Origin of the sequence: Parvibaculum sp. (assembly GCF_039680535.1) — a bacterium.
Taxonomy (GTDB): Bacteria; Pseudomonadota; Alphaproteobacteria; order Parvibaculales; family Parvibaculaceae; genus Parvibaculum.
Genome location: NZ_JBDKSS010000018.1, coordinates 1 through 55176 on the forward strand (window position 1 = coordinate 1; position 55176 = coordinate 55176).

The window sequence follows — 55176 nt, forward strand, 5'->3', positions numbered from 1 at the left end:
GCGGCCGTGTTATTGACGGCCAGCGCCATCGTCAGCACCGAGCCGACCGAAAGAGTGATGCCCCAGGCGAAGGCCTCGCCCGGAGTGACCCGGCCGGCCGGAATGGGCCTGCCGGCGGTACGCGCCAACTTCGCGTCGATATCGGCGTCGTACCACATGTTGAGCGCGCCCGACGCGCCCGCGCCGATCGCGATGCAGAGCAGCGCGGTGAAGGCGATAACCGGATTGATGTGTCCAGGCGCGACCACGAGCCCGACGAGCCCCGTGAACACCACGAGCGACATCACGCGTGGCTTCAGGAGCTCGAAGTAGTCCCGGGGGGAGGCCATGCCGTTTTGCGGCAGGGCCTCGCTCCCGAGGCGATCGCTTGTGATCGAACTGTCCGACATCTTTCGGGACCGGTCCTTGCTTACTTAATACGCGGCAGTTCGTTGAACTGATGGAACGGCGGCGGTGAGGACAGGGTCCATTCGAGCGTCGTCGCACCCTCGCCCCACGGATTGTCGGCAGCCTTCTGCTTCTTCACGAAGGCGTGGATCACGCCGATGAGGAAGATGGCAACGCCGACGACCGAGAGATAGGAACCGATCGAGGAGATGTAGTTCCAGAAGGCGAACGCATCCGGGTAGTCCGCATAGCGGCGCGGCATGCCCGAGAGGCCGAGGAAATGCTGCGGGAAGAACACCATGTTCACGCCCACGAACATCGTCCAGAAGTGCAGCTTCGCAATGAACTCGCTGTACATGTAGCCGCTGATCTTCGGGAACCAGTAGTACCAGCCCGCGAAGATCGCGAAGACGGCGCCGAGCGACAGCACGTAGTGGAAGTGCGCGACGACGTAGTAGGTGTCCTGCAGCACGCGATCGACGCCGGCATTGGCGAGCACGACGCCCGTCACGCCGCCGATGGTGAAGAGGAAGATGAAGCCGATCGCCCAGACCATCGGAGCGCGGAACTCGATCGAGCCGCCCCACATCGTGGCGATCCACGAGAAGATCTTGATGCCCGTGGGAACGGCGATGACCATCGTCGCGGCGACGAAATAGGCCTGCGTGTTGACCGAGAGGCCGACCGTATACATGTGGTGCGCCCACACGACGAAGCCGACGACACCGATCGCGACCATGGCATAGGCCATGCCGAGATAGCCGAACACGGGCTTGCGCGAGAAGGTCGAGATGATCTGGCTGATCATGCCGAAGCCTGGCAGGATGAGGATGTACACTTCGGGATGGCCGAAGAACCAGAAGAGATGCTGGAAGAGCACCGGATCGCCGCCGCCTTCAGCCTTGAAGAAGGTCGTGCCGAAGTTGCGGTCGGTGAGGAGCATCGTGATCGCGCCGGCGAGAACCGGGAGCGAGAGCAGAAGCAGGAACACCGTCACCAGAACCGACCAGACGAAGAGCGGCATCTTGTGCAGCGTCATGCCCGGCGCGCGCATGTTGAAGATCGTGGTGATGAAGTTGATCGAACCGAGAATCGACGAGGCGCCCGCGATGTGGAGGCTGAGGATCGCGAAGTCCATCGCCGGTCCGGGGGTGCCGGAGGTCGAGAGCGGCGGATAGATCGTCCAGCCGCCGGCGACGCCGAGGCCGCCCGGCTGACCGGGAACGAACATCGAGATGACGAGCAGCGCCAACGCAGGCGGCAGCAGCCAGAACGAAATGTTGTTCATGCGCGGGAAGGCCATGTCCGGCGCGCCGATCATGAGCGGCACGAACCAGTTGCCAAAACCGCCGATCATGGCAGGCATGACCATGAAGAAGATCATGATCAGGCCGTGGCCGGTCACCAGCACGTTATAGAGATTGTGGTCGAGGTGAAGGATGCCGCCGCCCGGATACATCAGGTTCATGCGGATCATCACGGACATCGTACCGCCGACCAGACCCGCGATGATCGCGAAGATCAGGTACATCGTGCCGATGTCTTTGTGGTTGGTCGAATAGACGTAGCGCCTCCAGCCCGTGGGGTGGTCGGCGTGAGCGGCGTGCGCGGCCTCAGCTTGCCCTGCCATCTGTCTTATCCTTCGCTCTTATAACTGTTCTGTTGTCTGTCTAAGCCGAAGCCGGGTTCAGTGGGCGATTTCGGCCTGCGCCGTCTTCACCAGCGCGGAAGAGGAGCCAGCGTCGGCCGACTTCTTCTGCTCCGCGAGCCAGCTTGCGAATTCTTCCTTCGTCACGACCTTGATGCTGATCGGCATGAAGGCGTGCGACTGGCCGCAAAGTTCGGAGCACTGGCCGTAGAACATGCCGGTCCTGGTCGCCTTGAACCATGTTTCGTTCAGACGGCCCGGGATGGCGTCGATCTTCACGCCGAACGAGGGGACCGCGAAGGAGTGGATCACGTCGGCGCCGGTGACGATCACGCGGACCGTGGTGTCGACGGGAACGACCATCGAGTTATCTGCGGCGAGAAGGCGCGGCTGGCCCGGCTTCAGGTCCTTGTCCTCGATGATGTTCGAGTCGAAGGCGATGCCGCCCTCGTCCGGATACTCATAGCCCCAGTACCACTGGTAGCCGGTCGCCTTGACGGTCAGCTCCGCCTGCGGAATCACGACTTCCTTGTAAAGGAGACGGAAGGAGGGGATCGCGATGACGACGAGGATCATCACCGGGAGAACAGTCCACACCACTTCGATGAGCGTGTTGTGCGTCGTCTTCGACGGCGTCGGATTCGACTTACGATTGAAGCGCACCATCACGATGATGAGCAGCAACGTGACGAAGAGCACGATGGCGGTGACGATGTAGAGGAGTAGGTTGTGGAAGGCGATCAGGTCTTCCATGACCGGCGTCGCCGCCGCCTGCATGCCCATCTCCTTGGGTGCCGGCATGCCGTCCGCAAGCGCCGAGGCGATGAAACCGCCATCCAGATGACCGATCGCGAGCGCGATCGCGAAGAGGCCCATACCAATCAGAAACCGCATGCTTGTTCCCAGCTCCCAGTGTCTTCCCGCTTTAGGTGAGCCTCTTCCTGCCGAAGAGCGCCGCCTTTCGAAGAAGTTTCGACCTGCCAACACAAATTCCGATCCTGCAACAATTGCAGGCCTGTCCCTTTTTTGAGGAGTGCCGCCGTCCGCCCCGGGCCTGACGCCGCCTTCCCCCTCCATCCCTCCCCGCGTGTCGCAGACCGCCTTCAAGTGGTCGCGCCGTCGCAGGACGAAAAGCCGCATGTAGAATTCTGGGCGTCAGAAAACATAAACCGATGCCCGCCGCAAGCATCTCGACGCGTGAAAATCCCCCCATCCCCTTCGATGAGCGAACTGGAGCTGCAATCGCTCTTGAATTTCGTTCTCGTCGAGTCGTCTCGCGAGTATAGACACGCAGCGGCGATCAGCCACATCCCTTGGCTGCCTTTTGCGACGTTTTGCCACAATTGAAGCAGCTCGGCTGGACGCGCACCGCCCCTCGCACAGCATTACGGGAAAGGGATCGACGCAGCGTCGCAAAGGAGTAAAGTGATAGTCACTCTCAGGAGGCAGATGTAGATGCGTGACGAGGCCCTGATCCATTTTCACTACGGCCGGCAGATTTCGGCTGGTCTCGTCCTTGCCGCCAATGGCGCAGCGGCACCCGATCTCATCAGCGAGGCGGCGCCCTATCTCGACCCTCGCAGCCCGGGCCGCTCGGTGGTTGGATTTTGTGCCTGCCATCCCGATATGGTGGAAGACGTGATCGCGCCCCCGCCCCCGGGCTGGGAAGAGTGGCGCTTCACCGAATGGGACAATTGGTTCGGCCGCATCAATGGCGTTTTCCTGGTCGATCTGAAGCAGCTTCGCGTGGTGCAATATCCGCTCTATAGCTGCGGTTCGAACGTCGTGCGCTGCGACCTCTCGGGCCTGCCCCGGCGGCTGGTTCCGGTCGAGGAATGGCTCGCGCGCAAATAACGGCCGTCCCGGACACCCCGCGCGACGGCAAGATCGGGAATTGAGATGAGCAACTCCGCTGACGACCTTTTCTTCTCGCAAGCCGGGCTCGACCGTTCACGGGTCGAGAAACTCGTGGGCCAAGCGCTCGACGGCGCGGAGGATGGCGAGCTTTTCCTCGAATACCGCCAGTCGGAAGCCCTCGCCTTCGACGACGGGCGTCTCAAGACCGCGAATTTCGACACGTCGCAGGGATTCGGCCTGCGCTGCGTGGTCGGCGAATCGACGGGCTTTGCCCATGCCTCGGACCTTTCCGAGAGCGCGATCAAACGCGCGGGCGAGGCGGTGCAGGCGGTGAAGCAGGGCCGCAGCTTCACGCTGGCTGAAGGCCCGAAGCGAACCAACATTCATCTCTATTCCGATGAGAACCCGCTCGGCGCGCAGAGCTTCGAGCAAAAAGTGAAACTGCTTTCAGATATTGACGCCTATGCCCGCGCCAAGGATTCCCGCGTCCGGCAGGTTTCGGCATCGCTGGTCGGCGAGTGGCAGGCGGTCGAGATCATCCGGCCGGATGGCACCTTCGTGCGCGATATCCGCCCCCTCGTCCGGCTCAATGTCTCCGTCATCGCCGGTCAGGGCGACCGGCAGGAAACCGGCAGCTATGGCGTGGGCGGCCGTACCGGCTACGACATCTATATAGACCCGCTGCAATGGCAGGCGCAGGTGGACGAAGCCCTGCGTCAGGCTTTAGTGAATCTGGATTCAGTTCCGGCGCCGGCCGGCGAGATGGATGTGGTGCTCGGGCCGGGATGGCCGGGAATCCTGCTTCACGAAGCGATCGGCCATGGGCTTGAAGGCGACTTCAACCGCAAGAAGACCTCCGCCTTCTCCGGCCTGCTCGGCAGCCGCGTCGCGGCCCCCGGCGTCACAGTCGTCGATGACGGCACGCTGGCGAACCGCCGCGGCTCGCTCTCGGTCGACGATGAAGGCACGCCGACCTCGCGCACCGTGCTGATCGAGGACGGCATCCTCAAGGGCTACATGCAGGACCGGATGAATGCCCGCCTCATGGGCATGGCGCCCACCGGCAACGGGCGGCGCGAATCCTACGCGCATCAGCCCATGCCGCGCATGACCAACACCTACATGCTCTCCGGCAATCACGAGCCCGACGAAATCCTGCGCTCGGTGAAGAAGGGCCTTTATGCCGTCTCCTTCGGAGGCGGTCAGGTGGACATCACCAGCGGCAAGTTCGTCTTCACCTGCACCGAGGCCTATCTCATCGAGAACGGCAAGATCGGCGCACCGGTGAAGGGCGCAACCATCATCGGCAACGGCCCGGATGTGCTCACCCGCGTCGCCATGATCGGAAACGACATGAAGCTCGATCCGGGCATTGGCACCTGCGGCAAGGCCGGCCAGGGCGTCCCCGTCGGCGTCGGTCAGGCAACGCTGCGGATCAACGGGCTGACGGTCGGCGGAACGGCGAAGGCGGCGTAAGCTTGAGTCAGACTCGGCAGAATACTGCGGACCGCAAAGGCGCATTCGAAGCGACGCTTTCTCGGATAGCCGTTCTGCATTCGCCGTGGCGCGAACTCGCCATCGCTACGCTTGGCGTTGTGGCCTCTGCCATGGCGCTCATGTCATTTCTTGCCAGTATGGCTTTCTTCCTTCCGATTTGGCTCGTCCTGATCTTCAAGTCGCCATTCCTGCTCGCGCTGCTCTTCGTGCTTGGCCCTGCCTGCCTGACGGCGCTCACCTATTCTTACGTACGGTTCCGCCTGTGGCAGAAAAATGAGACGCGGCCATGGAGCCACAGATTGCTCCTTCGACTCATCATCAGGACATGGCTAGTGCTCGCCTTCAATTTTCATACCTTTGGAGTATTCCTGCTCGTCATGAGCGCATGGTGGGGCACAAGCTTTCTCGAAATGTTTCCTCTTATGGGGCGCAAGCGCGAGGGGAGCGTCCTGCTTGAAGATGCGCTCTTTGAGCACCACCCTGAAACAAGCGACTAGACACTATCCAGAAATGCAGCGATCTCGGTGTCGCTGCACAATCGCACCAGCGCCGCATGCACGCCATGCTTTGCGATGGCATCCTCAATCTTCGCGTCGTGTTTTTCCTTGAACGTCCAGACATAGCGGAAGAACTCGGGGTCGATGCGCTCAGGACAGCCCGGCGCCACATCCTCGCGCGCACGTCCGAACTGCGTCACCGCACGCCATAGCGCGCGGCGGAAACAGACACCGCGCGGCTGGTCGACCCAGATGATCGTGTCAGCGCACGGCATGCGACGATCGAAGGTCTTGGTGTAATTCCCGTCAATAATCCAGCGCTCACCCGCAAGCGCTTCATCGAGCTTCGGAAGGAACTGCTCGTCTCCGAGCTCGACCCAGCCGGGCGTCCACCATATCTGGTCGAGATGTATCACCGGCAGATCAAGCTGCGCACCCAGCGCCCGCGCAAGCGTCGACTTGCCGCCACCGGAGCAGCCGATGACGAGAATGCGCTTCATCTGCCTCACCCGTTCTTGCTGTGGCAGACCGCCTGAATCTTGTTGCCCTCGGGATCGCGCACATAAGCGCCGTAGTAATTCGGATGGTAATGCGGGCGGAGGCCCGGCGCGCCTTCGCTGGTGCCGCCGTGAGCAAGGGCTGCGGCATGGAAGGCATCGACCGCCGCGCGGTTCGGCGCAAGGAAGGCGACATGGCCGCCATTGCCCGGCACATGCGGTTTGCCATCGAAGGGCTTCAGCACGAAGACCTTCGGTCCTGCCGCCGTGCCGTAGCTCAGTGTGCCGTCAATCTTGAAGAAGGATTGGATGCCGAGCGTCGCCAGCACCGCGTCGTAAAAGGCTTCAAGCTTCTGCGGATTATTCGATCCGATGGTCACGTGACTGAACATGGCGTCCTCCCGTTTTCCCCCGCATCGTCATGGCCCGACTTGTTCGGGCCATCCATGACTTTAATCACCGCTATCAAGAAAGACGTGGATGCCCGGGTCAAGCCCGGGCATGACGCAAAAGGAGAGCGCGTCAAAGACTAGAACGCATACTCCTTGAACACCGGATCGACGCTGCCGTTCCAGCGCCCGTGGAAGGCTTCGAGCATTTCCTCGGCGGGCGATTTGCCCTTGCCGACTATGTCCTCAACGGTGGAAAGGAACACGGTTTCGTTCTCCGAGCCCGCGCCATCGTCCTTGGCACGCGCCTTCAGGCCCGCGCGCGAAATCTCGACCGCGCGGCGCGCGATGTCGAGAAGCGTGCCATTGCGGAAAGGCGTCTTGAAGCCTAGGCGGGGCACATCATCGCGAAGCTGCTGGCGTTCTTCCGCCGTCCAGTCCTTGACGAGATCCCAGGCCGCATCGAGCGAGGACTGGTCATAGGTGAGGCCGACCCAGAAAGCAGGCAGCGCGCAGATCCGCGCCCAGGGCCCGCCATCGGCGCCGCGCATCTCGATGTAATTCTTGAGCCGCGCTTCCGGGAAAATGGTCGTCAGGTGGTTGATCCAGTCGCCCCGCGTCGGCGTCTCGCCCTCGGCGCCCTTGAGCTTGCCTTCCATGAAGGTACGGAAGGACTGGCCCGTCACGTCGATATAGCCCTTCTCGCGATGCACGAAATACATCGGCACGTCGAGCGCGTAGTCGACATATTGCTCGAAACCGAAGCCCTCATCGAAGATGAAGGGGATCATGCCTGTCCGCGCGCGGTCCGTATCGGTCCAGACATGCGAGCGGTAGGAGAGATAGCCGTTCGGCTTTCCTTCCGTAAACGGAGAATTGGCGAAAATCGCCGTGGCGATGGGCTGGAGCGCGACGGCGACGCGCAGCTTCTTCACCATGTCCGCTTCGGAAGCGAAATCGAGATTCACCTGAACGGTGCAGGAGCGGTACATCATGTCGAGACCCATGGTCCCGACCTTCTTCATGTACTCGGTCATGATCTTGTAGCGGCCCTTGGGCATGACCGGGATCTGGTCGCGCCGCCAATTGGGCGTGAAACCGAGACCGAGGAAACCGAGGCCGAGTTCGCCGCCGACTTCGCGCACCTGCGCGAGATGGTCGTGCAGTTCCGCGCAGGTCTGGTGCAGCGTTTCGAGCGGTGCGCCCGAAAGCTCGAATTGTCCGCCGGGCTCAAGTGAAATATTGCCGCCACCCTTCGGGCTTTCGAGGCCGATCAGCGTCTCGCCCTCGCGCACGGGAAGCCAGCCGAAACGTTGCAGGCCTTCCAGCATGGCGCGGATGCCGTTTGCCCCTTCATAGGGGACGGGCGAATGGTCGGCGAGGTGGAAGGGAAACTTCTCATGCTCCGTGCCGATGCGCCATTCGGCCTTCGGCTTGGAGCCGCGTTCGAGCGCGGCGACGAGATCGTCCCGGCTCGTGATGGGCTCGGGCCCTGCGACGAGTACGCTCATGAAGAGCCCCCTGGGTTGGACAGGCCGTGTCGTTGATCGCGAGGCCGCATCGCCCCTGCCCGGTCCCCGGCCCTTTTTCTGACGTCGCCAACATGTAGGAGCGCCGCCGCGACCTGACAAGCGCTAAAGAATTGCCTCCGTGAACTTGCGAACGCTACGCAAAAAGCGTCCGCCTGCTACCAGTCGCCCAAAATCATCTGGACGGCAGCAAGCGCCGCGATGGCGGCCGTATCGGCCCGCAGGATGCGGGGCCCGAGCGAGATCGCCACCGTGTCCTTGCGGGTATGAAGCCGGGCGCGTTCTTCCGCGTCGAAGCCGCCTTCGGGGCCGATGAGCAAAGCATAAGGTTGCCCCCTGCCGCCTTCCGCCGCGAGGCGCTCCAACGCCACTTTCGAGCCGCCGGGCTCGGCGGCCTCATCGCAGAAGAGAATGCGCCTTGGCCCTTCGCGTTCGCTCCAGCGGTCGAGCAGCGTGTCGAGCTTCTCCGCCTCGCGCACCTCGGGCAGCGCCACTAGCCCGCATTGCTCGGCCGCCTCGACGACATTGGCCTGCAGGCGCTGATCCTTGACGCGCGAAACGATGGTGCGCCGCGTGATGACCGGCTGGATCATTGCGGCGCCCATTTCGGTCGCCTTCTGGGCGATGAAGTCGAGCCGCGCGCGCTTCACCGGCGCGAAGAGAAGCCATATGTCGGGCAGCGGCTGATGCGCCCGCGTCCGCTCGATCACGCGCAGGATCGCCGCCTTCTTCGAGGCTTCTTCAATCTCGGCGGCCCATTCGCCGTCATGCCCGTTGAAGATGAGAACACGCTCGCCCTGCCCCATGCGCAGCACATTGATGAGGTAATGTGACTGGTCCTTGTCGAGCTGGACGTCGCCGCCCGCCGCCATCGGCGCATCGACATAAAGCCGCGTCTTGCCGGTGCCGCAATGCGCGGGGCTGTCGTCGTCTTCGTCGTCGCGCATCGCGCTGTCACCCTCTCCGTCATGGCCCGGCTTGACCGGGGCATGACGATTAGAACTATGGTAATCACAAGACAATCGGAAACGAAAACCGTCGGCCCCATGCAAACTCGCCCAACCGTTCGCATTCTCTTCCTCGACGCCGGGGGCCGATTGCTGCTCATGCGCGCGCACGACCCGGATGTCGGGGACCACGAGGGCCGCGTCTCGGACACATCCTACTGGTTCACCATCGGCGGCGGCATCGAGCCCGGCGAAGACCCGGCCACGGCGGCTCTGCGCGAAATCGGCGAGGAGACCGGGCACACAAAGGTCCGCCTCGGACCGCCGGTCTGGTATCGCGAATGCGTCCTCACCGTCAAAGGCGAGAAGCGGCTATTCGAGGAAACCTATTTCCTCGCCTGGACCGAAGAAGTTGACGCCGCTCTTTGCGCTACCGCGCCGAGGTGATCAGGGAGCATTGACATAATGTCAGTAAACGGAGTTTTAAAAGATAATCAAAGGTCTTTTCTATATAAATCTGATTGTATAAGGAATATCTTTACATAGTTTTTGACGTGGAGTTCGTTGAGGCTTTGCACCTTGGCGGTGCATTTGCCGAATCCGGCACAATATCGCATTTTTTGCACATTCGGATTCCGATTGTGCCCAACTTACTTCCGAAGGATTCTCGAAACCAGAGGGGGGCTTTGTGGCGTCTGAGAATACGGTGGTCGTCCGAAAGAGAATCTGGATCGCCGCGGGCTTGGTCACGGCATCACTATTCACGCTTTTTATAGGCCATCTCTGGTTGAAAGAAACGGACACCATGTGGAGCATGGTGGATGGCAAGTCCGCGCCTGGAATGCTGAAAATCGAGCTGATCAAAACGCTCAGGTTTGGACAATATACGACCGCTGTCGCCTGGAGTTCAGATGGCCGCTATCTCGCAACCTCAGACTATTACGACAAAGTCGTCAGAATCTGGGATGTAAAATCCTGGCGCCAGCTTCATGTCATCACCAAGAAGACAATGGGCGCCGGTCGAATGCTGTTTATGCCGGACAGCAAGACTCTCATCGTCTCTTCCACGCAACTTGGCGACGACCGCTCCGCGGTGACGCTCGTCGATGTGCCAAGTGGCGAAATCATTCGACAGGTTGACGGGCCAAACGAGATTTCGGGCCCAGACGGTTGGGCGATGGCAAATCAGCCTCGCAATTTCGATCTAAGTCATGACGGAAAATATTTGTTTGTGAACCATCGGGCAAAACAAGCCCGAAAGGCGGGTGTCTATGTCTACGACGCCAAGAAGTGGAACATAGTTTCCTTTATACGACCCAAATGGGGGGTGATGGCTTTGGCGGCGGGTCCGCTGGATGATCAGCTTGTGACATCCGATGTCTACGGTGGACTGCAGATCTGGAGCGTTTCTCAAGCGCAGATGGTCGAGGAGTTTCCTATCACGAGCTCGTGGATCAAATCGATCGCGGTTGAAGAAGGTGGGAATCGAGTAATCGCAGGCCAGGCCGGGGTGGGAAGGCGGCGAGACCAGGTGTCAGGCAAAATTGTGCCCTATGGAGACATGGATACTCTTCGGCTCTGGAATCTGAAGACCAAGGAAAAAATAGCCTCGGCGACTCTATCGCCTCAAATCGGGACCGTTCGCCTTTGGCGGGAGGGTGGCATCGTTGTGGCCTCCGGCGGTGACAGACGGCTGGTTGTCTATAGCCTGTCGGATTTGCGAGAAATTGCGGTGCTGCGCAAATTCTCTCAAGAATGCGCGGATATCGCCTTTTTGCACGACGGCGGCCTGCTTGCTGTAGCGGGAGATGACGAAGTCTTGATCTATTCAATCAAGTTTGGAGGAAATCCGAATGGCGACTGAGCTTGAGGTATGGACGTTCGCCAATTTGGCATCGGTCGGAAGCGAAAATTTTCCGACCATGCTTATACCCTTGACGCGAGCGGGCTCCCTACTCCCACGGGATGGACTTATCTGGCTGATTAGTCGGCAACCGAAACAAAGCGCCTTGAGCAGCGAGAACTGGACCGAGCTCGAACGCGCCGTGATAAAAGACATGAAATGGTGGGATATGGATGAGTTGATGGCGAGCGACGATATTTTCTATCCGCTCTGCCTCAAGGAATATCTGCCGCCCCTTCTCAATGGCGAGTATCCTGCCGGCACCATCACCATCGGGCTTTGAGTTCATGTCCACTTCCGCCAGCGAAACCCGCGTCGCCGACGCACCGGCTGAAAACTGGGTCGACCGCTGGGCGCCAGCGCCGCTCCGCCCCTATGCGCGCCTCGCGCGGCTCGACAGGCCCATCGGCACCTGGCTCTTGCTGCTTCCCTGCTGGTGGTCGATTGCGCTTGCCGCCGGTGGCTTGCCCGATTTCCGCCTGCTCGTTCTTTTCGCCGCCGGCGCCATCGTCATGCGCGGCGCGGGCTGCACCTTCAACGACATTGTGGACCGCGATTTCGATGGTCGCGTCGAGCGCACACGCTCGCGCCCGATCCCCAGCGGCGCGGTGAGCGTGAAACAGGCCTGGGCGTTCCTCGTCCTTCAATGCCTGATCGGCCTCGCCGTGCTGCTGGCGCTTTCGCCGCTCGCGATCCTGCTCGGCATTTCATCGCTGGCCATCGTCGCCGCCTATCCTTTCATGAAGCGCATCACCTATTGGCCGCAATTCGTGCTCGGCCTCGCCTTCAACTGGGGCGCGCTGATGGGCTATGCGGCGGCGACAGATCACCTCGCGCTTGCGCCGGTGCTGCTCTATCTTGGCTCCATCGCCTGGACCATCGGCTATGACACGATTTATGCGCATCAGGACAAGGATGACGACGCGCTGATCGGCGTCAAATCGACGGCGCTGCGCTTCGGCGCGGCGACACATCGCTGGATGTGGATGTTCTATGGCGCGATGTCGATCACGCTTGTCGCGGTCGGCATTTCGGGCGCGCTTGGGCCGATCTACTTCGCGGGCATTGCGCTCGCCGTCGCGCATCTCGTCTGGCAGATCCGTTCGCTCGACATCGACGACTCGGGCCGCTGCCTGAAGCTCTTCCGTTCCAACCGCGATTTCGGATTGATCGTCTTCGCAGCCATTGCGGTCGACCGCATTTTCATCTAGCCCGGCTTCACATCCGTCAGCCTGTCGATCCTGCGCAAGGCCGGGAAGAGCCACATCCAGAGCGCGACGACGCCGATCGTGCCGATCCCGCCGACCACGACTGCGGGCACGGCGCCGATCCAGCCCGCGACCATGCCGCTTTCGAACTCTCCGAATTCGTTCGACGCGCTGATGAAGATGAGATCGACGGCGCTGACGCGGCCGAGCTTCTCGGGCGGCGTCGCAAGCGGGATAAGCGTCGAGCGCACGAAAACGCTCACCATGTCCGCGCCGCCCATGACGAAAAGCGCCGCAAGGGACAATGCAAAGCTCTCGGAAAGACCGAAGACGATGGTCGCCACACCGAACAGCGCGACACAGGCAAACATCGCAAGGCCCGTATGCCGGTGGAGCGGCCGCCAGATGAGCAGGAAATTGACGATGACCGCGCCGATGGCCGGCGCCGAGCGCATGAGGCCGAGGCCCTCCGGCCCCACATGCAGAATATCCTTCGCGTAGATCGGGAGCAGCGCCGTCGCGCCGCCGAGCAGCACCGCGAAGAGATCGAGCGAGATCGCGCCGAGCACGATGGGCTGCGTCCTGATATAGGCGACGCCCGCCATGGCGCGGGCGAAGGCCCCCATGGTCGGATCGACGGGCTGCTGCTGATGCTGCGTCCGCAGCGCGACGAAGGCGACTGCCACAGCGGCGAAGAAGAGAAGGCAGGCCGCATAGGCCGCCGTCGGTCCCCAGATGTAAATGATGCCGCCCAGCGCAGGGCCACCGATCACCGCGACCTGAAAGGACGACGAACTGAGCGCGATGGCGCGCGGCATCTGCTCCTTGGACACGAGCAGCGGCACGAAGGAGCGCAGCGCCGGCCCGGCAAAGGCGCGTGAAATGCCGGTTAGGACCAGCACCAGATAGAAGGGCCAGACATTCGCCGTTTCCATATGGGTGAGCGCGATGAGGAGCGCGATGGCGAGCGCCTGCAGACTGTAGCTCACCGCCACGATCAGCCGGCGGTCGATCCGGTCGGCAACGTCGCCGGCCGGCAGGATCAGCAGCACCATGGGCAGGAACTGCGCGAGCCCGACAAAGCCCAGCGCCGTCGCGCTATGGGTCAGATCATAGATCTGCCAGCCAACCGCGACCGACTGGATCTGCGCGCCCAGCGTTCCAAGAAACCGCCCCGTCAGGAAGAAACGGAAATCCCGCACCCCGAGGAGGCTTTTGAGGGAGACGTGAGGCGTGGAGGACGTGTCCATGGATATCGCTCGAAGCTGGAATCCCGCAGCCATCACGCCGCCTGGCGGGTCCCCTCGACCCCGCGCTGCGCTTTATGGCTCAGGATTCGCGCCCTGTCGCGCTCCATCGCTTGGCGGAAACGCAAACCCATTGGCGCAGGATAATGAATTTGGTTTCACTTTTTCAGCTATCGAAGCCGGCAGCTCTCACCGGCCATCAGGCGCGCCGCTTATAAGAGTGAATTATATTTCACAACATAAAACCCAAATGACAGCCGGCGGCAGGTGCCCGCTCCCCGAAGCTCCATCACGAACGTCTTGACGACAAATCTGAATCATAGTTCATTTCCTTTATTCGAATGGAGGTTCATGCTTTGGCCTATAGACGCACCGATTCCGTATCCGCACGACTTGCCGACACTCGGCGGCATATCCTGAATGCGGCTCGCGAGCTTGTCGCTGAAGGCGGATTCGCCGCCGCGCAGATGACGGAAGTCGCGCGCAAGGCCGGCGTCGCCACCGGAACGCTCTATCGCTATTTCCCCTCCAAGGAGGAGCTTTGCCGGCAGGTCTTCCGCGAGGTTTCGGCCCGCGAGATGAACGTGCTCGCCGGTATCGCCCAGGGTCCCGGCACGGCAGCCAAGAGACTTGAATCGGTGTTACGCACCTTTGCCACCCGCGCCGTGCGCGGCCGCAGGCTTGCCTATGCGCTGCTGGCCGAACCCGTCGATGTCGGCCTTGCCGAGGAGCGCGCCCGCTTCCGCCGCACCCATGGCGAGATCTTCGCTGGCATTCTCGAAGAAGGTATCGCGGCTGGCGAATTCGCGCCGCGCGACGTGAAGGTCACCGCCGCCTGCATCGCGGGCGCGATCCCCACGGCGCTGATCGGCCCGCTCGCGCCCGAGTCACACGAACTTGAGGAGAAAGGCGATAAGGTCGTCGACGAGATCATGGCCTTCTGCCTCGCAGGCGTCGGCCTGCTCCAGCCGCGTATCAAAGTGAAGACGCCAGAACCCAGGATTGCCGAACCGAGGATCAGAGCATGATAAGTGCCAGCGAACTCCTGACCCCTGCCCAGCTTTCCATCGTCCGCGCCCGCTCCGACTGGCGCGGCCTGTGGTGTGTCGTTCATGCGTGGGCCGTCATCTTCGGCTCCATGGCGCTTTTCGTCTGGCTCCCCAATCCGGTGACCTTCCTCGTCGCGGTGGCATTGATTGGCGCCCGCCAGCTCGGCCTCGCGATCCTGATGCATGACGGGGCGCATGGCGTCCTCTGCCACAATCCGAAGCTCAATAATTTCCTCAGCCAGTGGCTCTGCGCCTATCCGATGATGGCGGAGACGGGCGCCTATCGCCGCTATCACCTGAAGCACCACGCCCATACGCAGCAGGCCGAGGACCCGGACCTCATCCTCTCCGCGCCCTTTCCGATCACGAAGTCGAGCTTTCGCCGCAAGATGATTCGCGACCTCACCGGCCAGACGGGCTACCAGCAGCGCAAGGCGCAGATCCTGAATGCGCTTGGCCGCCCCGACTGGCCGCTCGAACGCCGCCTGCAGAATTACTGGACGAAGCTCGGCCGCGCCACGATCTGCCAGTTCGTCATCTTCGCGATCCTCGCCATCAGCGGGCATTGGTATCTCTACTTCGCGCTCTGGCTCCTGCCCTTCCTCACCTGGCAGCAGGCGATCACGCGCATCCGCAACATCGCGGAACACGCGATGGTGCCGGACAGCAATGACGACTTCCGCAACGCCCGCACCACCAAGGCGAACATCTTCGAGCGCGCCCTCGTCGCGCCCTACTGGGTGAACTACCACGTCGAGCACCATCTCATGATGTGGGTGCCCTGCTACAACCTGCCCAAGACCCGCGCCTTCCTGATCGCCAACGGCTTCGGCCCGCGGATCGAGACGAAGTCGAGCTATGCCGAGGTGCTGCGCATGGCGACCTCGCGGCCCGAGAACGAAGACAAGCCCGGCGATCTCGCGCACAACGCCCGCCGCCAGCGCGTCGAAGGCACGATGGGCGAAGGTTTCAAGCCTTCCGACGAAACAGCCTGAGGCCCATTCCGTCGCGTCACCCCGGCCCTGCCCGGGGCGACGCTTCCCCGACATTGTTTTTCCTCGCCCCGTGCTGCTAAATCTCTCCCAACAAGAAATTCCAGGGGAGAGACGGCCATGGCCGACACAGCGCAGCAGAACGCGGAAGGCGAGATCGGCGACGTGCGCGAAGCGCATCGCTTCGACGTGAAGCGGCTCGAAGCCTATTGCCGCGAAGCGGTGGACGGCTTCACCGGCGCGCTCGACGTGCGCCAGTTCTCCGGCGGCCAATCGAACCCAACATTCCTGCTGACCGAAGAGGGCCCAAAGGGCACGAAGCGCTATGTCATGCGCAAGAAGCCGCCGGGCGTGCTCCTCGCAAGCGCCCATCAGATCGACCGCGAATACCGCGTCATGAAGGCGCTCGCCGACACGGATGTGCCGGTCCCGCGCATGTATGCGCTCTGCGAGGACGACAGCATCATCGGCACGTCCTTCTACGTGATGGAATATCTCGAAGGCCGCGTCTTCCGCGAGTCGACCATGCCCGGATCGAGCGAGGCCGAGCGCAAGGCGATCTATTCGAACCTCGCCGAAAATCTCGCGCGTCTCCACAAGGTCGATTACGAGAAGGTCGGCCTCGGCGATTTCGGCAAGCCCGGCAATTACTTCGAGCGCCAGATCGGCCGCTGGATCAAGCAGTATCGCGGCGCGCAGACGACCGATATTCCGTCGATGGAAGAGCTGATCAAGTATCTGCCCGAACACATTCCCGACGAGCAATCGGTGACGATCGCCCATGGCGACTACCGCCTCGGCAACACCATGTTCCACCCCACCGAGCCGCGCATGATCGCCGTGCTCGACTGGGAGCTCTGCACCATCGGTCACCCGCTGGCGGATGTCGCCTATAACTGCATGTACGACCTGCTCGGCGTCGCCGGCGGCGTCGGCCCGATCGACAGGAAGAAGACGCCGGGCATCCCGACGGACACGGAATATGCCGCCGAATATTGCCGCCATGCTGGCCGCGACGGGATCGAGAACTGGAACTTCTACCTCGCCTTCTCGATGTTCCGTCTCGCCTCCATCAGCCAGGGCGTCTACAAGCGCGGGCTCGACGGCAATGCGAGTTCGGAGCGCGCGATGACGCTCGGCGACGCGTGCCGCAATCTCGCGGACAATGCTTGGGAGATTCTTCAGCGCAAGGACTAGCGGCCGGGACGCGCATGGTTAGCGAAGCGTAAACGCCCGCGCTTCAACAAATGTTAAAGCTCTAACTTTAATCTTCTCCCGTCCGGCGTGGCACACAGGAAGTGGCGCCGCCGTCCGGATGGCCTGTCAGGCCGGATTCGGGGTGGAAGATGGCTCGTCGCAAGAATGTGCAGCCGGAAAAACAATCGTCGTCCGCATCGCGCGACGGCGCCCCGCCGCATTGCGCGAGCGAAAACTTCTTCCGCGCTCTCATCGAAAATGCAGGCGATATTCTGACGCTGCTCGATGCGGAAGGCAGCGTCCGCTATCACAGCCCCGCTGTCCGCGAGGTTCTAGGCTTCGATCCGATGCCCATGATCGGCATGAGTGTCGTCGAGGCCGTTCATCCGGATGACCGCGAGCGTGTCCGCGAGCGTCTCGACGCCTGCACACGCTCCCCCGACTGGGTGTCGATGGAAACATTCCGTCTGCCCCATATCGACGGAAGCTGGCGCTGGGTGGAAGCGCGGGCGAAGAACCTGCTTGGCGATCCGAATGTCGGCGCGATCCTCTGCGTCTCGCGAGATGTGACGGAGGCGCGCCGCCTCGCGCAGCAACTCCACGAAGCGGAACGCCTTGCCCGCTTCGGTCATTGGCGGTGGACGAAGGGCGCCATGGCGCCCACATGGTCGGAAGGCGTCGCGAAAATCCTCGACCGACCGCTCGATGACCTTCCCACTGGGGGCGACTGGCATCTCGATCTCGTCCATGTCGACGACCGCGACAAGCTCCTGTCGAAATTTCTCGATGCGTTCGAGACCAGGGAACCGGTCATTTCCGTGACGCGCTTCCTCGCCGGCGATGGCAGCTATCGGCACATCAAGACACAGGCCTATGGCGAACTCGACGCGCATGGAGAAGTGGGCGCGCTGGTGGGCCTCGTGGAAGATGTGACCGAGGAGATCAGGGCTGAAGAAGCGCTGCGCCAGAGCGAGGCCAAATACCGCCTGCTCGCGGAACGCGCCTCGGACATCATTCATCACATCACGCCGGACGGAAAGCTCGTCTTCATTTCACCCTCGGTCGAAGGCATTCTCGGCTACACGCCCGAAGAGATGGCGCAGATCGCGGAGGTCACCCCATATATCCATCCCGACGATCGGCACCGCGTGGCTGCTTACTACGGTCAGCTTCTCGAAGATGACGGGACGGCGCGCCTCGAATATCGCTTCCGCCACAAATTTGGCCACCATGTCTGGGTGGAAACGACGATGCGTCCGGTGCGCGACCCGGTCACGCTCGCCATCACCGAGCTGATCGGCACGACACGCGACATGAGCGAGCGCAAGTTGCAGGAGTTCGAGCTGCTGGAGGCGCGGGAACGCGCGGAGGCCGCGAGCCGCACCAAGTCGCGCTTTCTCGCCAATATGAGTCACGAGCTTCGCACACCGCTCAACGCCATCATCGGCTTCTCGGAAATGCTGAAGCTGGAGATGTTCGGCAAGCTCGGCCATCCGCGCTATGTGGAATACGCGCATCTCATAAACGAGAGCGGCGGCCTTCTCCTCGACCTCATCAGCGACATTCTCGACATGTCGAAGATCGAGGCGGGGAAATACGATCTCCATTACGAGCGCACCGACATTGCGACCGTTGTGAGTTCCACTGTCAGCCTCGTCCGTCCCCGCGCCGATGAGGGCGGTCTTGCGCTTGAGGCCTGCATACCGGCCAATATTTCAGCCATCCCGCTTGTCGCCGACACGCGCGCGCTGAAGCAGATTCTTCTTAATCTTCTCTCGAACGCGATCAAGTTCACGCCGAGGGGCGGTCACATTCAGGCCGGCGTGAGCGCGATCGAGGGCGGTGTGCGCTTCAATGTGACCGACACAGGTCTTGGCATCGCGAAGGAAGATCTGCCGCGTCTCGCGCGACCCTTCGAACAGGCCTCGCTGGACGCCGATCTCTCGAAACAGGGGACAGGCCTCGGCCTCGCGCTGGTCCGCTCACTGGCGGAACTGCACGGCGGCACGTTCAGCATCGAAAGCGAATTGGGCCGCGGCACGAGCGTCAATGTCGATCTGCCGCTCATGCCGGCAATGGTGGCCGCTCAATAGAAGCGTTCAGCGCCCCATGGCCTTGCGAAGCGCCACGTCCAGCTCCGTCAGAACGCGGGCGACATGGGGATCTTTCTTTAGTCCCTCGTAGTAGCTCCGCAGCGTCGGCGCAATCGCGAACACATCGGCAATGCCGAACATCGGCCCGACCTCGACATAGAGGAAGAGCATCGGCGCCAGAGTGCAATCCGCGAGCGAGAGCTTGCCGCCGACCGCGTAGGGCGCGCCGTCGAGATAGAAGGAAAGCCAGCCGATGCCCTTGCGGAGTTCCGTCAGCATGCGGTCGACCAGGGCCTGATCGCGGCCCTTGGGATTGATCTGCCCGAAAAGATTGTTCATCGGCTCCATGACATAGAGGTCGCCGATGCGTGACAGGAGCCTCACCCGGGCGGCTTCCAGCGGGTCTGTGGGCCGGAGCGAAGGCCCGCGCCCCAGATCTTCGAGAAATTCGCAGATCACTTCCGATTCAGGCAGCGCCTCGCCGTCGAACACCAGCGTCGGCACCTTGTGCATCGGATTGAGCCGCTCGACCTCGGCCTCGAGTTCCGGCGTACTGAACCCGTCGACGATCTCGACATCGAGGCCCTTCGCATAGATCGCGAGGCGAACACGCGCCGAGAACGGCGACAGCTGGGCGTTGTAGAGTTTCATGCTCATGGAAACTTCCCTCGGCACCAAAACGGCCGATCCCTTGTCTGGACCGGCCGTTCAGTTTCTTCATGCCTGCCTTACTCGGCAGCGGCGCGTACCTTGTTCGAGTATTTCTTGAACTCGAGCTTGGCGATGGTGCGGGCGTGGACTTCGTCCGGACCGTCGGCCAGACGCAGCGTGCGCATGCCCGAATACATCCTGGCGAGGCCGAAATCGGTGGTCACACCGCCGCCGCCATGCGCCTGGATCGCATCATCGATGATCTGGAGCGCGACATTCGGCGCCGCAACCTTGATCATCGCGATCTCGGCGCGGGCAACCTTGTTGCCCACCGTGTCCATCATGTAGGCGGCCTTCAGCGTGAGCAGACGCGCCATCTCGATGTCGATACGGGCGCGGGCCACACGCTCTTCCCACACGGAATGCTCGGCAATCTTCTTGCCGAAGGCTTCGCGCGTGAGCAGACGCTTCACCATGAGTTCAAGCGCGCGCTCGGCGACGCCGATGGTGCGCATGCAGTGATGGATGCGGCCAGGTCCAAGGCGGCCCTGGCTGATCTCGAAACCGCGGCCTTCGCCGAGAAGCAGGTTCTCGGCCGGAACGCGGACATTTTCGAGAATGACTTCGGCGTGACCATGCGGCGCATCGTCATAGCCGAACACCGGCAGCATACGGACGACCTTCACGCCCGGCGCGTCGAGCGGCACGAGGATCTGCGACTGCTGGCGATAGGTGTCGGCCTTCGGATCGGTCTTGCCCATGACGACCGAAATCTTGCAGCGCGGATCGCCGACGCCCGACGACCACCACTTGCGGCCGTTGATGACGTATTCGTTGCCGTCACGCTCGATGCGCGTCGAGACATTGGTGGCGTCCGACGAAGCGACATCCGGCTCGGTCATGAGATAGGCCGAGCGCATTTCGCCGTTGAGCAGCGGCACAAGATATTCCTTCTTGTGACGCTCGGAACCGTAACGCTCCAGCACTTCCATGTTGCCGGTGTCGGGCGCGGAGCAGTTGAACACTTCCGAGGCCCAGCCGACGCGGCCCATGATCTCGCAGAGCGGCGCATATTCCATGTTGGTCAGGCCGCCGCCGAGTTCGGACTCGGGCAGGAAGAGGTTCCACAGGCCTTCCTTCTTGGCGAGCGGCTTCAGATCCTCAAGGATCTGCGGCACCTGCCAGGGATTGCCTTGGGCGCGGAACGCGGCCATCTGCGCGTCATAGGTCTTTTCGTTCGGATAGATATGCTCGTCCATGAAGCGGTTCAGGCGAGCCATCAGCTCCTTCGTCTTGTCGGAATATTCGAAGTCCATATCGTCTCCCTCGAAGTTTGGTTTGAGCGAGGCGGCCTCGCGGCCTCCCCGCTCCAATAGCGAGTGGCAGGGACTGTAGCGGGTTGATCTCCGCAAATCACGAGTCAAATCGCGCCGCGGCGGAAAGAGGCAACCGGAAATGAGTCCGGCTCTTCAGTTTCGCCGCAGTGCAAAAAAATCGCGAAGCATGTCTGCGGCGCGGCGTTCGCCGATACCCCCGTAGACGTCGGGACGATGATGGCAGGTCGATTGCGCGAAAATGCGCGGACCATGCTCGACGCCGCCGCCCTTTTCGTCCGGGGCGGCAAAATACACGCGCCTCAACCGCGCAAACGAGATCGCCGTCGCACACATGGGGCAGGGTTCGAGGGTCACATAGATATCGCAACCCGTCAGACGTTCTGACCCAAATCGGGCGCAGGCCTCGCGTATCGCCAGAAGCTCGGCGTGAGCGGTCGGGTCCCTGAGTTCGAGCGTGCGGTTCCCCGCCGCTGCGATGAGCGTGCCAGCCCCATCGACGATCACAGCGCCGATGGGCACTTCGCCCCGCAACCCGGCGGCCTCCGCCTCCGCAAAGGCAAGGTCCATGAAGGTCGGGGCGGGTTTCGGCGCTTCGGTCATGGGCGGGACCGTGCCCGCGGGGCCGAACCTCGTCAAGACGCGGCTTCCGGCCCGCGCGTGCGCCTGATAAAGAAGGGCCATGAACGCCCCCAGAACCGCCAGACCGGGCCAGCCCCGGCCCGATCAGAGCAAACACAAGCCCGCCCCCTCCACCGCCGAGGCGCGGCAGGGCGAGCGCATCGCCAAGGTCATCGCCCGCGCAGGCATCTGCTCGCGCCGCGACGCAGAGCGCCTGATCGAGGAGGGCAAGGTCTCGGTCAACGGCAAGGTGCTGTCGTCGCCCGCCTTCAATGTCACGCCGCGCGACCGGGTGACGGTCGATGGCCAGGTTCTGCCCCAGTTCGAACCGACCAGGCTCTGGCGCTATCACAAGCCCGCCGGCCTCGTGACCACCGCGAAGGACCCGGAAGGCCGCCCGACCGTCTTCGAGCACCTGCCGCCCGACATGCCGCGCGTCGTCTCGGTCGGCCGCCTCGACATCAATACGGAAGGCCTCCTCCTTCTCACCAATGACGGCGAGCTTGCCCGCCTGCTCGAACTGCCCGCCACCGGCTGGACGCGGCGCTACCGCGTGCGCGCCTGGGGCGACATTACGCAGGAAGCGCTCGACAAGCTGAAGGACGGCATCGAGGTCGAGGGCGTGCGCTACGGCCCCGTCGAAGCCTCGCTCGACAAGGTGCAGGGCTCGAATGTCTGGCTCACCGTCGGCCTCAAGGAAGGCAAGAATCGTGAAGTGAAGCGCGTGCTCGGCGCGCTCGGCCTCACCGTCAACCGGCTGATCCGTCTTTCCTTCGGTCCCTTCCAGATCGGCGACCTTCTGGAAGGCGAGGTCAAGCAGGTGCCGAACCGTGTACTGATGGATCAGCTCGGCGCGCATGGCGAAGCCTTCAAGGCGAAGATCGACCTCGCCGAAGATGTGACGTTCAGCCCCACCAGAAAGCCTGCCGGCAAGGCGCCCGCGAAAAAGCCCGGCGCCCCGGCAGGTGCCAAACCCGGCGCCAAGCCCGGCAAGTCGCCGGTCGCGCGCGACAAAAAGCAGGACCGGACCTTCGGCAGCAAGCCGGACCGCGCAGGCGGCAGAAGGCAGGAGCGCGAGCGCGGCCCCAGCACAGACAGTTTCTACACACCCAGGAAAGCGGAGGGCGGAAAGCCCGGCGGCCCGAAGCAGAAGACGCGGGCCGATCTGCGCAAGGCTGGGGGCAAGCCCGCCACAGGCAAGACTTTCGCCGCAAAGCCTGCGGGCGGTAAAGCCTTCGCGGGCAAGCCCGGGGCAGGAAAACCGGCGGGCGGCGGCAGGCCCTCTCGCGGCAAACCCAATGGCAAGAGATGAGAATAGTCGGCGGAACCCATAAGGGCCGCGCCATCATGGCGCCGCCCGGCCACAATGTGCGCCCCACCAGCGACCGCATCCGCGAGGCGCTGTTCAACATCCTGGCCCATGCTGATTTCGAGGGCTTCGACCTCGAAGGCGCGCGCGTGCTCGACCTTTTCGCCGGAACCGGCGCGCTCGGCCTCGAGGCGATTTCGCGCGGCGCCGTCTTCTCGCTCTTTGTGGAAGAAGACGCCGATGCGCGGGGCGCGATCCGCGAGAACATGGAAGCGCTCGGCCTCACCGGCCATGCGAAGATCTACAAGCGCGACGCGACCACGCTCGGCCCCAGGCCCGGCAGCGTCGGCCCCGCCTTCTCGCTGCTCTTCGCCGATCCTCCCTATGGCAAGGGCCTCGCCGAACTGGCGCTCATCTCCGCGAAGAATGGCGGCTGGCTCGAACCCACCGCGCTTTGCGTCGTCGAGGAAGCCGCAAGCTCGCGCTTCGCCGCGCCCGAAGGCTTCGAGGAAATCGACCGCCGCCAATATGGCATCACCGAAATCGTGTTTCTGAAACAGGCGTGAGACGAGCGTGACAACCGGCAGATCCGTACCCCTCATTCCCGGTTTCTCCGCCATCGCCGATCGCTACGACGCGCTGCTCTGCGACGTCTGGGGCGTGCTGCATAATGGCCGCGAGGCCTATCCCGGCGTCGCCGAGGCGCTCTTGAAGTTTCGCGCCAAGGGCGGCCATGTGCTGCTCCTGTCGAACGCGCCGCGCCCTTCGACGGAGCTTCCTGCGATGCTTCAACGTCTGGGCATTCCGTCGGACGCCTATGACGGCATCCTCACTTCGGGCGATGCAACGCGCGAGGCGCTTGCGAACCACACCTATGGCCGCGCCTGCTATCACATCGGCCCGGAGCGCGACCTGCCGCTTTTCGACGGCACGAATGTCTCGCTCGTCGATGAAGAACATGCGGACTTCATCCTCGTCACCGGACCCTTCAACGACGAGGTCGAGGGGCCGGAGGACTATCGCGAGCAATTCACCCGCCTCGTCGCGCGCGGCCTTCCGCTCATCTGCGCCAATCCCGACATCGTGGTGGAGCGCGGCCCCCGCCACATCTATTGCGCGGGCGCGCTGGCGCGGCTCTATGAGGAAATGGGCGGCTCGGCCACCTATTTCGGCAAGCCCCACGGTCCGGTCTATGGCATCGCGCGGCACAGGCTGATGGAGATTTCGGGCCGCCCCATCCCCGACGCCCATATTCTCGCCGTCGGCGACGGCCTGCCCACCGACATGAAGGGCGCCAGGGGCCAGGGCATCGACGCCTTGTTCATTACCGGCGGCATCGCCGCAGCGGCCTGCGGCCCCGACCCCGAGCATCCGCAGGCGGAACTGGTGGCAAAGGTCTGCGCCGGAGCTGGCGTGCAGCCCGTGGCCGCCATGCCCCGCCTGATCTGGTAGGACATTTGCGCGCCCAAATCACCGCAGATAGCCCCTTGAATTAACGTTCATCCCTTGTGATTTCGCACCTGCACGCGATAGAGTGCGCGCCGCAACCCCTGACCCCAAGCGAGTCCGCGATGACCGTCACCGTCGGCTGCAGCATTGAAGTTCTGAACAGGCGCATGGAGAACCCTCTCCCCGCGCTGCGGAGCGTTGCGGCCTGATGCACATCATCCGCCAATATGCCGACGTGCCGGCAGCGCTTCAGGGCGGCGTTTTCGCGCTCGGCAATTTCGACGGCGTGCATCTCGGCCACCAGCGCGTCATCGGCGAGGCGGCCCGCGTTGCCCATGATCTTGGCGTTCCCCTCGGCGTGCTGGTCTTCGAGCCTCATCCGAAGCAGTTCTTCTTTCCCGACGAGCCCTTCTTTCGCCTGACGCCCTTCCGCGCCAAGGCGCGGCTGCTTGAAGCGCTCGGCGTCGACATTCTCGCCGCACTCCCCTTCGACGCCGAAATGTCGAAAAAACTCGCGCCGGAATTCGTCATGGACGTTCTGGTGAACGGGCTCCGCGCCGTGCATGTCGTCGCCGGTTACGATTTCCGTTTCGGCAAGGCCCGCGCGGGCGACGCCAGCGTGCTCTCCTATATGGGCGAGATGGAAGGCTTCGGCGTTTCCATCGTCCCGGAAGCAACGATGGACGGACATACGATTTCCTCGACGCGCATTCGCGACCTTCTCGGCAAGGGCGATCCGAAGGGCGCGGCGCGTCTGCTCGGTCACTGGTGGACGGTCGAAACCCATGTGCGCAGCGGCGACCAGCGCGGACGCACCATCGGCTTCCCGACCGCCAATCTCGCGCTCGAAGATCACGTGCAGCCCGCTTTCGGCGTCTATGCCGTCCGCATCGAGTTCGAGGACGGCCCGCACAAGGGCGTCCATGACGGCGTCGCCAATCTCGGCAGGCGCCCGACCTTCGACAAGGAGGACGTGCTCCTTGAGGTCCATATCTTCGATTTCGCAGGCGATGTTTACGGCCATCACGCCGCCGTCTCCTTCATCGACTTCCTGCGCCCCGAGCAGAAATTCTCAGGCCTCGACGCGCTGAAGGCGCAGATCGCGAAGGACAGCGACAAGGCGCGCGAAATTCTCGCGGCGACGCCCGCCCGCTTCGCATGACCTCTCAAGATCCCGCCGCCTTCATCCGCGCCAACACCGCGCTGCATGAGCCGCCACTGGTGCCGGAGGTGAAGCTTCACCTTGCCAGCGAGATCGTGCCCATCTGGCAGATGACGGAAGAGGAACTCGAAAAATCGGGCCTGCCCCCGCCCTTCTGGGCCTTTGCCTGGGCAGGCGGTCAGGCGCTGTCGCGCTACATCCTCGACCATCCGGAAGTCGTGCGCGGCAAGCGCGTGCTGGATTTCGGCTCGGGCTCGGGAATGATCGGCATTGCCGCCATGAAGGCGAATGCAGCTTCAGTTCTTGCCGCCGATATCGACATCTTCGCCGCCGCCTCCATCCGCCTCAACGCGGAAGTGAACGGCGTTTCACTCAATGTCACCACCGACGATATTGTCGGCTCGCCCAATCTGGGGTGGGACGTCATCCTGATCGGCGACATGTGCTACGAGCGCCCGCTGGCCGAACGCATTGAAAAGTGGGTTCATTCCTTGGTCGATGGCGGGGCGACGGCCCTGATCGGCGATCCGGGCCGCACCTATCTGCCGAAATCCGGTCTGGAGAAACTGATCTCCTATGCGGTGAAGACCACCCGGGAGCTTGAGGACACGGACGTCAGAAACACGAGTGTCTGGCGCGTCATATAAAAAGTGAACCAATGTTCACTCTTTCCCGCTGACCAGATCCTCGAACACCTTGGCCACCCGGCCGAGAAAGAAGAGCGTGCTGCCCGCGACGATGAGGTCGATCCCGAGCAGGATGCCCAGCGCGTAAAGCGAGGCCGTTGGCAGGAACCAGAGCAGCGCCCCTGCCAGGGCAAGACTTGAAACACCATTCATGATTACCCATCCCTGCCCCGGCACACCGGCCATCTGCGTCGCCGAGAGGATGCGGATGACGCCGTCGGCGGCGAGGAAGCCGCCAAGAAACAGCGTCAGGCTGAAAACGCCCGACATGGGATCGTTCAGGATGAGCGTGCCGACGCCGAGGCTGAGAAGTCCGGCCAGCATATTGAGCACGATGGCAGGTGCGCCCCGCACGCTCAGCGCGTGAAGAATCTCGACGGCGCCCGACAGGATGAGAACCCAGCCCACGAAAATGGTGGTCGCCAGCGTTCCGAAATAGGGAAAGAGAATGGCGAGGAGGCCGCCCGCGATCAGAATGCTGCCGGCAACCATGTAACCCGTCCGAAAACGGTGGATGAGATTGGCTGCCCCCTGGTCGCCCGCGCGATCGGTCATGTCGTCCTCCTGATTTGCTCTGCCGAAACTATACACCGTGCGGCGAAGATTGATGGAAGGTCTCTTGATCCCCGGCCGCCCGCACCCGACATGACCCTGCACTGCCACAAATAGAACAAGACAGAGGAAACACCATGACGCTCAACATGCATCAGGCATCGATCCCGCTCATGCTCCAGATGTTCGGAAGCATCTCCGCCGTGCTCGACAAGGCGGCGGCTTATTGCGAGGAGCGCAAGATCGATCCCGCCGTGCTCCTCGGCTATCGCCTGGCGCCGGACATGATCCCGCTCTCGGGCCAGATCCAGATCATGACGGACCAGGCCAAAGGCTGCGCCGCACGCCTCGCCGGCATCGACATCCCCTCCTATGCCGACACGGAAAAGACCTTCGACGAGCTGAAGGCCCGCATCGCAAAAACCGTCGCCTTCGTGAAAAGCGTGACGCCGGAACAGATCAACGGTGCGGAGGATCGCGAAGTCGTACTGAAGATCGGCGGCAACGAGCTGAAGCTCAAGGGCAGCCAGTATTTCTTCCACTTCTTCCTGCCGAACTTCTATTTCCACGCCACCACCGCCTACGACATCCTGCGCCATGCAGGTGTGCAGATCGGCAAGCGCGATTTCATCGGGCAGATCTGACCGCTCAATAAGCCAGCGGCCGCGTGCCCGTCGAAAGGCGCTGCTGGAAGAGCCGGGGGCGGCCCGTGGCGCCGAAGGTCATGGGACGCCTCGCCGAGAGCGGATTGGCGCCCGCATGCGGCTGAGGTGCATTGATGCGCAGGGGGCCGAGGCGCCGTTCGGCCTCCTGCAACTCCCCGCCGCGATCTTCGAGCAGAAGCGGCAGGCGCAGCACCCGTGCCCAGCTCCGCCATCGCGCGGCGGAATCCGACCCATCGAAAGATGCATTGAGAACGACCGAATGCTTTTCGTTCGTTCCATGCACCATTTCGACAAGGATGACAGGCATGGTGCCTGAGGCCCTGCGATGCGCGACGCGAAGCGCCACGCCACGATAGGCCGAAAGCGGCTCCGTCCAGACGAACGGACCGAGAATCGGCGATGAATCGGTCGCCTTCACCACATCGTTCCGGATGTCGGCATAGCGGATGAAGCCGAAAAGACGCGGCAGCGGATCGGGCGCGGGAATGGTCACGCGCTGCGGCAGCGCGAAGGGGTCGGCGTCGATCTCGCCACCGGCCCAGCGTTTGCGTATTTGGGGAGCGGTCGTTGCCCGGCCCATGGATTGGCTCCAATTTGTGTTGAATTGAAGCTAGGCCCCCAAGGTTGGCATTCCCTTAACGGGACGCCCATCCGCGCCGATTTGGCTTGAACCCCGCTTTCCGGCATTCTCCCCGCCAGCAGCAGCGCCTATTCCGGAATTCACATGTCCTATTCCTCCCTCCGCGACTTTCTCGACCGGCTCGACCAGACAGGCGACCTCGCCCGTGTGAAGGCGCCCGTCTCGACCGTGCTCGAAATGACGGAGATTCAGACGCGGCTTCTCGCGGAAAGAGGACCGGCTGTCCTCTTCGAAAACGCGATAAAGGCGGATGGCAGCCCCTCGCCCATGCCCGTGCTCATCAACCTTTTCGGCACGGTGGAGCGCGTGGCGCTCGCCGTGACAATGGACGGCGTCGAGCGACGCAGCGCCAAGGATTTGCGCGAAGTGGGCGAACTCCTTGCCTTCCTCCGCCAGCCGGAGCCGCCGGGCGGCTTCCGCGAAGCCTTCTCCATGCTGCCGCTTCTGAAGACCGTCATGGCGATGAAGCCGAAGACGGTCTCCTCCGCGCCCTGCCAGGAAGTGGTGTTGAAGGGCGACGACATCGACCTCAACGCGCTCCCCATCCAGACCTGCTGGCCGGGCGAGCCCGCGCCGCTCATCACCTGGCCGCTCGTCGTGACCAAGGGCCCCGGCACCAGGCGCGAGGACGACTACAATCTCGGCATCTATCGCATGCAGGTGCTGGACAAGAACAAGACCATCATGCGCTGGCTCGCACATCGCGGCGGCGCGCAGCATCATCGCCGCTGGAAGGACGAGAAGTCGGAGCCTCTGCCTGTCGCCGTCGTCATCGGCGCCGATCCGGGCACGATCCTCGCCGCCGTCACGCCCGTCCCCGACACGCTGTCCGAATATCAGTTCGCAGGGCTTCTCCGTGGACAGAAGGTCGAACTCGTCGACTGCAAGACTGTGCCGCTGAAGGTGCCGGCCGAAGCCGAGATCGTCATCGAGGGCCATGTCTCGCTCGACGAATATGCCGACGAAGGCCCCTATGGCGACCACACGGGCTATTACAACTCGGTCGAGAAATTCCCGGTCTTCACCGTCTCCGCGATCACCATGCGGCAGAAGCCCATCTATCTCTCGACCTTCACCGGAAGGCCGCCGGATGAGCCCTCGGTGCTCGGCGAGGCGCTCAACGAAGTCTTCATTCCGCTTCTCCAGCAGCAATTCCCGGAGATCGTCGATTTCTGGCTACCGCCGGAAGGCTGCTCCTATCGCATCGCCGTCATCTCGATGAAGAAGGCTTATCCGGGCCACGCCAAGCGCGTGATGATGGGCGCCTGGTCCTATCTGCGCCAGTTCATGTACACGAAATGGCTCATCGTCGTGGACGACGACATCGACGCGCGCGACTGGAAGGACGTGATGTGGGCGATCTCGACGCGCATGGATCCCGTGCGCGACGTGACGCTGATCGAAGGCACGCCCATCGACTATCTCGACTTCGCCTCGCCGGAGTCGGGCCTCGGCGGCAAGATCGGCCTCGACGCCACCAACAAATGGCCGCCCGAAACGAAGCGCGAATGGGGCACGCAGATCCGCATGGATCAGAACGTCGTCGACGAAGTGACGCGCAAATGGAGCTCGCTCGGACTTCCGGGCACCGGCAAGCCGATCTGGAAATAATTTCCGCGAAGGCCTTCGCAATACGGCCCGCCGGCCCGGAAGCGCCGGTGGGGCTCGTCGTGTTTTATTCTGTGTAGGGAATATTCGTTTTTCATCTTACTCACACAAAATCCGTTCCATCGCGGGACTGCGACAAAATTTCCATGTGAATTTTGCAAGATTCGTATGGTGAATTGGCCGCTCGCTAATCTCCTCCATTATTTATCGCGTAAGAAGGCGCGGCAAATTTTGAAGCGCGATATCCGGAGTGATTGATGAGTGGCGTTTGGTGGAAACGCATCGTGAGCGGGCTGTTCCTCGCTTCGATGCTGACGGGTTGCAGTGGCGTAAACGGCGAGGCTCATCAGGATTCCGGACGCGGTGTGATGCTCTCCTCCTACATGCCCGCGGGACAGCAGGTGGTGCCGCCTTTCGGCTTCATCGACTTCTGCCTGCGCAGCGAGAAGGATTGCGAAGTCGGCACGAACGAGCCCGCCACGCCTTCGCTCACGCCCAGGCGCTGGTCGGAACTCGACGCGGTGAACGATTATGTCAACCGTCTGCCTCAGATCGCCGATGAAGACAATTATCAGCGCAGCGAATACTGGACCTATCCGAACGAGCGCGGCGGCGACTGCGAAGACCTCGCGCTGCTGAAGCGCAAGATGCTGATCGAACGCGGCTGGCCCGCCAGCGCCGTTCTCATCGCGACGGTCGAACAGTGGAATGGGGCCTACCATTCGGTCCTGATCGTCGAGACGGATCGCGGCGAATTCGTACTCGACAATCTGAAGCGGGAAATCGTCGGGTGGCAGGACGCGCCCTATGTCTGGAAGAAGCGGCAGTCGCGCGAGCGCGCCCATATCTGGGTCGATCTTGATCGCAGCACGTTCAGGTCCGCCGCGAGCGACGCCCTGCCGCCCCTTGGCGCGACGCCGCCCTTCATTATCGCCGCCCGCAAGATCGCGCAGCCGGTAGCAGGCACAGGCACGGGCGCTGTCTACACGCGCTGAAGCCTGTTTCAGGCCGCGGTCGCCCTCGTCTTCACGAGAGAAACCAGAACGCCGGCCGCAAGCAATCCGAAGGTGACGCCAAGCGAAATCACGGCGGGCACCTTCTCGACGAACTCGGCATAGAAGATCTTTCCGCCGATGAAGACCAGCACCGCCGCCAGCGCATATTTGAGATAGGCGAAGCGGTGGATGACGGCGGCGAGCGCGAAGTAAAGCGCGCGCAGGCCGAGGATCGCGAAGATATTGCTCGTATAGACGATGAAGGGATCCTGCGTGATCGCGAAGACGGCGGGCACGCTATCCACGGCAAAGACGAGATCCGTGAACTCGATCAGGACCAGCGCAAGCAGAAGCGGCGTGCCGTAGCGCACCACGCGGCCGCTCTTGTCATGGTTCGCCCAGACCCAGAAATCATGCCCGTGGAGTTTGTCCGTGATGCGGATATGGCGGCGGAGGAACTTGACCAGCGGCTGCTGATCGATCGGCCGTTCATGCTCTTCGGCAAAGGCCATGCGGATGCCGGTGACGACCAGGAAACCGCCGAAGACATAAAGTATCCAGTGGAACTCGGCGATCAGCGCCGCGCCAAGGCCGATCATCGCGCCGCGCAGCACGATCACACCCAGAATGCCCCAGAAGAGCACGCGATGCTGATAGAGGCGCGGAATGGCGAAGGCGCTGAAGATCAGGGAAATGACGAAGACATTGTCGAGAGAAAGAGATTTCTCGACAAAGAAGCCCGTGAAGAAATCGAGCCCATGCTCCGCGCCCAGGATCTGCCAGACGCCCGTGCCGAACAGGCAGGCGATGGCGATATAGCCCGCCGACAGCCAGAGGCTCTCGCGGACGCCGATTTCCCTGTCTTCCTTGTGAAGAACGCCAAGATCGAAGGCGAGAAGTCCGGCGACGATTGCTGCAAAGGCGCCCCAGGCCCAGATGGGGGTGCCGAAGAGTTCCATGAAGACCTCAGATCTAACGCGCCGCGGCAGCGCAGAGATGCACAGGTCCGACATCGCGATGGACGCCTCCATCGCCAGAGGGGCCCGGACCACCTCATTGGAATAGAAATAAGGCGCGAATTCTGAAAATCAAGCAACCACCTGCCGCCTCTTTATGCGCGGAGGAAGAAACCCGTCTCGATCATTTATGCACTTTTTTCTACCCTACCATCATCCGCAACGCCTCATGCTCCGGCACCGCGGTACCGTTGAAACAGCCAGGACGTGGTTTCATGTCTGCTCGCGCCTATCTTCTTCCAGATTTTCCCGCCGATCCCGCGCATAGCGCGTTGCGCAAGGCGGAAAAACCAAAAACCGGATTCACCACCATCGATGTGATCGAACTCCCCAACGGCCTGTGGGAAGTCCGCGGCGATCGCGGCCTCTTCGGCGGACGTTTTCGCTCAAATGAGCATGCTCTTCGCTTTGCCATCGAGGAAGGCCGAACCTATCGCGGCTTTGTGCTCCAGATGAAATCCCGCCTGGAAGAGGACGAATGACCTACAGCCGCTCCACTTTCCCGGGGCGGTAATGAAGGGACGCGCGCCTGCTCTCCGGCCGCGTCCCTTCTTCTATTTCATGATAGAGAAAATTACTGCAGGCGATAGACGAGTCCGGGCTCGAGCAGAAATTCGCCGTCCCGCAATTTTCCAAGATCGTAGCGGCCATCGTTGCGACGAGGCGCGAGCCCGGTAAAGACATAGCGCCGCTCATAAGCGTCGATCACCACATCCGCGACTGGCTTTCCCGAATAATGCCCGACTGTCGGGCCGTCCGGCCTTACGCCATGTAGCAGATAATATTCGAGAGGATAGGTGATGAAACGCATGATGACGACCGAATGACAGCACGTCGCGGCAAGTGCCGCTCCGCGCGGGACACTAGGTCGTCCGCGGATAAAAATTCCATCGTTATTTCCGCGAAGACTCATAAGCGGAAGAACCGCTCTGCCTCACGACGCCTTCCTGATGAACTCCGCCTGGATCGAAACATGAACGTCGTTTCCGACCGCCGGCCACCAGGCGTTGAGCCCCCAATCCGCGCGGTTGAAACTGCCGGTGGCGGAAAAGCCCAGCGTATCGTCGCCGGTCAGCGGATCGGGCGCAGCGCCGTTGAAGGTAACCGCCAGCGTGACCGGCCTCGTCTTGCCGTGCATCGTCAGACTGCCGGTCATCTCGCCGGTCTTCCTGCCCGTGCGCTTCAGCGCCGTCGTCTCGAAGGTAATGTCGGGATAGCGCCCGGCATCGAGGAGATCCTTGCCCGCGATCATCCTGTCCAGCTCCGCCACATTCGTATCGACGCTTGCTGCCTTGACGGTCACGCGGAGCTTGCTCGTCTCGGGCGTCGCCGGCGCGGCGTCGAGAACCGCCTCGACCTTGTCGAAACGCGCGACGAAGCGCGAATAGGAAAAATGATCGACATCGAAAATGAGACTCGAATGGCGAGGATCGAGGCGATAGGTGCCGGGCTTTGCCGCCACCGGGTCGTCCTTCACCTCATGCGTGGCAACGCGCAGCGCTACGCAGGCGCCGAGCAGGAGAGCGCCCGCAACGACGAGCGCGATATGAACGAATTGGCGCTTCACTTCTTCCTCGTCGCCGTGAGATCGATCTTCACCTTGACATCGGGCCCGGCGACATCGGCCGAGGAGAGCTGATCGCCCGCGCCGACGCCGAAGGCGAGCCTTTGCAGCGTCGTCTCACCCACGGCATGCGCCGTATCGCCCCTGATATCGAGCGTGAAGGGCAATTCCACCTTCTTCGTCACGCCCTTGAGCGTCAATGTTCCGTCGGCGATGTATTTGTCGCCGCCTTGGTGCAGGAAGCTCGTCGCTTCGAAAATCGCCTTGGGAAAGTCCGCAACACCGAACCAGCCTTCCTGCGGCAGGTAGCTATCCTTCTGCTGGTCGCCGGTGATGCAAGCCCCCATGTCGATGGTGACTTTCACCGAGGAATGCACGAGGTCCGACGGGTCGAAAACAATCGCGGCATCGAATGTGCGGCAATGTCCGGTGAAGACATTGCCGCCCTGCAGCCCTTCCCAGGAAATCGCCGCCGGATTTTTCGCCGCTTCCCAGCGCGTCGCAGCCCCAGCAGGAACGGCCGCGACATTTATCAACGCAGTCGCAAGCGCGAGCGGTCTGAGGAAATGGGTCATCGTCCTGGCTCCTTGCCGCGCGCGAAAAGCGCTTTCGTGGGAAGCATACGCTTCATCACATCGTCGCCGAGCCAGAAATGATGGCGGAGCGCGGCGCCCGCATGGAGGACGACCAGCGCGACGCCGCTCCAGGCGAGCAGCGCATGAACCAGTTCCGCCCGATGCTCGATGACGGCCTTGTCGGCCCGCGCTGCGATGAAGCCGATATGAGGGAGCTTCACGATCCCGTAGAGGATCGTCGGAATGCCGAGCGGTGAGGCCGACACGATGACCCAACCCGTCAATGGCATAGCGATGAGGATCGCATAGAGCCCCCAATGGGCGAGCAGCGCGGCCAGGCGTTCGAACGCCGTCAACGTCGCCGGCAGAGGCGGCACCACGCCGCTCAGGCGCCAGAAGAGCCGCAGCACCATCAGCGCGAAGATCGTGACGCCGATCGACTTGTGGATCTGATACAGCGGAAACTTGAGCGGATCTGTCAGCGCCAGCGCCGTCATGGTGAGACCGAGCGCGATCATCGCGAGAAAGAGCAGCGCAATCAGCCAATGCAGGGAGATGGCGACAAGGCCAAAGCGGGTCGCGCTGTTCCGAAGCTGCATGGCACTCCTCGGCCCCCCAAGGACCAGACAAGGTAGCATGCGCCCGGAGGGCGGAACGCCGCAATGTGCATCCGGGTCACAAATGCGTGAAACGCGCGCTCTGCGGCCTCACGCCTCCAGCGCGGCCCTGAGCGGACCCGCCGCCGCTCCATCGAAGGCGACCAGCACGACACGGCGAGGCCATTCATGCGTCGCCAGATGCGCCCTGATCGCGCCCACCGCCGCGGCAGCCGCCTCTGCTGGCGGATAGCCGTAAATGCCGGTCGAGATCGCCGGAAAGGCAACACTCTCGAACTTCCGTTCAGCCGCGATTGCCAGCGCCTGCGTGTAGCAGGAGGCGAGGAGCCTTGCCTCCCCGCGCCCGCCGCCATGCCAGACCGGCCCGACGCAGTGCAATATCCATCGGGCAGGGAGCCCATGGCCGGAGGTGAGCCTGCAATCGCCCGTCATGCAGCCGCGCAGGGCGCGGCACTCCTCCGCAAGCCCCGGCCCCGCTGCCCGGAAGATCGCACCGCAAGCGCCGCCGCCCGGTGCCAGCGCCTCATTTGCTGCATTTGCGATGGCCGTTACCGGCAACCGCGTAATGTCGCCAACATGGATTTCGATTCTTGCCTCTGCGGATGTCATGCGGACCTCGGCATGCTAGCGTCCCTGCGGCTTAAACGAATCACGCCAATGCAGCGTTGCGGCGGAGCGTGATCCCCCATCGGAGGGCCTCATGTTGAATTACTCGCTGGAGATCGTGGGCGTCTATGTCGGCCTCAATCTCCTCATCAACCTGTTTCTCGCCTATCGCGTTTCTGCGAACCGCGTCCGCTCAAACGTGATGACCGGCACGGGTGAGGACGAGAAGCTCTACAATGCGAACCGGGCCCATGTGGTCAATGTGGAGTATACGCCGATCGCGCTTGTCGGCCTCGTCACTCTGCATCTTCTTTCTGCCTCGATCTATGTCCTCCATATCGCCGGCCTTTTCCTGACGGTCGGCCGCCTGCTGCACGCCATTGGCCTCACCAATGCCGCCCGCGCCTCGACGCCGCCGCGCCTCGTCGGCACGGTGCTCACCTGGGCCGGCCAGCTCATTTCAGCCGCGGCCTGCATCTATTACGCCCTGATGTAGGCGCGGAAGGCGGCGCGTCCCCGCGTCGCTTCGTCCATCATTGCGCCCCCCACCATTGCGCCCCTTGTCTTTTCGCTGAGGGCCTCGATCTGTATAAGGGTCGAGGCCCTTTTTTCGGGCCGATCCCTCAACAGGAATTCTGTTTATGGCCGAGACAAAGCCCGCCACCTCGCCGTCCGCCGGTATGAGCGTCCTCGACGCGGCCGCCATGCTCGTCGAGCGCGCCCTGAAGGCGGGTGCGGAAGCGGCTGAAGCCATCGTCTTCGAAGGTCAGTCGCTCGGCGTCTCCTGGCGTCTCGGCAAGCTCGAAGACGTGGAACGCTCCGAAGGCCGCGATGTGGGCTTGCGCGTTTTCATGGGCAACCGGCAGGCCGTCGTCTCGACCACCGACCTTTCCGAGCGTTCGCTCGCGCCGCTGGTCGAGCGCGTCGTCGCCATGGCCAAGGTGGCCCCCGAAGATCCCTATGCCGGGCTTGCAGACCGCGAATTGCTCGCCCGCGACTTTCCCGATCTCGACATAGACGACCCCGTAACGCCGCCCAGCGCCGAAGCGCTCGGCGACGCCGCCGCGGAAGCCGAGGAAGCCGCGCTCGCCGTGAAAGGCGTCACCAACTCGGGAGGCGCGGGCGCACAATGGGGCCGCTCCGGCATGGCGCTCGTCACCAGCGAAGGTTTCGCGGGCTCCTATGCGGGCACGTCCTTCTCCGTCTCCTGCTCGGTGCTCGCGGGCGAAGGCACGGGCATGGAGCGCGACTATGACTATTCCTCGGCGCGCCATCTCGCCGATCTCGAAGCGCCCGCCGTCATAGGCCGCTCGGCAGGCGAACGCGCCGTGCGCCGCCTCGGCCCGCGCAAGGTCAAATCGCAATCCGTGCCGATCGTCTACGATCCGCGGGTGTCGTCGGGCCTTGTCGGCCATTTCGTCAGTGCGATCTCTGGCGCCGCGATCGCGCGGAAATCGAGCTTTCTGCAGGACGCCCTCGGCAAAGCGGTCTTCGCGCCCGGTATCGAGATCGTCGACGATCCGCACCGGCGGCGTGGCCTGCGCTCAAAACCCTTCGACGGCGAAGGCGTTGCCAACCGCCTGATGAAGCTGATCGATGACGGCGTGCTGACGACCTGGCTTCTGGACACGTCGTCCGCCCGCCAGCTCAGCCTGAAGAGCACCGGCCATGCCGCGCGCGGCACGGGCAGCCCGCCCTCGCCCTCCGTTACGAATGTCCATCTTGCGGCGGGCACGCTCTCGCCGGAAGAACTCATGACGGACATCAAGGAAGGTCTCTACATCACCGAGATGATCGGCATGGGCGTCAACGGCGTCACCGGCGATTACAGCCGCGGCGCATCGGGCTTCTGGATCGAGAACGGCAAGCTCGCCTTCCCCGTGAGCGAAATCACCGTCGCCGGCAATCTGAAGGACATGTTCCTCCACATCGTGCCGGCAAACAATCTCGTCTTCCGCTATGCCACCAACGCGCCCACCATTCGCGTCGAGGGAATGACAGTTGCAGGCACCTGATACGCTTCCCACCCGCGCCGAAGATCGCGATCTGATGGTCAACGCCGTGCGCGAGGCGGGCGCGCTGGCGCTCACCTTCTATCAGACCGAACTCAAGAAATGGATGAAGCTCGGCGACAGCATCGTCACCGAAGCGGACATCGCCGTGAACGATCTCCTCGAAAAGCGCCTCGCCGCGACGCGGCCCGATTATGGCTGGCTGTCGGAAGAAACCGAGGATGACCCCGCGCGCCTCAAGCGCTCGCGCGTCTGGGTCGTCGATCCCATCGACGGCACGCGCGCCTTCGCCAAGGGCAAGCCGCATTTCGTCCTCTCGGTCGCGCTGGTCGAGGATGGCGAGCCGGTGATGGGCGTCCTCTTCAATCCGGCAACCGACGAATTTTTCGAAGCCGGGGTCGGGAGAGGCGCGACGCTGAACGGTGTCGCCATTTCAGTCAGCGACCACGCGGAAATCGAAGGCTGCCGCATGGCGGCGCATGGCGCCATGTTCCGGCATCCCGCCTGGCCCGAGCCATGGCCCGAAATGGACATCATCGAGCGCAATTCGGTGGCCTACCGCATCGCGCTCGTCGCCTGCGGCGCGGCCGACGCGGCGCTGGCGCTCTCTGCCAAGAACGACTGGGATCTCGCCGCCGCCGACCTCATACTGCGCGAGGCGGGCGGACGCTTCACCACCCATGACGGCAAACCCTTCGTCTATAACCGCGAACTGCCCCGCCACCGCAGTCTCATCGCGGCCGGCCCACGACTCTACGAAGCGCTCTACCGCCGCGTCGCTCAACTGACCCTACCATCCTGATCGCCTCGTGCTAAACTGCGCGGCCTTAGCAACGACCCAAGGTAGTGCGCGTGCCCCATCAACTTCTTCATCTCGTATTCGGCGGCGAACTCGAGAACCTCGAGAAGGCGGATTTTCGCGATACGTCTCGCCTCGATATCGTCGGTATTTTTCCCGATTATGCCAGCGCCTACCGGGCCTGGAAGTCCGCCTCGCAACGGACCGTGGACAACGCACATATGCGCTATTTCATCGTTCACCTGCACCGCCTGCTCGATCCAACCCACGGCCCTGCGGAGCATGACGAATGACGGGCGAACCGGCGTCGCCGGGCCGGCGCATGCACTCAGAACCTTCCGCGCAGACCCCCGGCACCATCCAGTCGATCATCCTTCTTTTCGGGTTTCTCGCCTTCGTCTTCACCTTTGCGGGCCTTGGCGGCTACGTCACCACGGCTAATATCGAGAGCTGGTACGCGACGCTCCAGAAGCCGTCCCTCACGCCGGAAAACTGGGTTTTTCCGGTCGTCTGGAACTTCCTCTATTTCCTGATGGGGCTTTCCGGCTGGCTCGTCTGGCGCACGGCGGGCGGCTTTGCGGCGGGCGGCGCCCCGCTTGCCATCTACGGCGCCCAGGTCATGCTCAACTTCAGCTGGAGCGTGGTCTTTTTTGGCCTGCACAGCCCCGGCGGCGCGCTGATCGAGATTTTCGTGCTGCTCGCAGCCATAGCGGCCAACATCATGGCCTTCTGGCGGGTCAACAGGCTGGCCGCGCTTCTGCTGCTGCCCTACCTTGCGTGGAGCCTCTTCGCCACCTATCTGACTGCCATGGTCTGGCTCCTGAACAAGTGAGCCGGCAAAGGTGCCTCAGGCCAGAAAACCTAGCCTGCACCTATGTTTACCTTATATAAGGCCGGTCTGCGGCGGTGGCGGCGCTGCCCCCGCCATGTTATGGTCCGGGCCTTGACGCTGGCGAAACTCCGTCACTTTGCCATTCTCCCATGCCCGCCAGCCACCATGTGACGAGGCCGTATTTGAGCGACACGACCGCACCGGAGACAAAGGCCGCCGCGCAGCAGGCATTGCCGCGCCCGACCGTCGCCGACAAGGGGCATGAGGATCTGAAGACGCTCGCAGTCCTGAAGCGGACCGCGACGGAATATCTCTTGCCCAACTGGCGCCTCGTGGCGGCCTCTCTGCTCGGCAGCGTCATCGTCGCCGGCACGACGGGCATTCTTCCCTGGCTCATCCAGCAGGTCTTCGACGAAGTGCTGGACCACAAGGACGTGACCAAACTCGTCCTCATCGCAGTTGGCACGATCGCCGTCTCGTCGTTCAAGGGCTTCGCCGCCTATACGACGAACATCACCAAGAACGCGATCGGCCAGAAGATCATCTCGGCGATCCAGACCCGCATGTTCTCGCGCATCATGCGGGCCGATCTCGCCTGGATTGCGAAGACGCATTCCGGCCGCTTCATCTCGAGCTTCATGACGGATGCAGGCCGTGTGCGCGACACGGTCACCATGTCGATCATCGACTTCACGCAGAATTCGCTGACCGTCATAGCCCTCATGGGCAGCATGTTCTTCATGAACTGGAAGCTCGCCCTGATGGGCTGCTCGGTCATCCCCTTCGGCATGATCTACATGCGCAAGCTCGGCAAGAAGACGCGCAAGGCCTCGCGCAAGGGCCTCGAAGGCACGGGCGATCTTTCCGCCCTCATTTCCGAAGCATTGGGCGGCATTCGCGTGGTCAAGGCCTATGGGCAGGAGCAGCACGAGATCACGCGCGTCTCCGACACGGTGCAGACCGTGCTCGGCCATGCCATGCGCGGCTTCCGCGCCAAGGCGAAGGCGAGCCCTCTGACCGAAGGTCTCTCCGGCGTCGGCATTGCAGGCGTCATCTATTTCGGCGGCATGGCCGTCATCGACGCGCACCTGACCAAGGGCGAGCTGATGGCCTTCATCTCCGCCATGATGCTCGCCTACCAGCCACTGAAATCGGTCGCCAATACGCAGACCATCATGCAAGAAGGCGTGGCCGCGGCCGCCCGCGTATTCCCCATCCTCGACATCGAACCGTCGATCGTGAGCCGCCCGGACGCGAAGCCGCTTCAGTTGACGGACGGCGCGATCCGCTTCGAGAATGTGAACTTCGCCTATTCCGACGGAACCCATGCGCTCAAGGGCGTCAGCATAGATGTGCCGAGGGGCCACACTGTCGCCCTGGTTGGCCCTTCGGGCGGCGGCAAGAGCACGACGCTCAACATGGTGCCGCGCTTCTACGATCCTCTCTCCGGCCGCGTTCTGATCGACGGTCAGGATATCCGCGACGTGACGCTCGACTCCCTGCGGGCCGCGATCTCGCTGGTGACGCAGGAGCCTTTCCTTTTCGACGATACGGTCCGCGCGAACATCGCTTACGGGCGGCCCGGCGCGAGCGAGGCCGAAATCGAGACCGCCGCGCGCAATGCAGCGGCCCATGACTTCATCATGGCGCTGCCCAAGGGTTACGACACCCGCGTCGGCGAAGCGGGCATGAAACTTTCCGGCGGCCAGCGCCAGCGCATCGCCATCGCGCGGGCCATGCTGAAAAATGCGCCGATCCTCCTTCTCGACGAGGCGACCTCGGCACTCGACACGGCGTCGGAGCTGCAGGTGCAGAACGCTCTGGCCGCGCTGATGCAGGGCCGCACGACGCTCGTCATCGCGCACCGGCTTTCGACCATCAAGCACTCGAACAACATCTATGTGATCGATGACGGCCGCGTTCTCGAATCAGGCGACCACGCCTCGCTCGTCGCGCAGGGCGGCCTTTACGCCGAACTTTCGCGCTCGCAATTCGAACATGACATCCCCGACGATGAAGTAACTGTATCCTCCGGCGGCGCCGTCAAAGCCGTCGCGGGCGTGTGAGGCGCGAAGGAATGTCATTCGGCAGGGATATCGCAAAGAACGAATGGGTGCAGACGGCATTGGCGTTTCTCGCCGCCATGCTGATAAGGCTCGTGCGGCGCACCAGCCGCTTCGAGGTGCGGCGCGGCGACATCGCGGCCCGCTTCTGGAGCGGCGACGAGCCGTTCATCGGCGCGACATGGCACGGGCAGAACCTCATTCTGCCGACCTTCTGGCACAACTGGCGTGAAATGCGCATCCTCGTCTCTCGTCATGGCGATGGCGAGATCGTTTCCCAGATCATGCATTTCCTCGGCGTCGGCACGATCCGCGGCTCGGGTGTGCCGAAGGGTGAGGAGCGGCGCGAGAAGCACAAGGGCAAGGGCGGCGCCGGCGCATTGCGCGCCATGGTGCGCGCGCTTGGCGAGAATGTTTCAGTCGGCATGACCGCCGACCTACCCCCCGGCCCCGCGCGCAAGGCGGGCGACGGCATCGTCATGCTGGCGCGGCTTTCGGGCTGCCCCATCGTGCCCGTCGCCGCGACGACGCGCGCGCGCATTCAACTGAACAACTGGGACAAGTTCACGATCAACCTGCCCTTTTCGAAGGGCGCGCTCGTCTGGGGCGAACCGATCTACGTGCCCCGCGATGCCGATCCCGAGACGCTTGAGGAAGTCCGCCGCCGCGTCGAGGAAGAGCTCAACGCGGTCAGCGAAGAAGCCGAAATCATCGTTGGCCGCAAGCCGAAGCCGCAAGGCGCCAGCGCGGCTGCATTTTGAACAAGATGGCGACCGGCAGTTCTCATCGCATGGAGAGCGCCGGGCTCGGCTATGCCGCCTATCGCCTCGCGACCCGCGCCATCGGCCCCGCACTCCCCCTGCTTCTTGCGTTACGCATGCGGCGCGGCAAGGAAGATGCGAAGCGTCTGAGCGAACGCTGCGGTATCCCCTCTCTCGACCGCCCGGTCGGCAAGCTCGTCTGGATCCATGCGGCAAGCGTCGGCGAGTCGCTCTCCGTGCTGCCGCTCGTCGACCGGCTGATTGCGGAGGGACTGCACGTCCTCGTCACCACCGGCACCGTCACCTCGGCACATCTCATGGAAGAGCGCCTGCCCGATGGCGCAATTCACCAGTTCGCAGCACTCGACCATCCGGCATATACCGCTCGCTTCCTGGACTACTGGAAGCCCGACCTCGCGGTCTGGGTCGAATCCGAGTTCTGGCCCAACCTCATCATCGCAGCGCATGAGCGCGGCATTCCGCTCGCGCTCATCAATGCGCGCATCACGCAGCGTTCCTTCGAAGGATGGCAGCGCTTTCCCCGCTTCATCGGCAATCTGCTCGGACGGTTCTCGGTGCTCCTCGCGCAGGACGAGGCGAGCGCGCGGCGCCTCGAAGGGCTTGGCGCCCATGCCGTGGGGACACCCGGCAATCTGAAGCACGACGCCGCGCCCCTCACGGCCGACGAGGCGAAGCTTGCCGCGCTTCGCGACGCCATCGGCGCGCGGCCCGTCTGGATCGCAACCAATACACATGAAGGCGAAGAGCAGGTTGCGGCTGACGCCCACCTTGCGCTTGCTCCCGCACATCCCGGCCTTCTCACGCTGATCGTCCCTCGTCACCCGGCGCGGGGAACGGCGATCGCGGCTGAACTGAAGAAACGCGGCCTCATCGTCACGCAGCGTTCTCTGAACGAGACGATCACGCCGTCGACCGACATCTATCTCGCCGACACGCTCGGCGAACTTGGCCTTTTCTATCGTCTGGCGGACATCGCCTTCATCGGCGGTACACTGACCAATACCGGCGGCCACAATCCCTTCGAGCCGGCACGGCTTCATTCCGCACTGATCGCAGGCCCGAGCGACTTCAATTTCGCCGAAGCCTATGCGAGCTTCGAAAAGGCCGACGCGATGATCCGCATCGGCGATGCATCCTCTCTGGCAAATGCGGTCGGACGGTTGCTCGATAACACTGAGGAGCGCAAGCGCCGTTGCGATGCGGCGGAAGCGATCGCCGGCACGTCGAGCGGCGCTACGGATCGAACGGCTGCCGCGCTTCTTTCACTTCTGGTGACGCGAGGGACCGCCAATGCGTGAGCCGCGCTTCTGGCAGGCGCCGCGCGGCGGCGAAGTGAGCCTCATGCCGCGTCTTCTCGCGCCGGCCGCGCTTCTCTATGGCATCGCGGGCCGCATGCGCAAACGCTTCGCAAGGTCCGAGCGCGCGGCCGTGCCCATCATCTGCATCGGCAACATCACTGTGGGCGGTACGGGCAAGACGCCGCTTGCCTTGACGCTCGCCTCCCGCCTCGTCGCACAGGGCGAAAAGCTGCATTTCCTTTCGCGCGGCTATGGCGGTCGCGAAAAAGGACCGCTCCGCGTCGACCTTGAAAAGCATGGCGCGGCGGAGGTGGGCGACGAGCCGCTGCTTCTCGCCGCGGTCGCTCCCACATGGATTTCCGCCGACCGCGCGGAGGGTGCCGCCGCCGCCGTGCGTGAGGGCGCGTCGCTCATCATGATGGATGACGGGCTCCAGAACCCGACGCTCGAAAAGGATTTCTCGATCCTCGTTGTCGATGCAGCGACGGGACTCGGCAATGGACGGCTTCTGCCGGCCGGACCGTTGCGCGAGCGCATGGACGACGCGCTTTCGCGCGTCGGCGCGGTGGTCATCATCGGGCGCGGCCATGCGGCGGACAGGCTTGCGGCCCGCGCCCGCGCCCGCGGCATACCGGCCTTCCGCGCGATCCTTCGCGCCGCTCCCGCGCCGGAACTCGACGGCCTCCCCGTGCTCGCCTTTGCCGGCATTGGACGGCCTGAAAAATTCTATGCGACGCTGCGCGAACTCCATGCCGACATCGTGGCGACCGAAGACTTCCCCGATCACCACGCCTTCACCGAGCGCGAGGCGCTGAACCTTCTCGTCCGGGCCAGAGACCTCAACGCGACGCCCGTCACCACCGAGAAGGATCTCGCCCGGCTCCGCGACGCCCCGGCGGGCAGCGCCCGCGCACAACTGCGCGACGCCGCGAAAACCATTTCGGTTCGCGCCTTGATCGACGATTTCGCGAGCTTCGAGCGGCTGCTTCATGACCAGATCAGGCTCGCGCGCCAGCGCGCTGCCAAGCGCGCCGCACAGCCGGTCTGAGGAATGAGGCGGGCTGAGGCATCAGGCTCGCCAGAGGCGCCGCCCGGCTGATATAAGCGGCGGCGAAAGAGCAAGGCACCCGAACCAGATGTTTGCGAAGAAAATCCAGTACCTCGCGGAGATAGCGCTACTGAAGGCGATGCTTGCCTTCTGCCGCATGCTGGGTCTCGACCGTTCGTCCGCGCTGGGAGGCTGGCTCGGCCGCAATCTGGGCCCGAAGCTCGGTATCACGCGGCGCGCGCGGGGCAACATAAAACGCGCCATGCCCGAACTCTCGACCGAAGAGGTCGAGCGCATCGTTATCGGCATGTGGGACAATCTCGGCCGCACCGCCTTCGAATATGCCCATCTCGACAAGTTCAGCCGGCCGGAGGAGCGCAACCGCATCGAAGTCATCGGCGTTGAGGCCCTGCTCGCCTATGCCGCAACCGGCAAGGGGGGCATTCTGATTTCGGGGCATTTCGCCAATTGGGAACTCATGCCGCTTGCCATGCGGCTCGAAGGGCTCGACGGCGGTGGCGTCTATCGCGCGGCGAACAATCCTTATGTGAACGACTGGATGGTGACGATGCGGCGCGAGCTGATCGTCCCCGAGCAGATCGCGAAGGGCCCCAAGGGCGCCCGCCTGCTGATCCAGGCCATACGCGACAAGCGGTTCGTCGCCATGCTGATCGACCAACGGCTGACCGAAGGCATCGAAGCGAAGCTTTTCGGCCTACCCGCCATGACGACGCCGACTCCCGCGGTGTTGGCGCTGCGTTACAAGGCCGCGCTGGTTCCGGCATCCATCGTTCGCACCAGGGGCGCACATTTCCGCGTCACGGTCCATGAGCCCGTCGCCATCGACAATGATGCGGAACCGACAGGCGAAATTCTTCGTGTGACGCAATTGCTGAACGACTTTCTCGAAGCGCGCATCCGCGAACATCCCGAAGGATGGTTCTGGCTGCACAATCGCTGGAAAGACTGAGCGACGATCAGTCGCCGCCGACAGCCGCACCCGATACGGCGCCCGCAGCCGAAACACCCGGCACCAGCAGCGAGGGGTCGATATGCGCCTCGCGCCAGACCATGGCCCAGTGCAGATGCGGACCGGTCGCGCGACCCGTCTGGCCGACGGCACCGATGGGATGGCCCTGAGCTACGCGCTGCCCCGCTTTCACATCGATGCGCGACATATGCATCATGATGCTGATGACGCCCTGCCCGTGGTCGATGAAGACGAGCCCGCCTTCGAAATACATGTCGGGCTCTGCCAGCCGCACGATGCCGGCGGCAGGCGCGACGATAGCGGCGCCGACAGGCGCGGCGACATCGACGCCGTAATGCGGATTTTTCGGCTCGCCATTGTAGAAGCGCTGGCTCCCGAAGACGCCTGAAATAACACCCTTCGCGGGCCAGATGAAACGCCCGGCGAACCACTCCTGCGGCGTATCGTTCGGGCGGGCCGCGGCCTTCATCGCGACCTCGCGCCTGATCCGCGCCAGCGCCTCGGGCGGCGGATTGACGAGCGCGGGCGCGATCTTCTCGATGCGCTGGATGTGCCAGGCGCGCGGCGCGACGGCGAGGGTCTTCGTCTCGACCCTTCCATCAGGCAGCGTCACGACGAGCTTCGATGTCGGCCCATGATCGCGGTCGAAACCGATGGCGAAAACCCCGTCCGACGACGCAGGCAGGTTTTCTCCATCGAGCGCGACCTTCGCGCCAGGCTCCGTCCGCACGACGACAAGCGACCCCTGCTCCACCGCGCCCGCAAGCGCGGTTTCGGCACGTGCCGGAAGGCCGGCAAACACCACCGCGCCCAAAAGAAAAAGCGCAGCGAAGCGGCTCATTTTCGTGGAAAAAGCGAGGGATATTTCTGCTGATGACGTTCCAGCGAGGCTTCGGGACTTTCGTATGCTTCCTGGAGGTCAACACTCCAGTAGCGCAGATCGTCGAGAAGAATGCGGTGGCCCGTGACCGCGCAGGTCACATAGGCGCCGGGACGCACGACATGAAACTCGCCATCGCCATAGACGATTTCGGCCTCTCCGCCATTGCCCGTATTATCGATCCTGTTCATGGCCGCATTCTAACCGGCTGCAGCCAGAAGTTCAAAGGCGCTAGAGAAGGCTTCCCTGTGAGCCGCCGCCTTCTTTTTTACGCGCCGCCGGCTTCGGCGCCTCCACGCCGCCGACCACGACGCCGATGCGGTCCTCATGCGCGAATTCGATGGCAAGGCCCATGCCGGGCTTGAGCCCCGCCGATGCGCGGACAGGTTTGCCGTCCGCCCCTCGCACGACCGCAAAGCCGCGCTCCAGAACCCCTTGGTAGGAGTAGGACTGGAGCAGCTTGCCCGCGCCGTCGAGGCGGCGCGCGAGATCGGCGAGATGCCGCCGTTCCGCCGCGACTGCCCGCTTGTCATATTGATCGAGACGCTTCTTGCCATCCGCGATCTTGAAGCGAATGAACTGAGTCGAAAGCTTGCCTTCGATGCGGCTGAGCCGCGCACGCTTGGTCTCGGCGGCGCGCCTCAACGCAAGGCCGAGCCGCTCGCCGATATGGTCGAAACGCTGGCGCGGCAGCGCAATCAGATCCTGCAGTCGCGGCAGACCGCGCGCGAGGCCTTTCAACTGCGCCCGTGAATTTTCGACGAGCCGCGTTTCCGCGCGAAGCAGCCGCCGTTCGAGATCGAGCACATTGGCAAGGCAATCGGCGCGCACGGGCACGGCCATTTCGGCGGCCGCCGTCGGCGTCGGCGCGCGCTTGTCTGCGGCGTAGTCGATCAGCGTCACATCGGTTTCGTGGCCGACCGCCGCGATGAGCGGAATGTCGCTTGCGGCAGCGGCGCGCACGACGACTTCCTCGTTGAAGCCCCAGAGGTCTTCAATGGAGCCCCCGCCACGCGCGACGATGAGCAGATCGGGCCTTGGAATTTTCCCGCCAGGTTTGAGCCTGTTGAAACCCTCAATAGCCGCTGCCACTTCCGCCGCCGCCGTTTCGCCCTGCACGCGCACGGGCCAGACGATGACATGGCGCGGGAAGCGATCGGCCAGCCGATGCAGAATATCGCGAATGACGGCGCCGGTCGGGCTCGTGATGACGCCGATGACGTCCGGGATATGCGGCAGCTTCTTCTTGCGTTCCGCCGCGAAGAGGCCTTCGGCCGCGAGCTTCTTGCGCCGTTCTTCGAGCAGCGCCATCAGCGCGCCGATGCCAGCGGGCTCCAGCTGCTCGATCACGATCTGATATTTCGAACTACCGGGATAAGTGGTGAGCTTGCCCGTCGCGATCACTTCGAGCCCTTCGGCGGGCTTGAATCGGAGCTTCGAATAGACACCCTTCCAGATCACGGCTTCGAGCCGGGCGCTCTCATCCTTCAGGGCGAAATAGGAATGACCCGAGGAATGGACGCCGCGAAAGCCCGTGATCTCGCCGCGCACGCGCACATGGCCGAAGGTTTCCTCGACCGTCCGCTTCAGCGCGAAGGATAGCTCGCTGACCGAGAATTCATGGGCGTTGCCGCCCGCTTCGCCCGAGGCGGAAGCGGCGGATTTGCGCCTGCCTGACACTGGTTCGGTCATCGGACTCCGGGCGGGATATGGTTAATAAAGAGGCGCGGACTTGCCTGAATCGGCCCCCATGTTACAAGGAAAACCTTTCCGGCCGTAACCTTAAGGTCGCGGCCCCGCTCACGAATTCAGGGAAGCACTCTCGGCATGAACGTACTCGTCATCGGCTCAGGCGGCCGGGAACATGCTCTCTGCTGGAAGCTCGCATCAAGCCCTCTTCTGAGCCGGCTTTACTGCGCGCCGGGCAATGGCGGCATCGCGAAGATCGCCGAATGCGTGCCCCTGAAGCCGCTCGATTTCGACGCCATTGTCGCCTTCTGCCGCGAGAAGGACATCGGCTTCGTCATGATCGGCCCCGAAGACCCGCTGGTGAACGGCCTCGTCGACCGGCTGGACCGAGAAGGCATCAAGTCCTTCGGGCCTAGCGCGGCCGCCGCCCGGCTCGAAGGCTCTAAGGGCTTCACCAAGGACCTCTGCGCCGAGTTCAACATTCCGACCGCCGCCTATGGCCGCTTCTCCAACGCCGCAGACGCGAAAGCCTTCGTGAAGGCCAATGGCGCGCCCATCGTCGTCAAGGCGGACGGGCTTGCAGCGGGCAAGGGCGTGACGGTTGCCGAAACAGTGGAACAGGCGGACGCGGCCATCGACGAGATTTTCAGCGGGCGCTTCGGCGCGGCGGGCGCAGAAGTCGTGGTCGAGGAATTCCTCGACGGCGAGGAAGCGAGCTTCTTCGCCTTTTGCGACGGAAAAACCGTGATGGCGCTTGCGACCGCGCAGGACCATAAGCGCGTCTTCGACGGCGACAAGGGCCCGAACACAGGCGGCATGGGCGCTTATTCCCCCGCACCCGTTCTGACGCCGGACCTCATTGCCCGTGTCATGCGCGAAATCATCGAGCCAACCGCTGCCGCCATGCAAAGGCGCGGCACGCCGTTCAAGGGCGTCTTTTTCGCCGGCCTGATGATCACGAAAAAGGGCCCGCAGCTCATCGAATACAACACGCGCTTCGGCGATCCCGAGACGCAGGTTCTCATGACGCGGCTCAAATCCGACCTTCTGCCGGCGCTGATCGCAACCCATGACGGCACGCTCGACAAGATCGCGCTCGAATGGAAGGACGAGGTGGCGCTCACCGTCGTCATGGCCGCGAATGGCTATCCGGGCGACTATGTGAAGGACACGGAGATCAAGGGGCTCGACAAGGCTGGTGCCGTTGCGAACGTACAGGTCTTCCATGCCGGAACACGCGCCGAGGGTACGCGCATTCTCGCCACGGGCGGCCGCGTGCTCAACGTGACGGCCACGGGCAAAACGGTTTCCGAGGCGCAGGCGACGGCCTATCGCGCCGTCGATCTCATCGACTGGCCGCAAGGCTTTTGCCGCCGCGATATCGGCTGGCGCGCGATCGAGCGCGAACGCGGCGCGGATTGAAACGGTCCATTCATCAGCATTCGTATACAAATGAACCTTCGGGGAGAACAAAGCCATGAGCAACGGGACACCGACTGAGGCAAGCCGGCAGGAACAGTTTTCCGGTACGAAGGACGTCGTCGAGTCGCATCGCTTCGATGCCGCGAGCCTCGAGGCCTATATGCGCGAGCATGTCGAGGGCTTCGCGGGTCCGCTCGAAGTGCGCCAGTTCAAGGGCGGTCAGTCGAACCCGACCTATCAGCTCGTGACGCCGAACCGGAAATACGTCCTGCGCCGCAAGCCGCCGGGGAAGCTTCTCCCCTCCGCCCATGCGGTCGACCGCGAATACAAGGTCATCACGGCGCTTCATGGCGTCGGCTTTCCCGCGCCGCGCACCTATTGTCTGTGCGAGGATGACAGCGTCATCGGCACGGCCTTTTACATCATGGACATGGTGGAAGGCCGCGTGCTCTGGGAGCCGTTGCTGCCGGGACAGGACCCCGCGACGCGCTGGAAGATCTACGACTCGCTCAACGAGACCATGGCGCGCCTCCACACGGTCGATTACGAGGCCATCGGCCTCGGCGATTTCGGCAAGCCCGGCAATTATTTCATTCGCCAGATTTCGCGCTGGTCGAAGCAATATGTTGCCTCGGAAACCGAAACCATCACCGAGATGAACAGGCTGATGGAGTGGCTGCCGGAGAACGTGCCGACGGATGACTCGACCTCCATCGTTCATGGCGACTACCGGCTCGACAATACGATCCTGCATCCGACCGAGCCGAAGGTCATCGCCGTGCTGGACTGGGAGCTTTCGACGCTCGGCCATCCGCTCGGCGATTTCACCTATAGCTGCATGCAGTGGGTGATGCCGGGCCAGGGCACGGGCGGCGGCACGGGCTCGATCGCAACTGCCGACCTCAAGAGCCTCGGCATTCCGACGCTCGAGGAATACATCAGGATGTATTGCGAGCGCACCAACCGCACAGGCATCGACAATCTCGACTTCTACTTCGCCTACAACTTCTTCCGTCTTGCGGGCATTCTGCAGGGTATCGCCGGCCGCGTGCGCGACGGCACGGCGTCGAGCGAGCATGCGAAGCAGATGTCGCAGAACGTCCGCCCGCTTGCGCTCGAGGCATGGAAATATGCTCAGCGCGCCGGTGCGAAGTAACGACAGACACACCAACGACGAGAAGAAGGACCGCCCGCCATATGAACTGGTCCCGGCACGGTTTTGAGATCAATACCGACAAGACGAAACTGGACAAGGACTCCATCCTGCGGATGTTGCGCGCCACCTATTGGGCGAGCGAGGTGCCGGAAGGCGAGTTGTGGGAGAGCATTCTGAACTCGCGCTCCTACGGGCTCTATTCCCAGGACCGGGAACAGGCGGGTTTTGCCCGCATGGTCACCGACATGACGCGCTTCGCCTGGCTGAGCGATGTCTATGTCCTGCCCGTGCATCGCGGCCGTGGCCTCGGCAAATGGCTTGTCGAAACGATCGTAAACGATCCGGCACTCGCGCGAATCGGACGCATCATCCTCAGCACACGGGACGCCCATTCGCTTTACGAGCGCATGGGCTTCTCGCTCATCGGCGGGGAAGAAGCGGATAGAATGATGATGCTGACGCGGTGAGCGCTCTCACGCGCTCTTGCCGCGCGCCTCGATGGACCAGATGTCGACCAGCGTATCGCCTCGCACGACGTGATAGCAGTCGTAGAGATTGACCGTCGGGTCGCAATGCGGCGTGATCGCGGTGAGCGCCGCGCCGAGTGGCAGGGAAGCGCCTTGGGGCAGGATGATGCCGCCCTGCTCGTCTCCGAAGAAGAAATAGGCCGAACCTTCCGGCGCACCGGAGAGAAGCACCGGCGGCTCCGCGTCGGTCGAGAAAGCCTTGAAGCCCGCATCGGTCGTCGCGAGGTTCCTCGTATTGTTCGAGACGACACTCATCTGCACGAAGAGCGAAGTCTCAAAGGGGATGGGCGCCCCGTTGCCGACATGGACGTCGTTATATTGCTTGTCCATGAAGGCGTAGGAGCCGCCCTGCAGTTCGGTCAGCACATTGGCTTCCGGATCAATGTTGAAGCTGCCCGTGCCGCCACCTGAAACGATGTCGACCGGGAGACCCGCCGCCCGAAAGGCGTCGCGCGTCTCGCCGAGCAGCTTCATCGCGGCGAGCGACTGCTCGCGCCGCTGCGCGAAGTCCTCGATATGCATGACATGGCCCGCATAGCACTGCAGACCGCGAAGCTCGAGCCAATCGGACGCATGAACCTGTCGGCCGAGCGCCAGAACGGGCTCGCCGGCTGCGATGCCGGTGCGGTGAAGGCCGGGATCGAGATCGACGAGGACCTTCAGCTTCTTGCCCGCCGCCTTCGCGGCAAGGGCCAGCGCCTCAGCATTCTGCGGATTGTCGACTGCGACGATGAGATCGGCCACACGCGCATTGAGCGCCACAAGCCGCGCAATTGCGCCTTCGGTCACAACCGGCGATGTGATGAGCAGGCTTTCGATGCCGCCCTCGCCCATCGCCTCGGCCTCGCCGAGCTTGGCGCAGCATTGTCCGACCGCCCCGGCCGCGATCTGCTTCTTCGCGATGGCGACGCTCTTGTGCGTCTTGGCATGGGGACGGAGCCTGATGCCGCTACGCGCGCAATGGTCCGCCATGGCGGCGACGTTGCGCTCGAAGGCTTCGAGATCGAGCACCAGCGCAGGCGTCTGAAGCCTCGCACGCGAACCCGGCTTTCCGATCAGCGCCTCGTTGATGAAACGGCCCGTCATATCGCCCCCCAATATTTTCGATGAGGCGACATCCTAACCACACCGCTCCGATCTGCAACTTTGGCGGGGCCTCCCTGCGACCGCGGGCCCCATGACTTTGCGCACCAAAGTTCTATATGCGAATAATTGAGAGGGATTGGTCACAAGGACGGCGGCAAGGTCCGCATGCGATCATGGCGGCACGAGTGAAGGAAGATATAGGCGCGAAGGCAGGCGGCGCGGACAAGCACGCACTGATCCTCGATGCGGCGCTCGACCTCTTCCGCCATTACGGTTTCCGCCGTACCTCCATGGAGGACATCGCCCGGGCGGCCAACGTCGCCAAGGGCACCCTCTATCTCTATTTCAAGAGCAAGGACGAGCTGTTCGAGGCGCTGGCCCGGCGGCTCGCGGAACTCATCGAGGCCAATCTGAAGGCTGCGGCCGCCCGAGACCTCGACGCCGAGGCCAAGATCCTCGCCCTTTTCGACGCCAAGCTCGGGTTCCTCTATCGCTGGGTGCTTTCCAGCCCCCATGCCGCGGAACTCATCGATTCCAAGGCGCAACTCCAGGCCACGATCTTCGAATCCGTCGACCGGGACTTCCGGGCCGCCATCGCCAGGGTCCTGAGGGATGGCGTCCGCCGGGGCGAATTCGACGTAAAGACCGCCGGTTTTACCGTCGAAAGCGCAGCCGACACCCTGATCGCAGCCGCCTATGGCGCCGAGAGCGGGGCCAGGGATGAGGCCGAGTTCCGGGCCCGGCTGACCCGGATCGTCCGCCTGAGCCTCCGGGGCCTCAGGAAATCCGCCTGACGCACACGTTAACCTTTGAAAACAAGAAGCTTTTGTGGCGCGCCTTGACTCCATGGAGGGGCGCCACTATCTCTCTGTCGGGCTGTTAGCACTCCCCATGGGTGAGTGCTAACAATCCATAATCCCTAAAGTTTCCCGCGGAAACCGCGGTTCCGAAACAGGAGAAGACAGAGATGAAATTCCGTCCTCTGCATGACCGCGTTGTCGTCAAGCGCGTCGAGGAAGATACGAAGACCGCCGGCGGCATCATCATCCCCGAGACGGCCCAGGAAAAGCCCTCGCAGGGCGAAGTTCTCGCGGTGGGCCCTGGCGCCCGTGGCGAAGACGGCAAGGTCGTGGCGCTCGACGTCAAGGTCGGCGACCGGGTGATCTTCGGCAAGTGGTCCGGCACGGAAGTCAAGATTGACGGCCAGGATCTGCTGATCATGAAAGAGTCCGACATTCTCGGCGTTGTTCAGGGCGCCAAGAAATAAGCCAAGGCTCGTGAAACCGGTGAACGGTTCGCGGGCATTTTTCATGTCCCGCACCCGAACCAGCTCAGAATTCAAGAGGAAGCAAAACAATGGCTAAGGAAGTCAAATTCGGCCGTTCGGCCCGCGAGCGCATGCTCCGCGGCGTCGACATTCTCGCCGATGCGGTAAAGGTCACGCTCGGTCCGAAGGGCCGCAACGTCGTGATCGACAAGGCCTTCGGCGCTCCGCGCATCACGAAGGACGGCGTCACGGTCGCCAAGGAAATCGAACTTGAAGACAAGTTCGAGAACATGGGCGCCCAGATGGTGAAGGAAGTCGCTTCGAAGACGAACGACACGGCCGGCGACGGCACCACCACGGCGACGGTTCTGACGCAGGCGATCGTTCGCGAAGGCGCGAAGGCGGTTGCCGCCGGTCTCAACCCGATGGACCTGAAGCGCGGCATCGACCTCGCCGTCGCCACGGCGCGCGAAGACATTTCGAAGCGTTCGAAGAAGGTGAAGTCGAACGACGAGATCGCCCAGGTCGGCACGATCTCGGCCAACGGCGAAGCTGAAATCGGCAAGATGATCGCCGAAGCGATGGCCAAGGTCGGCAACGAAGGCGTCATCACGGTTGAAGAAGCCAAGTCGCTCGACAGCGAGCTCGAAGTCGTCGAAGGCATGCAGTTCGACCGCGGCTACCTTTCGCCCTATTTCATCACCAACGCCGACAAGATGGTGACGGAACTGGACGAGCCGCTGATCCTTCTCCACGAGAAGAAGCTCACGAACCTTCAGCCGCTGCTCCCGATCCTGGAAGCCGTCGTGCAGTCGGGCCGTCCGCTGCTCATCATCGCGGAAGACATCGAAGGCGAGGCTCTGGCCACGCTCGTCGTCAACAAGCTCCGTGGCGGCCTCAAGGTTGCCGCCGTGAAGGCGCCGGGCTTCGGTGACCGCCGCAAGGCCATGCTCGAGGACATCGCGATCCTCACGGGCGGCCAGGTCATCTCCGAAGAACTGGGCATCAAGCTCGAGAACGTGACGCCCGACATGCTCGGCAAGGCCAAGCGCGTCCGCATCACGAAGGACGACACGACGATCATCGATGGCGTCGGCAAGAAGAAGGACATCGAGGGTCGCGTCTCGCAGATCAAACGTCAGATCGAAGAGACGACGTCGGACTACGACAAGGAGAAGCTGCAGGAACGTCTCGCGAAGCTCGCGGGCGGCGTTGCGGTGATCAAGGTCGGCGGTGCGACGGAAGTCGAAGTGAAGGAACGCAAGGACCGCGTCGACGACGCGCTCAATGCGACCCGCGCGGCTGTCGAAGAGGGCATCGTCCCCGGCGGCGGCACGGCTCTCCTGATGGCCACCAAGGCCGTCTTCAAGCTCACGAGCGACAACCCGGACATTCAGGCCGGTATCAACATCGTTCGCAAGGCTCTCGAAGCTCCGATCCGTCAGATCGTCGAGAACGCCGGTGTTGAAGGCTCGATCGTCGTGCAGAAGGTCCTCGAGTCGAAGGTCGCCAATTTCGGCTTCGACGCGCAGAACGAAGAGTATGTCGACCTCGTCGCCGCCGGCATCATCGACCCGACCAAGGTCGTGCGCACGGCGCTTCAGGACGCGGCCTCGGTTGCCGGCCTCCTCATCACGACGGAAGCCATGATCGCCGAAGCCCCGAAGAAGGACGGCGGCGCCCCCTCCATGCCCGGCGGCATGGGTGGTATGGGCGGCATGGGCGGCATGGACTTCTAAGTCCCGCCGTCAGTCCGCTGACGAATTCGGAAGGGCCGGTGGAAACACCGGCCCTTTTGCGTCCCGGCGCCAACTTGAACGTAGGCAGACCGATTGAAACTAGTTAGCATAATGACGGAATAGGTTATCTAAGACCCGATCACAAAATGAGGCGCAGTAAATTTCTTGCTCAGGCGTCTGACACCGATTGAATTCCACCGTTTTGCCAAGGTTGGAAAGACAAATCCAGCCTTTGCGATATGCGAGGACGAACACGGCGCGACCGTCGAAGTCGTGGCTAAGTTTTCGGGCAATTGCGAGCGTGGCGTAACTTCTCTATCTATGGAAGTTATAGCGGCTTGCCTTGCGGCTGATCTCGGCCTACCCATCCCTGAACCCTATTTGCTAAACGTTTCTCAGGAATGGGCTCAACTGATCCCTGACGCCCAGCAGAGGCTCAAGATCACATCCAGCAACCCCGTGGCATTTGGCTCACATATGCTGACCGGCCAGTATGCCGACTGGACCTCGGGCACGAAGATCAGCGACCCGATGGTGCCGACGGCAGCGGCAATAATGTTTTTCGATGGCACAATCCAAAACCCAGACAGAAGAGTCG

The 55176-nt window shown here is 63.0% G+C and carries 60 protein-coding genes (1 of these 60 only partly in view); 37 read left to right on the top strand and 23 right to left on the bottom strand.

Annotated features, from left to right (window positions below; all coding sequences use genetic code 11):
* The 3 genes from ABFC66_RS12890 to coxB all read right to left on the bottom strand — a co-directional run.
* Positions 1-329 (bottom strand): UbiA family prenyltransferase (locus ABFC66_RS12890; RefSeq protein WP_346741370.1); only part of this gene is annotated, 329 nt, incomplete at its 3' end.
* Between the two features lie 80 nt (positions 330-409).
* Positions 410-2017, bottom strand: a complete 1608-nt coding sequence (ctaD, locus tag ABFC66_RS12895; protein ID WP_346741371.1) for a cytochrome c oxidase subunit I — start codon at positions 2015-2017, stop codon at positions 410-412.
* A gap of 57 nt (positions 2018-2074) precedes the next feature.
* Positions 2075-2929: a cytochrome c oxidase subunit II gene (gene coxB / locus ABFC66_RS12900; protein ID WP_346741372.1), complete on the bottom strand. Its 855-nt coding sequence runs from the start codon at positions 2927-2929 to the stop codon at positions 2075-2077.
* 561 nt (positions 2930-3490) lie between these two features.
* On the opposite strand from coxB, the gene ABFC66_RS12905 reads away from it, so the two are divergent.
* The 3 genes from ABFC66_RS12905 to ABFC66_RS12915 are packed head-to-tail and all read left to right on the top strand — an operon-like array spanning position 3491 to position 5886.
* Positions 3491-3889 carry a hypothetical protein gene (locus tag ABFC66_RS12905; protein ID WP_346741373.1) on the top strand — a complete coding sequence of 133 codons (399 nt, stop codon included), beginning with the start codon at positions 3491-3493 and terminating at the stop codon, positions 3887-3889.
* A 45-nt stretch (positions 3890-3934) separates the two neighbouring features.
* Positions 3935-5368 (top strand): metalloprotease TldD, encoded by a 1434-nt coding sequence (tldD, locus tag ABFC66_RS12910; protein WP_346741374.1) that lies wholly within the window; start codon positions 3935-3937, stop codon positions 5366-5368.
* A gap of 2 nt (positions 5369-5370) precedes the next feature.
* Positions 5371-5886 carry a hypothetical protein gene (locus ABFC66_RS12915; protein WP_346741375.1) on the top strand — a complete coding sequence of 172 codons (516 nt, stop codon included), beginning with the start codon at positions 5371-5373 and terminating at the stop codon, positions 5884-5886.
* On the opposite strand, the gene ABFC66_RS12920 is transcribed toward ABFC66_RS12915, so the two are convergent.
* The 4 genes from ABFC66_RS12920 to ABFC66_RS12935 form a co-directional block, all read right to left on the bottom strand.
* Complete coding sequence (locus tag ABFC66_RS12920) at positions 5883-6386, bottom strand: topology modulation protein (protein WP_346741376.1); 504 nt, start codon at positions 6384-6386, stop codon at positions 5883-5885. The genes ABFC66_RS12915 and ABFC66_RS12920 overlap by 4 nt on opposite strands.
* A gap of 5 nt (positions 6387-6391) precedes the next feature.
* Positions 6392-6775: a VOC family protein gene (locus tag ABFC66_RS12925; protein WP_346741377.1), complete on the bottom strand. Its 384-nt coding sequence runs from the start codon at positions 6773-6775 to the stop codon at positions 6392-6394.
* A gap of 137 nt (positions 6776-6912) precedes the next feature.
* The gene (locus ABFC66_RS12930; RefSeq protein ID WP_346741378.1) at positions 6913-8283 is read right to left on the bottom strand and encodes a glutamate--cysteine ligase; all 1371 of its coding nucleotides are present in this window, start codon (positions 8281-8283) and stop codon (positions 6913-6915) included.
* A gap of 176 nt (positions 8284-8459) precedes the next feature.
* The gene (locus ABFC66_RS12935) at positions 8460-9248 is read right to left on the bottom strand and encodes a 16S rRNA (uracil(1498)-N(3))-methyltransferase (RefSeq protein ID WP_346741379.1); all 789 of its coding nucleotides are present in this window, start codon (positions 9246-9248) and stop codon (positions 8460-8462) included.
* 99 nt (positions 9249-9347) lie between these two features.
* Between ABFC66_RS12935 and ABFC66_RS12940 the strand changes: the two genes are divergently transcribed.
* From ABFC66_RS12940 to ubiA, 4 genes are all read left to right on the top strand, one after another.
* On the top strand, positions 9348-9695 hold the full coding sequence (locus ABFC66_RS12940) for an NUDIX domain-containing protein (protein ID WP_346741380.1): 348 nt from the start codon (positions 9348-9350) through the stop codon (positions 9693-9695).
* Between the two features lie 241 nt (positions 9696-9936).
* Complete coding sequence (locus tag ABFC66_RS12945) at positions 9937-11112, top strand: hypothetical protein (protein WP_346741381.1); 1176 nt, start codon at positions 9937-9939, stop codon at positions 11110-11112.
* Complete coding sequence (locus tag ABFC66_RS12950; RefSeq protein ID WP_346741382.1) at positions 11102-11434, top strand: hypothetical protein; 333 nt, start codon at positions 11102-11104, stop codon at positions 11432-11434. Before ABFC66_RS12945 ends, ABFC66_RS12950 begins: the two co-directional genes overlap by 11 nt.
* Positions 11435-11438: 4 nt before the next feature.
* On the top strand, positions 11439-12362 hold the full coding sequence (ubiA, locus tag ABFC66_RS12955; RefSeq protein ID WP_346741383.1) for a 4-hydroxybenzoate octaprenyltransferase: 924 nt from the start codon (positions 11439-11441) through the stop codon (positions 12360-12362).
* On the opposite strand, the gene ABFC66_RS12960 is transcribed toward ubiA, so the two are convergent.
* Entirely contained in the window at positions 12359-13609 is a 1251-nt protein-coding gene (locus ABFC66_RS12960; RefSeq protein ID WP_346741384.1) for an MFS transporter, read from the bottom strand. The genes ubiA and ABFC66_RS12960 overlap by 4 nt on opposite strands.
* Positions 13610-13962: 353 nt before the next feature.
* Here ABFC66_RS12960 and ABFC66_RS12965 point away from each other — a divergent pair, with 353 nt between their 5' ends.
* From ABFC66_RS12965 to ABFC66_RS12980, 4 genes are all read left to right on the top strand, one after another.
* Positions 13963-14634 (top strand): TetR/AcrR family transcriptional regulator, encoded by a 672-nt coding sequence (locus ABFC66_RS12965; protein ID WP_346741385.1) that lies wholly within the window; start codon positions 13963-13965, stop codon positions 14632-14634.
* Positions 14631-15650, top strand: a complete 1020-nt coding sequence (locus ABFC66_RS12970; RefSeq protein WP_346741386.1) for a fatty acid desaturase family protein — start codon at positions 14631-14633, stop codon at positions 15648-15650. Before ABFC66_RS12965 ends, ABFC66_RS12970 begins: the two co-directional genes overlap by 4 nt.
* Before the next feature lie 117 nt (positions 15651-15767).
* Positions 15768-16844, top strand: coding sequence for a phosphotransferase (locus ABFC66_RS12975; RefSeq protein ID WP_346741387.1), 1077 nt, complete (start codon positions 15768-15770; stop codon positions 16842-16844).
* Between the two features lie 149 nt (positions 16845-16993).
* Positions 16994-18937, top strand: coding sequence for a PAS domain S-box protein (locus ABFC66_RS12980; RefSeq protein ID WP_346741388.1), 1944 nt, complete (start codon positions 16994-16996; stop codon positions 18935-18937).
* 6 nt (positions 18938-18943) lie between these two features.
* Here ABFC66_RS12980 and ABFC66_RS12985 read toward each other — a convergent pair whose 3' ends face one another.
* The 3 genes from ABFC66_RS12985 to ABFC66_RS12995 form a co-directional block, all read right to left on the bottom strand.
* Positions 18944-19594 (bottom strand): glutathione S-transferase family protein, encoded by a 651-nt coding sequence (locus ABFC66_RS12985; protein WP_346741389.1) that lies wholly within the window; start codon positions 19592-19594, stop codon positions 18944-18946.
* Positions 19595-19665: 71 nt separating this feature from the next.
* Positions 19666-20904: an acyl-CoA dehydrogenase family protein gene (locus ABFC66_RS12990; RefSeq protein ID WP_346741390.1), complete on the bottom strand. Its 1239-nt coding sequence runs from the start codon at positions 20902-20904 to the stop codon at positions 19666-19668.
* 153 nt (positions 20905-21057) lie between these two features.
* Entirely contained in the window at positions 21058-21525 is a 468-nt protein-coding gene (locus ABFC66_RS12995) for a nucleoside deaminase (RefSeq protein WP_346741438.1), read from the bottom strand.
* 79 nt (positions 21526-21604) lie between these two features.
* Here ABFC66_RS12995 and ABFC66_RS13000 point away from each other — a divergent pair, with 79 nt between their 5' ends.
* The 5 genes from ABFC66_RS13000 (at position 21605) to ABFC66_RS13020 (ending at position 26110) form a co-directional block, all read left to right on the top strand.
* Complete coding sequence (locus tag ABFC66_RS13000; protein WP_346741391.1) at positions 21605-22855, top strand: pseudouridine synthase; 1251 nt, start codon at positions 21605-21607, stop codon at positions 22853-22855.
* Complete coding sequence (rsmD, locus tag ABFC66_RS13005; protein WP_346741392.1) at positions 22852-23418, top strand: 16S rRNA (guanine(966)-N(2))-methyltransferase RsmD; 567 nt, start codon at positions 22852-22854, stop codon at positions 23416-23418. Before ABFC66_RS13000 ends, rsmD begins: the two co-directional genes overlap by 4 nt.
* Positions 23419-23425: 7 nt before the next feature.
* A complete protein-coding gene (locus ABFC66_RS13010) occupies positions 23426-24304 on the top strand; it encodes a TIGR01459 family HAD-type hydrolase (RefSeq protein ID WP_346741393.1) in 879 nt (292 codons plus the stop codon).
* 205 nt (positions 24305-24509) lie between these two features.
* A complete protein-coding gene (locus ABFC66_RS13015) occupies positions 24510-25463 on the top strand; it encodes a bifunctional riboflavin kinase/FAD synthetase (RefSeq protein ID WP_346741394.1) in 954 nt (317 codons plus the stop codon).
* Positions 25460-26110, top strand: coding sequence for a methyltransferase (locus ABFC66_RS13020; RefSeq protein WP_346741395.1), 651 nt, complete (start codon positions 25460-25462; stop codon positions 26108-26110). Before ABFC66_RS13015 ends, ABFC66_RS13020 begins: the two co-directional genes overlap by 4 nt.
* Before the next feature lie 15 nt (positions 26111-26125).
* Here ABFC66_RS13020 and ABFC66_RS13025 read toward each other — a convergent pair whose 3' ends face one another.
* The gene (locus tag ABFC66_RS13025; RefSeq protein ID WP_346741396.1) at positions 26126-26704 is read right to left on the bottom strand and encodes an HdeD family acid-resistance protein; all 579 of its coding nucleotides are present in this window, start codon (positions 26702-26704) and stop codon (positions 26126-26128) included.
* A gap of 134 nt (positions 26705-26838) precedes the next feature.
* On the opposite strand from ABFC66_RS13025, the gene ABFC66_RS13030 reads away from it, so the two are divergent.
* Positions 26839-27345 (top strand): DUF1993 domain-containing protein, encoded by a 507-nt coding sequence (locus ABFC66_RS13030; RefSeq protein WP_346741397.1) that lies wholly within the window; start codon positions 26839-26841, stop codon positions 27343-27345.
* A gap of 4 nt (positions 27346-27349) precedes the next feature.
* On the opposite strand, the gene ABFC66_RS13035 is transcribed toward ABFC66_RS13030, so the two are convergent.
* The gene (locus tag ABFC66_RS13035; RefSeq protein WP_346741398.1) at positions 27350-27946 is read right to left on the bottom strand and encodes a DUF6101 family protein; all 597 of its coding nucleotides are present in this window, start codon (positions 27944-27946) and stop codon (positions 27350-27352) included.
* 144 nt (positions 27947-28090) lie between these two features.
* Here ABFC66_RS13035 and ABFC66_RS13040 point away from each other — a divergent pair, with 144 nt between their 5' ends.
* Together ABFC66_RS13040 and ABFC66_RS13045 are read left to right on the top strand one after the other, a co-directional pair.
* Positions 28091-29617: a UbiD family decarboxylase gene (locus ABFC66_RS13040; RefSeq protein ID WP_346741399.1), complete on the top strand. Its 1527-nt coding sequence runs from the start codon at positions 28091-28093 to the stop codon at positions 29615-29617.
* A 254-nt stretch (positions 29618-29871) separates the two neighbouring features.
* A complete protein-coding gene (locus ABFC66_RS13045) occupies positions 29872-30609 on the top strand; it encodes a transglutaminase-like cysteine peptidase (RefSeq protein ID WP_346741400.1) in 738 nt (245 codons plus the stop codon).
* Positions 30610-30617: 8 nt separating this feature from the next.
* Here the strand turns inward: ABFC66_RS13045 and ABFC66_RS13050 are convergent, their stop codons facing one another.
* Complete coding sequence (locus ABFC66_RS13050; protein WP_346741401.1) at positions 30618-31568, bottom strand: TerC family protein; 951 nt, start codon at positions 31566-31568, stop codon at positions 30618-30620.
* Positions 31569-31840: 272 nt separating this feature from the next.
* Between ABFC66_RS13050 and ABFC66_RS13055 the strand changes: the two genes are divergently transcribed.
* Positions 31841-32107, top strand: a complete 267-nt coding sequence (locus ABFC66_RS13055; RefSeq protein WP_346741402.1) for a hypothetical protein — start codon at positions 31841-31843, stop codon at positions 32105-32107.
* 92 nt (positions 32108-32199) lie between these two features.
* Here ABFC66_RS13055 and ABFC66_RS13060 read toward each other — a convergent pair whose 3' ends face one another.
* The 5 genes from ABFC66_RS13060 to ABFC66_RS13080 form a co-directional block, all read right to left on the bottom strand.
* On the bottom strand, positions 32200-32436 hold the full coding sequence (locus tag ABFC66_RS13060; RefSeq protein WP_346741403.1) for a hypothetical protein: 237 nt from the start codon (positions 32434-32436) through the stop codon (positions 32200-32202).
* Between the two features lie 123 nt (positions 32437-32559).
* Entirely contained in the window at positions 32560-33192 is a 633-nt protein-coding gene (locus tag ABFC66_RS13065; RefSeq protein ID WP_346741404.1) for a YceI family protein, read from the bottom strand.
* Positions 33189-33764 (bottom strand): YceI family protein, encoded by a 576-nt coding sequence (locus ABFC66_RS13070; protein WP_346741405.1) that lies wholly within the window; start codon positions 33762-33764, stop codon positions 33189-33191. The genes ABFC66_RS13065 and ABFC66_RS13070 overlap by 4 nt, the downstream gene beginning before the upstream one ends.
* Positions 33761-34363: a cytochrome b gene (locus ABFC66_RS13075; RefSeq protein ID WP_346741406.1), complete on the bottom strand. Its 603-nt coding sequence runs from the start codon at positions 34361-34363 to the stop codon at positions 33761-33763. The genes ABFC66_RS13070 and ABFC66_RS13075 overlap by 4 nt, the downstream gene beginning before the upstream one ends.
* A gap of 108 nt (positions 34364-34471) precedes the next feature.
* Entirely contained in the window at positions 34472-34990 is a 519-nt protein-coding gene (locus ABFC66_RS13080; protein ID WP_346741407.1) for a macro domain-containing protein, read from the bottom strand.
* 91 nt (positions 34991-35081) lie between these two features.
* Here ABFC66_RS13080 and ABFC66_RS13085 point away from each other — a divergent pair, with 91 nt between their 5' ends.
* The 10 genes from ABFC66_RS13085 to ABFC66_RS13130 all read left to right on the top strand — a co-directional run bounded on the left by ABFC66_RS13085 (position 35082) and on the right by ABFC66_RS13130 (position 44791).
* Positions 35082-35483, top strand: a complete 402-nt coding sequence (locus ABFC66_RS13085) for an MAPEG family protein (RefSeq protein WP_346741408.1) — start codon at positions 35082-35084, stop codon at positions 35481-35483.
* 184 nt (positions 35484-35667) lie between these two features.
* Positions 35668-37002: a metallopeptidase TldD-related protein gene (locus tag ABFC66_RS13090; protein ID WP_346741439.1), complete on the top strand. Its 1335-nt coding sequence runs from the start codon at positions 35668-35670 to the stop codon at positions 37000-37002.
* Positions 36989-37801, top strand: a complete 813-nt coding sequence (locus tag ABFC66_RS13095) for a 3'(2'),5'-bisphosphate nucleotidase CysQ (protein WP_346741409.1) — start codon at positions 36989-36991, stop codon at positions 37799-37801. The genes ABFC66_RS13090 and ABFC66_RS13095 overlap by 14 nt, the downstream gene beginning before the upstream one ends.
* 50 nt (positions 37802-37851) lie before the next feature.
* Complete coding sequence (locus ABFC66_RS13100) at positions 37852-38091, top strand: DUF4170 domain-containing protein (RefSeq protein ID WP_346741410.1); 240 nt, start codon at positions 37852-37854, stop codon at positions 38089-38091.
* Complete coding sequence (locus ABFC66_RS13105) at positions 38088-38630, top strand: TspO/MBR family protein (protein ID WP_346741411.1); 543 nt, start codon at positions 38088-38090, stop codon at positions 38628-38630. The genes ABFC66_RS13100 and ABFC66_RS13105 overlap by 4 nt, the downstream gene beginning before the upstream one ends.
* A gap of 182 nt (positions 38631-38812) precedes the next feature.
* A complete protein-coding gene (locus tag ABFC66_RS13110; protein WP_346741412.1) occupies positions 38813-40696 on the top strand; it encodes an ABC transporter ATP-binding protein in 1884 nt (627 codons plus the stop codon).
* Positions 40697-40707: 11 nt separating this feature from the next.
* On the top strand, positions 40708-41454 hold the full coding sequence (locus ABFC66_RS13115) for a lysophospholipid acyltransferase family protein (protein WP_346741413.1): 747 nt from the start codon (positions 40708-40710) through the stop codon (positions 41452-41454).
* 5 nt (positions 41455-41459) lie between these two features.
* Positions 41460-42773 (top strand): 3-deoxy-D-manno-octulosonic acid transferase, encoded by a 1314-nt coding sequence (locus ABFC66_RS13120; protein WP_346741414.1) that lies wholly within the window; start codon positions 41460-41462, stop codon positions 42771-42773.
* A complete protein-coding gene (lpxK, locus tag ABFC66_RS13125) occupies positions 42766-43821 on the top strand; it encodes a tetraacyldisaccharide 4'-kinase (RefSeq protein ID WP_346741415.1) in 1056 nt (351 codons plus the stop codon). The genes ABFC66_RS13120 and lpxK overlap by 8 nt, the downstream gene beginning before the upstream one ends.
* 88 nt (positions 43822-43909) lie before the next feature.
* Complete coding sequence (locus ABFC66_RS13130; RefSeq protein ID WP_346741416.1) at positions 43910-44791, top strand: hypothetical protein; 882 nt, start codon at positions 43910-43912, stop codon at positions 44789-44791.
* A gap of 7 nt (positions 44792-44798) precedes the next feature.
* On the opposite strand, the gene ABFC66_RS13135 is transcribed toward ABFC66_RS13130, so the two are convergent.
* The 3 genes from ABFC66_RS13135 to xseA are packed head-to-tail and all read right to left on the bottom strand — an operon-like array spanning position 44799 to position 47384.
* On the bottom strand, positions 44799-45653 hold the full coding sequence (locus ABFC66_RS13135; protein ID WP_346741417.1) for a M23 family metallopeptidase: 855 nt from the start codon (positions 45651-45653) through the stop codon (positions 44799-44801).
* Positions 45650-45883: a DUF2093 domain-containing protein gene (locus tag ABFC66_RS13140; RefSeq protein ID WP_346741418.1), complete on the bottom strand. Its 234-nt coding sequence runs from the start codon at positions 45881-45883 to the stop codon at positions 45650-45652. The genes ABFC66_RS13135 and ABFC66_RS13140 overlap by 4 nt, the downstream gene beginning before the upstream one ends.
* A gap of 40 nt (positions 45884-45923) precedes the next feature.
* On the bottom strand, positions 45924-47384 hold the full coding sequence (gene xseA / locus ABFC66_RS13145; protein WP_346741419.1) for an exodeoxyribonuclease VII large subunit: 1461 nt from the start codon (positions 47382-47384) through the stop codon (positions 45924-45926).
* Positions 47385-47519: 135 nt separating this feature from the next.
* On the opposite strand from xseA, the gene purD reads away from it, so the two are divergent.
* From purD to ABFC66_RS13160, 3 genes are read left to right on the top strand one after another with little or no spacing between them, the layout of a single operon-like run.
* Complete coding sequence (purD, locus tag ABFC66_RS13150) at positions 47520-48803, top strand: phosphoribosylamine--glycine ligase (protein ID WP_346741420.1); 1284 nt, start codon at positions 47520-47522, stop codon at positions 48801-48803.
* Positions 48804-48858: 55 nt separating this feature from the next.
* A complete protein-coding gene (locus ABFC66_RS13155; RefSeq protein ID WP_346741421.1) occupies positions 48859-49959 on the top strand; it encodes a phosphotransferase family protein in 1101 nt (366 codons plus the stop codon).
* Between the two features lie 41 nt (positions 49960-50000).
* Complete coding sequence (locus ABFC66_RS13160; RefSeq protein WP_346741422.1) at positions 50001-50426, top strand: GNAT family N-acetyltransferase; 426 nt, start codon at positions 50001-50003, stop codon at positions 50424-50426.
* A 6-nt stretch (positions 50427-50432) separates the two neighbouring features.
* Here the strand turns inward: ABFC66_RS13160 and ABFC66_RS13165 are convergent, their stop codons facing one another.
* Entirely contained in the window at positions 50433-51572 is a 1140-nt protein-coding gene (locus tag ABFC66_RS13165; RefSeq protein WP_346741423.1) for a DSD1 family PLP-dependent enzyme, read from the bottom strand.
* 173 nt (positions 51573-51745) lie between these two features.
* Between ABFC66_RS13165 and ABFC66_RS13170 the strand changes: the two genes are divergently transcribed.
* The 4 genes from ABFC66_RS13170 to ABFC66_RS13185 all read left to right on the top strand — a co-directional run.
* Positions 51746-52366: a helix-turn-helix domain-containing protein gene (locus ABFC66_RS13170; RefSeq protein WP_346741424.1), complete on the top strand. Its 621-nt coding sequence runs from the start codon at positions 51746-51748 to the stop codon at positions 52364-52366.
* A gap of 173 nt (positions 52367-52539) precedes the next feature.
* Positions 52540-52839 carry a co-chaperone GroES gene (groES, locus tag ABFC66_RS13175; RefSeq protein ID WP_346741425.1) on the top strand — a complete coding sequence of 100 codons (300 nt, stop codon included), beginning with the start codon at positions 52540-52542 and terminating at the stop codon, positions 52837-52839.
* Positions 52840-52928: 89 nt separating this feature from the next.
* Entirely contained in the window at positions 52929-54578 is a 1650-nt protein-coding gene (gene groL, locus ABFC66_RS13180; RefSeq protein WP_346741426.1) for a chaperonin GroEL, read from the top strand.
* 165 nt (positions 54579-54743) lie between these two features.
* Positions 54744-55176, top strand: the 5' portion of a protein-coding gene (locus tag ABFC66_RS13185; protein ID WP_346741427.1) for a HipA family kinase. 362 nt of this gene lie beyond the right edge of the window; only the first 433 of its 795 coding nucleotides appear in the window; its start codon is at positions 54744-54746; its stop codon lies beyond the right edge, outside the window.

Excerpts from the sequence above, each read along its gene's own strand:
- ctaD (WP_346741371.1), bottom strand. The coding sequence starts at position 2,017 with ATGGCAGGGCAAGCTGAGGCCGCGCACGCCGCTCACGCCGACCACCCC.
- coxB (WP_346741372.1), bottom strand. The coding sequence starts at position 2,929 with ATGCGGTTTCTGATTGGTATGGGCCTCTTCGCGATCGCGCTCGCGATC.
- ABFC66_RS12905 (WP_346741373.1), top strand. The coding sequence starts at position 3,491 with ATGCGTGACGAGGCCCTGATCCATTTTCACTACGGCCGGCAGATTTCG.
- tldD (WP_346741374.1), top strand. The coding sequence starts at position 3,935 with ATGAGCAACTCCGCTGACGACCTTTTCTTCTCGCAAGCCGGGCTCGAC.
- ABFC66_RS12920 (WP_346741376.1), bottom strand. The coding sequence starts at position 6,386 with ATGAAGCGCATTCTCGTCATCGGCTGCTCCGGTGGCGGCAAGTCGACG.
- ABFC66_RS12925 (WP_346741377.1), bottom strand. The coding sequence starts at position 6,775 with ATGTTCAGTCACGTGACCATCGGATCGAATAATCCGCAGAAGCTTGAA.
- ABFC66_RS12930 (WP_346741378.1), bottom strand. The coding sequence starts at position 8,283 with ATGAGCGTACTCGTCGCAGGGCCCGAGCCCATCACGAGCCGGGACGAT.
- ABFC66_RS12935 (WP_346741379.1), bottom strand. The coding sequence starts at position 9,248 with ATGCGCGACGACGAAGACGACGACAGCCCCGCGCATTGCGGCACCGGC.
- ABFC66_RS12940 (WP_346741380.1), top strand. The coding sequence starts at position 9,348 with ATGCAAACTCGCCCAACCGTTCGCATTCTCTTCCTCGACGCCGGGGGC.
- ABFC66_RS12950 (WP_346741382.1), top strand. The coding sequence starts at position 11,102 with ATGGCGACTGAGCTTGAGGTATGGACGTTCGCCAATTTGGCATCGGTC.
- ubiA (WP_346741383.1), top strand. The coding sequence starts at position 11,439 with ATGTCCACTTCCGCCAGCGAAACCCGCGTCGCCGACGCACCGGCTGAA.
- ABFC66_RS12960 (WP_346741384.1), bottom strand. The coding sequence starts at position 13,609 with ATGGACACGTCCTCCACGCCTCACGTCTCCCTCAAAAGCCTCCTCGGG.
- ABFC66_RS12970 (WP_346741386.1), top strand. The coding sequence starts at position 14,631 with ATGATAAGTGCCAGCGAACTCCTGACCCCTGCCCAGCTTTCCATCGTC.
- ABFC66_RS12975 (WP_346741387.1), top strand. The coding sequence starts at position 15,768 with ATGGCCGACACAGCGCAGCAGAACGCGGAAGGCGAGATCGGCGACGTG.
- ABFC66_RS12980 (WP_346741388.1), top strand. The coding sequence starts at position 16,994 with ATGGCTCGTCGCAAGAATGTGCAGCCGGAAAAACAATCGTCGTCCGCA.
- ABFC66_RS12985 (WP_346741389.1), bottom strand. The coding sequence starts at position 19,594 with ATGAGCATGAAACTCTACAACGCCCAGCTGTCGCCGTTCTCGGCGCGT.
- ABFC66_RS12990 (WP_346741390.1), bottom strand. The coding sequence starts at position 20,904 with ATGGACTTCGAATATTCCGACAAGACGAAGGAGCTGATGGCTCGCCTG.
- ABFC66_RS12995 (WP_346741438.1), bottom strand. The coding sequence starts at position 21,525 with ATGACCGAAGCGCCGAAACCCGCCCCGACCTTCATGGACCTTGCCTTT.
- ABFC66_RS13000 (WP_346741391.1), top strand. The coding sequence starts at position 21,605 with ATGAACGCCCCCAGAACCGCCAGACCGGGCCAGCCCCGGCCCGATCAG.
- rsmD (WP_346741392.1), top strand. The coding sequence starts at position 22,852 with ATGAGAATAGTCGGCGGAACCCATAAGGGCCGCGCCATCATGGCGCCG.
- ABFC66_RS13015 (WP_346741394.1), top strand. The coding sequence starts at position 24,510 with ATGCACATCATCCGCCAATATGCCGACGTGCCGGCAGCGCTTCAGGGC.
- ABFC66_RS13020 (WP_346741395.1), top strand. The coding sequence starts at position 25,460 with ATGACCTCTCAAGATCCCGCCGCCTTCATCCGCGCCAACACCGCGCTG.
- ABFC66_RS13025 (WP_346741396.1), bottom strand. The coding sequence starts at position 26,704 with ATGACCGATCGCGCGGGCGACCAGGGGGCAGCCAATCTCATCCACCGT.
- ABFC66_RS13030 (WP_346741397.1), top strand. The coding sequence starts at position 26,839 with ATGACGCTCAACATGCATCAGGCATCGATCCCGCTCATGCTCCAGATG.
- ABFC66_RS13035 (WP_346741398.1), bottom strand. The coding sequence starts at position 27,946 with ATGGGCCGGGCAACGACCGCTCCCCAAATACGCAAACGCTGGGCCGGT.
- ABFC66_RS13040 (WP_346741399.1), top strand. The coding sequence starts at position 28,091 with ATGTCCTATTCCTCCCTCCGCGACTTTCTCGACCGGCTCGACCAGACA.
- ABFC66_RS13045 (WP_346741400.1), top strand. The coding sequence starts at position 29,872 with ATGAGTGGCGTTTGGTGGAAACGCATCGTGAGCGGGCTGTTCCTCGCT.
- ABFC66_RS13050 (WP_346741401.1), bottom strand. The coding sequence starts at position 31,568 with ATGGAACTCTTCGGCACCCCCATCTGGGCCTGGGGCGCCTTTGCAGCA.
- ABFC66_RS13055 (WP_346741402.1), top strand. The coding sequence starts at position 31,841 with ATGTCTGCTCGCGCCTATCTTCTTCCAGATTTTCCCGCCGATCCCGCG.
- ABFC66_RS13060 (WP_346741403.1), bottom strand. The coding sequence starts at position 32,436 with ATGCGTTTCATCACCTATCCTCTCGAATATTATCTGCTACATGGCGTA.
- ABFC66_RS13070 (WP_346741405.1), bottom strand. The coding sequence starts at position 33,764 with ATGACCCATTTCCTCAGACCGCTCGCGCTTGCGACTGCGTTGATAAAT.
- ABFC66_RS13075 (WP_346741406.1), bottom strand. The coding sequence starts at position 34,363 with ATGCAGCTTCGGAACAGCGCGACCCGCTTTGGCCTTGTCGCCATCTCC.
- ABFC66_RS13080 (WP_346741407.1), bottom strand. The coding sequence starts at position 34,990 with ATGACATCCGCAGAGGCAAGAATCGAAATCCATGTTGGCGACATTACG.
- ABFC66_RS13085 (WP_346741408.1), top strand. The coding sequence starts at position 35,082 with ATGTTGAATTACTCGCTGGAGATCGTGGGCGTCTATGTCGGCCTCAAT.
- ABFC66_RS13090 (WP_346741439.1), top strand. The coding sequence starts at position 35,668 with ATGAGCGTCCTCGACGCGGCCGCCATGCTCGTCGAGCGCGCCCTGAAG.
- ABFC66_RS13105 (WP_346741411.1), top strand. The coding sequence starts at position 38,088 with ATGACGGGCGAACCGGCGTCGCCGGGCCGGCGCATGCACTCAGAACCT.
- ABFC66_RS13115 (WP_346741413.1), top strand. The coding sequence starts at position 40,708 with ATGTCATTCGGCAGGGATATCGCAAAGAACGAATGGGTGCAGACGGCA.
- ABFC66_RS13120 (WP_346741414.1), top strand. The coding sequence starts at position 41,460 with ATGGCGACCGGCAGTTCTCATCGCATGGAGAGCGCCGGGCTCGGCTAT.
- lpxK (WP_346741415.1), top strand. The coding sequence starts at position 42,766 with ATGCGTGAGCCGCGCTTCTGGCAGGCGCCGCGCGGCGGCGAAGTGAGC.
- ABFC66_RS13130 (WP_346741416.1), top strand. The coding sequence starts at position 43,910 with ATGTTTGCGAAGAAAATCCAGTACCTCGCGGAGATAGCGCTACTGAAG.
- ABFC66_RS13135 (WP_346741417.1), bottom strand. The coding sequence starts at position 45,653 with ATGAGCCGCTTCGCTGCGCTTTTTCTTTTGGGCGCGGTGGTGTTTGCC.
- ABFC66_RS13140 (WP_346741418.1), bottom strand. The coding sequence starts at position 45,883 with ATGAACAGGATCGATAATACGGGCAATGGCGGAGAGGCCGAAATCGTC.
- xseA (WP_346741419.1), bottom strand. The coding sequence starts at position 47,384 with ATGACCGAACCAGTGTCAGGCAGGCGCAAATCCGCCGCTTCCGCCTCG.
- purD (WP_346741420.1), top strand. The coding sequence starts at position 47,520 with ATGAACGTACTCGTCATCGGCTCAGGCGGCCGGGAACATGCTCTCTGC.
- ABFC66_RS13155 (WP_346741421.1), top strand. The coding sequence starts at position 48,859 with ATGAGCAACGGGACACCGACTGAGGCAAGCCGGCAGGAACAGTTTTCC.
- ABFC66_RS13160 (WP_346741422.1), top strand. The coding sequence starts at position 50,001 with ATGAACTGGTCCCGGCACGGTTTTGAGATCAATACCGACAAGACGAAA.
- ABFC66_RS13165 (WP_346741423.1), bottom strand. The coding sequence starts at position 51,572 with ATGACGGGCCGTTTCATCAACGAGGCGCTGATCGGAAAGCCGGGTTCG.
- ABFC66_RS13170 (WP_346741424.1), top strand. The coding sequence starts at position 51,746 with ATGGCGGCACGAGTGAAGGAAGATATAGGCGCGAAGGCAGGCGGCGCG.
- groES (WP_346741425.1), top strand. The coding sequence starts at position 52,540 with ATGAAATTCCGTCCTCTGCATGACCGCGTTGTCGTCAAGCGCGTCGAG.
- groL (WP_346741426.1), top strand. The coding sequence starts at position 52,929 with ATGGCTAAGGAAGTCAAATTCGGCCGTTCGGCCCGCGAGCGCATGCTC.